This is a genomic window from Microbacterium tenebrionis, from assembly GCF_020682665.1.
Lineage (GTDB): Bacteria > Actinomycetota > Actinomycetes > Actinomycetales > Microbacteriaceae > Microbacterium > Microbacterium tenebrionis.
The window spans coordinates 280864-336337 of sequence record NZ_JAGTTM010000001.1 but is presented as its reverse complement, the minus strand read 5'-3'; the positions used below and the strand labels follow the sequence as shown (position 1 = coordinate 336337).

The window sequence follows — 55474 nt, the reverse complement described above, 5'->3', positions numbered from 1 at the left end:
CATCCGCTGTAGGTCGGCGTGAGCGTGACGGTCACGCGCTCGCCGTCGACGGTCACGTCGCGGAGCACGCCGAGGTCCTCGATCGTGAGCACAGGAACCTCGGGGTCGGTCACGGTCGCAGCGACGGCCCAGGCCGCCTCGCGCCGAGTCGCCGTCGTCACCATGTCGCCCCCGGATGCTGCCGGGCGAGCACCTGCATCTCGGCGAGGATGCGCGCGAGCGCGGGGAAGTGGCTGCCGCGGCGCCCGCCGGCCATCGACGGATTCACGTCGGGGACCTCGAGCTCCGCTTCGGCGAAGACGGCGTCGATCGCGGCGTCGAAGGCTGCGCGAAGCGATGACGGACGCGCGGCGATGGCGCCCAGCCGGTCGATCAGCGGTTCGTCGCGGAACAGCTCCTCGACGTACGGCCACACGTCGGTGACGGCGCGGACCATGCGTCGTCGCGATTCGTCGGTGCCGCCGGCGAGGCGCAACGTCCACTGCACGGCGTGATCGCGGTGGTAGTCGACCTCTTTGAGCGCCTTCTCGGCGATCGCGGCGAGGGTCGCGTCGGTCGAGCGGCGCAGTGCCGAGTACAGCTCGAAGAGATAGGCGGATGCCGCGAGCTGCCGCGCGATCGTCTGGGCGAAGTCGCCGTTCGGCTGCTCGAACAGCCAGGCGCTGCGGAAGTCGGGTTCGTCACGGAAGTACGCCAGGTCGTCCTCGCTGCGCCCGTCGGCGGTGCCCGCGTAGCGGAGCAGCGAGCGGGCGTGGCCGAGCAGGTCGAGGGCGATGTTCGCGAGCGCGACGTCCTCTTCGAGCTCGGGGGCGCGGGCGATCCACATGCCGAGCTGCTGCGACAGGATCAGCGCATCGTCGCCGAGCCAGAGCGCGTACTCGGCCACATCGGCGGTCGCGACCGCGTCTTCGCTGCCCGCGAGTTCGGCGCTGAGGTCGAGCTCGTCGACCGTGACGGCGCCGTGCGGGTCCGGTCCCTGAGCCTGTCGAAGGGTCATCACAGGTGCGGCACCCCCTCGGAGGCGGTGTAGTACACGGCGTGACGGTAGTTCTTGCCGGCGGGGCTCTCGAAGAACGAGCCCTTCGCGTCGGGGGCGCTGGCGGTGATGGCATCCGACGGGACGACCCAGATCGACGTGCCTTCGCCTCGGCGCGTGTACAGGTCGCGGGCGTTGCGCACGGCGAGCTCGGCATCCGGTGCGTGCAGCGAACCCGCGTGCACGTGGCTCATGCCGCGGTTGGCGCGCACGAACACCTCCCACAGCGGCCAGGTCTCCTCACTCATGCGGCCACCCCGGTTTCCGATCCCTGAGCCTGTCGAAGGGTCGTCTTGCGCGCGTACTCGGCCGCGGCCTCGCGCACCCAGGCGCCGTCTTCGTGCGCCTCGCGCCGCGCACGAACGCGCTCGGCGTTCATCGGTCCGCGTCCGGCGAGGACCTCGAAGAACTCGGTCCAGTCGATCTCGCCGCCGACGTACTGCTGCGCCTCCTCATCGAAGCGCAGCTCGGGGTCGGGCAGGGTGACGCCGAGCACCTCCGCCTGGGGCACGAGCATCCCGATGAAGCGCTGACGCAGCTCGTCGTTCGAGAAGCGCTTGATGTTCCAGACCATCGACTGCGCCGAGTTCGGGGAGTCGCCGTCGGGCGGCCCGAACATCATCAGCGATGGCCAGTACCAGCGGTTCACGGCATCCTGCGCCATCCGGCGCTGCGCATCCGTGCCCTGCATGAGCGTAAGGAGGATCTCGAAGCCCTGCCTCTGGTGGAACGACTCCTCCTTGCAGACCCGCACCATGGCGCGCCCGTAGGGGCCATAGGATGCCCGGCACAGCGGCACCTGATTGCAGATCGCGGCGCCGTCGACGAGCCATCCGATCGCGCCCATATCGGCCCACGTCGGGGTGGGGTAGTTGAAGATCGACGAGTAGCGGGCCCGACCGGTGATGAGCTGGTCGGTCATCTCGTCGCGCGTGATGCCGAGGGTCTGGGCGGCCGAGTACAGGTACAGACCGTGTCCGGCTTCGTCCTGCACCTTCGCCATGAGGATCGCCTTGCGCTTGAGGCTCGGGGCTCGGGTGATCCAATTGCCCTCGGGCTGCATGCCGATGATCTCGGAGTGCGCGTGCTGGCTGATCTGACGGATGAGCGTCTTGCGGTAGGCATCCGGCATCCAGTCGCGCGGCTCGATGCGCGAGTCCGCGGCGATGATCTCGTCGAAGCGGCGCTGCTCGGCGCTGGTCTCTTCGGTGCCGATCTCTTCCTCGGTCACGGCGACTCCCTCGTCTTTACTGACCGTGCGTTCAGTAATTCTCTCACATCCGAGGGGATCCCGCATCGTCGCCTATCCGGCCCGTTCTCGTATTCGGGGACGCGGGGCTCCCGCTGGATGCCAGCGCTGCTTGCTGTCCCACCATGCCGGTCCCCGGATCTCGGGGACACCGCGGTTCATGCGGATCCGCCATTCGGAGAGGTGGAGGTTGCGGTGATGCCACCAGCACAGCAGGACGCCGTTGTCGGTGTGGGTAGGGCCGCCGTCGGCGTACTCGGTGACGTGGTGGATCTCGCACCAGGATGCCGGCACCGTGCACCCCGGAATGACGCAACCACCGTCGCGGAGCGTGATCGCCCGGCGCTGCAGGGCGTTGAAGATGCGGGCGGAGGTGCCGAGGGCTGCGATGCGGCCGTTCTCGTCGAACATGACCCGCTGGATGCCGCCCGCGCACCCGGTCTGCGCGGCGACGCGCGAGGGGATGCGGTCGCCCGTGTTGAGGATGGTCGCCCACCCGGCCCCGGATGCATAGTCCTCGGCTCTCACGGTGACGACGAGTGTCGGAGCGGCGCCGCCGAGGTCGGAGAACTCGCCCGAGCGTGCGGCAGCGTTCACGATCATCGCGAAGGCGTCGTGCAGCTTCTGGGTTCGCGTGCGCCGATCGATCTCGGCCGAGGTGAGCACGTAGCCGCCCGGTGTCACGACATCGTCGGCGCTGTCTTCGAAGCGCACACCGGCGGTCGGGTCGTCCGGTCCGTCGACGCGCGGGTTGAGGATGCTGTCCTGCAGCAGTTGCAGTTGCCCGGCCACTTCGGGAAGGAGGTTGCCGCGGATCGGGACGCTGCCGTCGCGCTCGCGCCCGATGGTGAGGCTGCGTGCACGTGCCCCGGCGCTGTCGGACGGTTCGGCGCCGTCAGGGTCGAGGTAGGCGACGAGCACGCAGGAAAGGATCCTGAGATCCTCGGGTGCGGGCTGCGGCCCGGAATCGACGGCCCTGCCTTCGTGGTCTCGGATGACACCGAGGGCGAGGTCGGCGAGCTGCCGGTCGGCCTCGAGCCGGTCTTCGTCGAACATCCGGTCGCGGGACTGCTCGAGGGGCTCGATCGCAGCCAGGAGTCCGGCGGTGCCGATCGCCCCGGAGAGCATGGCCGCGCGCAGTTCGGGGTAGCGGGCCGGCACGAACTCGCCGCTCGACATGCCGCGGATCCGGCTCGTCAGGCGCGCGGCCTTCACGACACGGTTCGCGTCACGCGTCTCGGTGCGGGTCAGCGCCCGAACGAGGTCGACCGGCCGGTCCCACCCGTACTTGGCGGTGATCTTGTCGTCGCGCATCGGCGCCGAGCGCTCGAGGACCTGGACGGATGCCTCGACCTGCAGCGCTTCGATCCGCTTCTGAATGCGGCCGCTCGCCTCGAGAAGGGCTGCTATCTCAGCATCCGCGAGGCCGGGGATCTCGTCGCGATCGAACGCATCGCGGCCCGCCCCGGCGAGAGACCTGTCCAGGTCTTCGAGGTGGTCGACGATGCTGTTCATACCCTCTATTCAACAGGGGGCCACCGACATTCCCACCCGAGAAACCGGCAGATCAGGGAACCTTTTCGAACAACGTGCATCGCATCTGACGTGCCGCCGACTACTCCTTCGAAACCAGCGTCAGCACGTCGTACGTGGCCACCGTCTCGTCGTCCTGGTTGCGGATCACGGCATCCCACCGCACCTCCCCGTACTCGTCCGTCTCGCGGGGCGTGATCTGCTTGGCCGTCAGTTCGACCCGGATGCTGTCTCCCGGCGACACCGGAGTGATGAAGCGCAGGTTCTCGAGCCCGTAGTTCGCAAGCACCGGGCCGGGTTCCGGGTCGACGAAGAGCCCCGCCGCCCAAGACACGAGCAGGTAGCCGTGCGCGACCCGTCCGGGGAAGAACGGGTTCGCCGCGGCTGCCTCCTCGTCCATGTGCGCGTAGAACGTGTCGCCGGTGAAGTGAGCGAAAGTCTCGATGTCCTCGAGCGTCACCTCGCGGGTGTGCGATGCGATCTGATCGCCGATCCGCAGCTGCGCGAGCGACTTCCGGAACGGATGGATGCCGTCCTCACGCGCCCCAGCACCTGCATGCCACTGGCCGGTGATCGCCGTCAGCATCTCGGGCGAGCCCTGCACGGCCGTCCTCTGCATGTGATGCAGCACAGCCCGGATGCCGCCGAGCTCCTCGCCGCCGCCGGCGCGGCCAGGTCCGCCGTGCACGAGACCCGGCATCGGCGAACCGTGCCCGGTCGACGAGCGCGCGTCGTCGCGATCGAGGAAGAGCACGCGCCCGTTCCACGGCGCCACCCCGGCCATGATCGCGGTGGCGAACGCCGGGTCGTGGGTCGCGACGCTCGTCACGAGCGAGCCGCCGCCGCGGGCGACGATGTCGGATGCCTCTGCCACGGTGTCGTACGTGATCAGCGACGACACCGGGCCGAACGCCTCCACCGTGTGGACGGCGTCGCCGTCCGCGTCGTCGAAGCGTAGCAGCACCGGGTCGACGAACGCTCCGTCGCCCACCGGTGCGTCAGACGAACCGATCACGATCCGCCCTCCGCCTGCGACAAGCGCCTGCACCTGTCGCAGCACCTCATCGCGCTGCTCCAGCGACACGAGCGGACCCATCGTCACGCCCTCCTCGCGCGGATCGCCCACGACCGTTTTCTCATCGAGACGCGCCCGCACCGCTTCGATCACGGCATCCGCCTGACCGGTCGGGACGATCGCCCGGCGGATCGCCGTGCACTTCTGCCCGGCCTTCGTCGTCATCTCGACGACGAGCTGACGGACGTACGCGTCGAACTCCGGCGTGCCCACGACCGCGTCAGGGCCCAGCACGGAGGCGTTGATCGAGTCGGTCTCGGCCGTGAAGCGCACGCCGGCCGGCGTGCGCTCGCGCAGCGAGGCGGCGGTCGATGCGCTTCCGGTGAATCCGACGACGTCGCCCAGACGCAGCTCGTCGAACAAAGAAGGCACGCTCCCGCTGACGAGTTGCAGCGAACCTGCCGGGAGCAGGCCCGACTCGACGAGGATCCGCACCATCGCCTCGGTGAGATACCCGGTCGGCGTCGCCGGCTTGATCAGCGACGGCATCCCGGCGAGGAACGCCGGCGCGAACTTCTCGAGCGGACCCCAGATCGGGAAGTTGAAGGCGTTGATCTGCACCGCGACGCCCGGCAGACGCGTGCACACGTGACGACCGAGGAAGCTGCCGTCCTTCGACAGCGGCTCGACCGGTCCGTCGACGTACACGTGCGCGTTCGGCAGTTCACGGCGGCCCTTGCCGGAGTACGCGAACAGCACGCCGATGCCGCCGTCGATGTCGACCCACGAGTCCGCCTTGGTCGCACCGGTGCGCGCAGACAGCGCGTACAGCTCGTCCTTGCGCTCGGTCACGGCGAGCGCGAACTGCTTCAGCAGCAGCGCCCGCTGATGGAACGTCAGTTCGCCGAGCGACGCCTGACCGACCGAGCGCGCATGTTCGAGAGCCGCAGCGAGGTCGAGCCCGGCGGTGCTCACCCGCACGATCTCCTCGCCCGTCGAAGCATCCCGCACGACCGTGGCCTGCGCGTCCGCCGAAGGCTGCCACCACGCGTCGCGCACGTAGCTCGGCAGTATCGCGGTCTCCGTCGCCACGGTCATGGTGTCTCCCATTCGTAGAATCCTTCGCCGCTCTTGCGGCCGAGCTTTCCCTCGGCGACGAGGCGCCGCAGCAGATCCGGAGGAGCGAAGCGGTCGCCCAGCTCGGCCTGCAGCTCCTCGGCGATGCCGAGCCGCACGGCGAGCCCGACGATGTCGGTCGTGCGCAGCGGACCGATCGGATGCCGGTATCCGAGCTCCATCGCGCGGTCGATGTCCTCCGCCGACGCGACGCCGGACTCCAGCATCCTGATCGCCTCGAGCGCGAGCGCGACCCCGAGCCGGCTCGACGCGAAACCGGGGGAGTCGCGGACGACGATCGGCGTCTTGCCGATCATCTCTATCCACCCGCGGCCCGCATCCACGAGTGAGGGATCTGCCGCCGACCCGACCACGATCTCGACGAGTGCCGACGCCGGGACCGGATTGAAGAAGTGCAGGCCGAGGAACCGCTCGGGGCTGGTGAGAGCGGAAGCCAGTGCATCGATCGAGATCGATGACGTGTTCGACGCCAGCACGGCCTCGGGCGCCACCGCCTCCATGCGCCGAAGAGCATCTGTCTTGAGCGCACGGTCCTCCGGCACGGCTTCGATCGCGAGCTCGCATCCGGCGAATGCGGCGAGGTCGATGCCGACCGCGAGGGCGCTCTCCAACACCCGCGCATTCGCGGACGTCGCCCCGCGCTCGACCGAACGCGCGATGCTGTCGCGGATGCGGGCGGTCGCAGCATCCGCTGACGCGTCATCGCGCTCGACGACGACGACGTCGCATCCGGCGAGGAGGAAGGCGTGCGCGATGCCGGCGCCCATCCGTCCACCGCCGAGGACTCCGACCTTCACCGGCGCCCGTTCCGCTCGAGGAACTCGGTCATGCGCTGCATCTTCTCCGGGCTCTCGAACAGCTCGGCCTGCAGGTCGCCGTCTATCGCGGGGTGCGCGTCGCGCGGCGCATGCAGCGCGGTCTTCGTGTGCCGGACGGCGAGGGGATCGGCAGCGGCGATGCGGTCGGCGATCGCGTGCGCGGCATCCATCAGCTCCTCCGGGGAGTGGATGCTCGAGATGAGGCCTGCAGCGCGTGCCTCGTCCGCGTCGAGCGAGCGACCCGTCAGCAGCATCTCGGAAGCGAGTCCCTCGCCGACGATCTCGCGCAGGCGCCAGGTGGCGCCGGCCGCCGCCATGATTCCGAGGTTCGGCTCGGGGTTTCCGATTCGCAGACGCGTCGTGGCGATCCGGATGTCGGCCGCGTACGCGAGTTCGGCACCGCCGCCGAGGGCGTAGCCGTCGAGGGCGGCGATCACGGGCATGGGCAGGTCGTGGATGCGGATGAACGCCACGGCGTTGATGCCGCGATGCGCATCCTCCGCGCGCCGGGCTCGCAGCTGGGCGATGTCGGCTCCTGCGGCGAAGTCTTCGCCGGCTCCCGTGAGGATCAGGGTGCGCGGGGCTGCCTCGAGTTCGGCGCACAGCACGTGAAGCGCGTCGATCATCTCGCGGTCGATCGCGTTGCGCTTGTCGGGACGGTTCAAACGCGCGACGACGCGGTCAGTGCGGTGTTCGATGAGCAGGGGGTCGCCGGTGGGCGGGACCTGGTCCATCGGACCTCCTGACGTCGTCGTCGGCTCGTCGGTATTTTCTGATCGTTCGTTCAGTAATAGGGTATGACATGGACGCCCACCGCGGCAATCAGGATGCCGACGCCGACGCGCGTGCCAGGATGGATGCCGTGCCAGCCCCCGATCAGACACCGGTCCGCCGAGGCCGCCCCGGCTACGACCGGGACCGGATGCTCGAGATCGCCGTCCAGGTGTTCATCGAGCAGGGCTACGACGCGACATCGGTGGCGTCGCTGGCCGAGCGGCTCGGGCTGTCGAAGTCGGCGTTGTACCACCACTTCTCCTCGAAGGAGGAGCTGCTCGAGGTCGCGCTGGACGAGGCGCTCGGCGGTCTCGAAGGCGTGCTGGCGGATGCCGGAGGCCGATCCGCCCGGGAGCGGCTCGAGCACGTGCTGCACGGCGCCGTGCTCGTTCTCGTCGACAAGCTCGCCTACGTGACGCTGCTGCTGCGGGTACGGGGCAATAGCGAGGTCGAGCGCGCGGCGCTGGAGCGCAGGCGCGCCTTCGACCGTCGCGTCACGGCGCTCGTGCGCGCAGCGCAGGACGAGGGGACGGTGCGCAGCGACATCGATCCCTCGGTCGCCACCCGACTGCTGTTCGGCATGGTCAACTCGATCGTCGAGTGGTACCGGCCGAGCGGCGGCGAGGGTGGCGCGGATCTCGCGCGAGTCGTGCTCGCGGTTGCGCTCGGTGGGCTCGCAGACGAAACGGGCTGAATGAGCGCAGCGCGTCGAAGCCTGAGAGTCAGGCGCTCGCGATGACCGTCTCGGCCAGCGGACGGCGGACGCGAGGCGCAACCTCACGCTGCTGAAGCTTCTCCGACAGTGCCGTGGCGTCGCCGAGCTCGCCGAGGGCGATCACCGAGACCGGGGTGAAGCGGTCCTCGACACCGGGCAGGGCCTGCAGCGCATCGCGCTCGACACCGCCCATCTGATGCACGAACAGGCCATCGGCGTGCGCCTGCACCGAGAGGTGTGCGACGGCCTGGCCCAGGTCGTACTGCGCCCACGGGTGCGGGTTGCCGTCGGCATCCGCTTCCTCGGCGAACGCGGCGATCAGCACCTGCGCAGCGCCCGCCCACTCGCGGTTGAAGCCCATGAGAGCACCCTCGATCGCGGCGTGCAGATCGGTGCCGCGTCGAGCGACGACGAACCGCCACGGCTGCGTGTTGCTGGCCGACGGCGCCCACCGTGCCGCCTCGAGAGCGGCCATCAGCTTGTCCTCGTCGATCGGCGACGACGGGTCGAACGCGCGCGGACTCCACCGCGCGGCGAGGACGTCGAGGACGGGGACGGAGGTGGATGCGGTGCGCTCGAGAGTGGACGTGCTCATGGGTGCCTTTCGGGGTCGAAGCCTGTGCCGACCCCGTCGTCCGCGTTCAGCAGTCTAGAACGCATCTATGCGGGCACATATTTCCCTGTCATGCGGCGACATGATCGTCCTCGCATCCCTCAGCCGCGCAGCGCCTCGCGGAACTTCACCCGCGCCCCCATCTTCAGCAGCGAGTTCTCATAGATCTTGGCGCCGAGCGCGATGACGACGACGCACGCGACGAGCATGATTACCAGCGACAGCAGCGGCTCCCACCACTCGGCCTCGTTGAAGAACAGGCGGATCGGCATTCCGACGGGCGCCGAGAATGGCACGTACGAGAGCACCGTCATCACGACCGGATTGTCGCCGAAGAAGATCACGAGGAAGTACGGGATCATCGTCAGATACATCACCGGGGTCATCGTGGCGCCGACGTCCTCCTGGCGCGACACCATCGACCCCGCCGCCGCGAACATCGCCGCGAGCAGGATGAACCCGAACAGGAAGAACACGGCGAACCAGACGACCGGGCCGCCGAGGCCGGCGAGGATCTCGGTCTGCCCGGTGACGATGAGCCCGACCGTTCCGACCGCCACGAGCAGCAGGATCTGCGAGATCGCGAGGATCGTGTTGCCGATCACCTTTCCGGCCAGCAGCACCCGTGCGGGGATGCTCGAGAGCAGGATCTCGATGACGCGGGTCTGCTTCTCCTCCACGACGCTCGTCGCGATCGGGGTCCCGAACATCATCGCTGCCATCATGAACACCAGCCCGAAGGCGATGCCGAGCAGATAGCGCAGCGGGCCGGGAGCGGCATCGGGGCTGAGCAGTTCGACCTCGGGCGTCACCGACAGCGCCATCAGAAGTCCCTGCGGAGCCTCCTCGTCGGCGATGATGACGATCCCGGTCGCAGACGACGCGTCGTCGACGACGGCCGCATCGACCTCGCCGGACTCGACGAGGGCCGCCGCGGCATCCCGATCGCCGACCTCGGTCACGTCGTACCCGCCGAGATCCTCCAGGGCGGGTGCCGCCCCGGCCGTCGCCGCGACCGGCGTCGACGACGGATTGGCCGACGAGACGCCCGCCCAGATCACGCCCGCCAGGACGATCAGCAGCAGGATGCCGGTCGAGATGAGATAGGCCTTGCTGCGCAGCTTCGTGCTCAGCTCGCGCTCGGCGACGAGCCAGATGCCCTGGGCGCTGGAGACGGCGGCAGGAGACGCGTTCACTGGATGACCTCCTTGAAGATCTGGGCGAGGGTGGGATGCTGCGGGCCGAACCGGCTGACGTCGCCGTCCTGCATGGCCCGGCGCAGAACGCGCTGCGCGATCGCGGGGTGCTCGGCGTCGAACACGGCGCTGCCGCCCTCGAAGTCGACGACGCTGACGCCGGGCTCATCGCGCAGCCAGCCGACGTCGCCCGTGCCGCTGAGCTCCCATCGGGGAGCTGCGAACTGCTCGCGCAGCTCGTCGCGGGCGCCGGCCGCACGGATCGTGCCGCCGGCGATGATGACGAGGTCGTCGCACAGCCGCTCGACGACGTCGAGCTGGTGCGACGAGAACAGCACCGACACCCCGCGCGACGCGCGCTCCTGCAGCACCCCCGCGACGGTCTCGACGGCGATCGGGTCCAGACCCGAGAACGGCTCGTCGAGGATGAGGACCTCCGGTTCGTGGACGAGGGATGCCGCGATCTGGGCGCGCTGCTGGTTGCCCAGCGACAACGTCTCGATGTTGTCGTTCAGCCGCTCCTCGAGCCCGAGCTCGCCGAGCAGGGCGGTCGCCTTGGCGGTGGCATCCGCCTTGGAGAGTCCGTGCAGCCGCGCGAAGTACACGATCTGTTCGAGCACCTTCATCTTCGGGTACAGGCCGCGCTCCTCGGGCATGTAGCCGAACTGGCGGCGGATGTCGCCGGTGAGCTCCGAGCCGCCGAGGGTGACGCTGCCGCCGTCCGCGACGAGCAGGCCGAGGATGATCCGCATCGTCGTCGTCTTGCCGGCGCCGTTGCCGCCGACGAAGCCGGTGAGCTGGCCGGCGCGTACGGGGAAGGAGATGTCGTCGAGCACGCGCCGTGAGCCGTAGCTCTTCGTGACGCCCTGCAGCTGGAGGGTTCCTGTCATGCCTCCACGCTAGGGACCGGACCGCCGTGGCGGCATCCCCCCTGCGGCGGATATCGCAGGTCACCCCAGGGGCGGACTCAGCGTCGGAAGGTCAGCACCGCGCGCACGGCGAGTCCCGCGACGAGGGCCCAGAACGCCGCGCTGATGCCGGCGAGCGACACCCCGGATGCCGCGATGAGGAAGGCGACGACCGACGGCATCCGCTCGCTCGGATCGGCGACGGCCTGGTGCACCGCGGAGCCGAGCGAGGCGAACAGCGCCACTCCGGCGACGGCGGGGATCACGGCGGCGGGCGCGAGTGCGACCAGCGCCGCGAACGCCGCAGCACACCCGCCCAGTACGAGGTACGAGACACCCGTCGACACCCCGGCCACCCAGCGGCGCTTCGGATCGGGGTCGGCGTCGGGAGCTGCGGCGAGCGCCGCACTGATTGCGGCGAGGTTGATGCCGTGGCCGCCCGCCGGGGCGCCCAGAGCCGTGCCGATGCCGGTCACGAACATCGCCGGCCGCCACGGCACCTCGTATCCGAAGCTGCGCATGATCGCGACGCCGGGCACGTTCTGCGACGCCATCGTGACCACGAACAGCGGCAGGGCGATCCCCACGACAGCCCCGATCGTGAAGGTCGGCGCAGTCAGCTCCAGGCGCGGCACGAGCAGACCGGCGTCCACGGCGGCGCCGCTGCGGACCGTGTCGACTCCCACGACGATCGCCGCGGCGACGAACGCCAGCGGCACCGCCCACCGCGGGGCGAACCGAGCGACGACCAGCCAGGTGAGCAGCACCGGCAGCACTCCCCACGGGTTCTCCGCGATGCCCAGGATCGGCGCGAGACACAGCGGCAGGAGCACGCCCGCGAGCATCGCCTGGGCTATGGATGCCGGAGTCTGCGCGATCAGGCGGCCGAAGCCGGGCCATAGTCCCGCGAGAATCGTGAGGGCGGCTACCAGCAGGAATGCCCCGATGGCCGCCGGCCACCCGCCATCGACGACACCCGTCGCTGCGAGCAGCGCGGCTCCCGGCGTCGACCAGGCGACTGTGATCGGCATCCGATACCGCCATGCGAGCGCGATGCACGACAGGCCCATCGTGATGCTCAGGGCGAGCAGACCGCTGGCGGCTTCGCCCGGCGACGCGCCGACCGCGGAGAGCCCGGTGAGCACCACGGCGAACGAACTGGTGAACCCGACGAGCGCCGTGACGACCCCGGCCATGATCGGCCGGGACACCGGTGCGGGCATCTCGCTCATAGGCCGAGCGTATCGGGCCGGTTCAGGGACTTCGTATATCCAGAGGAATAGTGCCGGGGGCGGCTTCGACTCGTCGCCTCCGGCTGCTCGCTCACCCCGTTTCGTCTCGCTCCGCTCGCTCAACGACCCGCCAGAGCTCTCTTCGCGGGTCATTCATTCCAGTAGTCGCCAGCCCAGACGTTCGGATGCCGTGCGGTCGAACGTCACCGTCTCGGTTGCGCCGAACTGCTCCATCGTGACCTGGGTCAGGGCGTCCGCGAAGTCCGCGCCCTCCTCGGCGAGGTGAAGCGCTCGCACGACGCCCTCGCCGTCATCGAACTCGAGGGTGTCGCTCTCGATCAGGCGTCGGATGACCCCGAGACAAGCCGGCTTGTCGAATCGGCGCCCGCGCGCGAGCACCCAGTACACCTCGGCCAACGTGACGAACGTGATGAAACCCGGGGAGTCCTTGGTGAGGCTCGAGAGCGCCTGCTGGGCAAGTGGCGTCTGCTCGTCGTGATCCTGCAGCACCGCCCGCAGGATCACGTTCGTATCGATGCCGGTCAGTGATCCGTATGGGAACACCTCAGCCCTCCATCCCGCGCATGCCGCTCTCCGCGCCACCCTCGGCAATCGCGTCGTTGATCTCTTCGATCGTCATGGCCGGCACGCCGGGCTGGTGAAGCATGCCGAAGAGATCCTGGATCTTCCCGGTGCGCGGTACCACGTTGTACTGCCCGTTCGGCAGCTTCACGAACATCACCTTCGATCCGGGGACGAGCCCCAGGTCTTCTCGCACGTCCTTGGGCACGGTGATCTGCCCCTTGCTCGTCATCGTTGCAGTGGACACGGCCTTCTCCGATTCCTTGCGTTTCGGAATCGATCTTACCGGGGAGTCATCCGTAAGGAAGTGGCTACGCCAGCCCACCCCGCAGGGCCAGCACCACCGCCTGCACCCGGTCGCGCGCGCCGAGCTTGTGCAGGATGCGCGAGACGTGCGTCTTCACGGTCGCCTCGCCGATGAACAGCCGTGCGGCGATCTCGGCGTTGCTCATCGCCTCGGCCATGAGCGCGAGCACCTCGGCCTCACGATCGGTGAACGGCTCGGCGAGCTCGACAGACGCGGATACCGGCGTCGCCTGACCCTCGCGTGGCGACGAGGCGTAGCGTTGAACGACACGACGCGTCACTTCCGGCGCCAGCATCCCGTCGCCCGCCGCCAGCACGCGGACGGCTGAGACGAGGTCCTCCGGACTGCTGTTCTTCAACAGGAAACCGCTTGCGCCGGCGTCCAGCGCGCTGAACAGGTAGTCGTCCCGATCGAACGTCGTCACGATCGCGATCGACGCGTGCACCTCAGGATCGGCGACGATGCGGCGGGTGGCTTCGATGCCGTCCATGTCGGGCATCTGCACATCCATGCTGACGACGTCAGGTCTGAGGGCGGATGCCTGCGCCACCGCCTCGGCGCCTGTCGCGGCCTCGCCGACCACCGTGATGTCCGCCTGGCTGTCGAGGATGGTCCGGAATCCGGCCCGCAGCATCGCGTGATCGTCGACGAGCAGCACGCGGATCGGGTCGCTCATGCGGTGGCTCCCGTCAGAGCCGGTGCGCCGATGGGCACCTGCACGCGCACTCGCCAGCCGCCCCGCTCGCGCGGCGCCGACTCGATCGCGCCGCCGGAGGCGAGGGCGCGCTCGCGCATGCCGAGCTGCCCCAACCCTGGTCGCGGTGTGAGTACCCGGCGACCGGTGTTGACGATCTCGAGCTCGACCTCGCGCTCGGTGTAACGCAGGCGCACATCCGCGGTGGCGGCGGGGCCGGCGTGGCGGCGCGCGTTCGTGAGCGACTCCTGCGCGATCCGGTACAGGCTCACCTGCACGACCGACGGCACGGGGCGCTCCTCGCCGACCGTGGTGAACGCGGTCGGCAGCCCGGCGGCGGAGGATGCCGCGGCGAGCTCGGGCAGGTCCGAGAGTCCGACCGTCGACGGAGCGTCGTCGGCTTCGGTATCCGACGAGCGCAGCGTCTCGAGCAGGTGGCGCAGCTCGCCGATCGCCTCGCGCGCCGAGGTCTCGATGCCGCCGAGCAGCTCCTTCGACTTCTGCGGGTCCTGATCGATGACCATGCGCGCCGCCCCCGCCTGCACGCCCATCACCGACACGTGGTGAGCGACGACGTCGTGCAGCTCGCGTGCGATTCGCACCCGCTCGAGCGCGACGGCCTGCGCGGCGGTCACCTCCCGCTCGCGCTCCAGGTCGGCCGTGCGCTGTTCGAGCGCCTGACGCTGCATGGCGGAGCGCCAGGCGTGCTCGCCGAAGAAGTACGCGCCGGCGAAGTACAGCACGTTGATCAGCAGGTTCAGAAGCATGAACGCGAGGTAGGGCGACATGGCGCCGGCGATCACGTCCTCCTCGCGGGCGGTGTCGATCGCGTCGCGGTACATCGTGATCAGGAGCCACGCGAACATCCCGACGATGATCGCGAGGCGCACGATCATCGCGGCGCGGCGGTTCGCCATCCATGCCCCCACTGTGTACAGGGCGATGAACACGGCGATGTTGCCTGCGTAGATCTCTGGCAGATGGAGGGTGACCGAGACGAAGTACGCCACGGAGACGAGGATCGCGACGGGTGCCGGCCACACGCGCCGGAATGCCAGTGGTGCGGACACCACCGCGAGGTAGATCAGGGCCTGCCACAGCGGAGCCTGGTCGTCGCCGTAGATCTCGGAGATCGCCGACAGGGCTGCGCTGATGACACCGGCGACGAACACGACGACGGCCAGCAGTGCGTCGGCCTGACGCTGGCGCGGCGTCAGTGCGCGGGATGATGCGGACATGTCTCAACGGTACGGGGGAGGGGATGCCGCGGCATCCGCCCTGCGAGGGATTCTGCGGCCCGTGCGCACCGGCACGATGGCAGCTGAGCGTCAGGCGAAGATCATCGGCATGTCGTCGTCGTCCTCGGCAGCGCCGAAGGCGAGGTCGACGACCACCGGGACGTGGTCGCTGGGCTGCTCGCCCTTGCGCTCGTTGCGATGGATGGATGCTCCGGTCACGGCGTCCGCCAGCGCACGCGAACCCAGGATGAAGTCGATGCGGATGCCCTCGTTGCGCGGGAACTTCAGGCGCTGGTAGTCCCAGTACGTGAATCCCTCGGGCAGGAGGGGGCGGACGACATCGGTGACGCCGGCATCCTTCAGTGCGAAGAACGCCTCCCGCTCCTGCGGTGAGACGTGCGTCGAGACGCCCTCGACGATGTCGGGGTCGCCGTTGTCCTCCGGGAAGGGGATGATGTTGAAGTCTCCGACGAGCGCGAGCGGCAGATCGGGCTTCGCCTGCAACTCGGCGGCCGTTGCCTTGCGCAGCTCGTCGAGCCAGTGCAGCTTGTACGCGTAGTGCGGGTCGTCGAGTGAGCGGCCGTTGGGCACGTACAGGCTCCACACCTTCACGCCGTCGATCGTCGCGCCCAGCGCGCGCGCCTCGAGCGGAGCATCCGGGCCCTCGTGGCCCTTCGCGAAGCCCGGCATCCCCGCGAACGAGGTTTCGACATCGGTGATCGGCAGGCGGCTGGCGATCGCGACGCCGTTCCACTGGTTCAGACCGTGCGCCTCGACGTGGTACCCGGCCGCCTCGAACGGCTCATAGGGGAACTGCTCCGGCTTGCACTTGATCTCCTGCAGTGCGAGCACGTCGATGTCTTCGCGGACGGCGAAGTCGACGGCGCGCGAGACGCGGGTGCGAATCGAGTTGATGTTCCAGGTGGCCAGACGCATGGCATCCAGCCTACGGGCGGGGTCGGACGTTCGACGCCCACCCAGCCTCAGCGCTCCGCGGGATCCGCCGTCCCCATCAGCACGCCGCGCGCGAGCGTGTGGAAGTGGCGGTTGAACCCGAGCGTCGCCGGCGTCTCATCGCCGTCCAGGTCGAGCTTGTCGACGTCGAGGGCGTCGACGACGAAGAAGTAGCGGTGGACGCCGGTGCCCTCCGGCGGTGCCGCTCCGATGTACTGCTTCAGGCGGGCCTCGTTCGGCAGGACCTTCGCCCCGGCGGGCAATGCGGCGACGGCACCGGTGCCGCTGGGCAGCACGGTCGTGTCGGCCGGCAGATCGAACGCGGCCCAGTGCCAGAACCCGGACCCGGTCGGAGCATCCGGGTCGAAGCACGACACGGCGAAGCTCTTGGTGCCCTCCGGCGCCTGCGACCACTGCAGGCCGGGCGAGCGGTCTTCGCCGCCGCGACCGGCCGACCAGGCGAACAACGGCAAGGGACCGCCGGCCTCGAAGTCGGGGCTGGTCAGCTCGAGGGGCGCGAAGTCGCGGAGCGTGGCCAGTTCGGCATAGGGGTCGTACGAGAACATGGATCTCCTCCCGTTGTGGGTCCATCGCCACGATAGCGTCACCGCCATACACTGGATGCCGTGACTCTCGAAGCCGACCGCCAATCCCTGCTCGCTCTGATCAAGGATGAGGCGGTGTTCCACGGCGACTTCACCCTCTCGAGCGGCAAGAAGGCGACGTACTACGTCGACATGCGCAAGCTCACCCTCGACCATCGCGCAGCTCCCGCGATCGGCCGGATCATGCTCGACCTCATCGGCGACCTCGACGTCGTCGCCGTCGGCGGTCTCACCCTCGGTGCCGACCCGATCGCGAACTCCGTCATGCACGCGTCGGTGCAGACCGACCGCCCCCTCGACGCCTTCGTCGTGCGCAAGGAGCCCAAGGACCACGGCCGCGGCCGCCAGATCGAGGGCGCGGATGTCGCGGGCAAGCGCGTCATCGTGCTCGAGGACACGTCGACGACCGGGCAGTCCGCGCTCAAGGCCGTCGAGGCCCTGCGCCGCGAGGGAGCCGAGGTGGTCGCCGTCGCCGTGATCGTCGACCGCAAGACCGGTGCCCAGGCGGCGATCGAGGCCGAGGGGCTGCAGTGGCTGGCCGCCTTCGACCTCGATGACCTCGGACTCGACCCGCAGTGACCGAGAAGCAGGTCGCGCTCGCGATCGACGTCGGCGGCACGAAGCTCGAAGGCGCTCTCGTCACCTCTGAGGGGACGCTCGTCCGAGGCAGCCGCAGCAGGCAGGCGACCGGTCGCGAGGCGACCCCCGCGTCGATGGATGCCGCGATCGCCGCGGTCGTCGGCCACGCACTGGCCGCGGTGCCCCTCGACGCCGCGTTCGTCGGAGCTGGCGTCGGGAGCGCGGGGCCTGTCGACCGGGCCACCGGCACGATCATCCCGGTGAACATGCCCGCCGTCCGCGGCTACGGACTGGCGGACGCGGTCCGCTCGGCGGCATCCGTCGTCCTCGGCCACGACGTCCGCACCGTCTTCGGCCATGACGGCGGCGCGCTCGCGCTGGCCGAGGCGTGGCTGGGAGCGACGCGCAACGCACGGGCATCGCTGTCGATCGTCGTCTCGACCGGCGTCGGCGGCGGGTTCGTCATCGACGGCCGGTACGTGCCCGGCGCCAGCGGCAACGCCGGACACCTCGGCCAGATGCGCCGCGAGGGCGGTCTCACGCTCGAGGAGATCGCCTCAGGGCCCGCGAGCGCCGCCTGGGCGCAGTCTCAGGGCTGGACGGGCGCGACCGGCGAGGACCTGGCGAGGGATGCCGCGGCGGGCGACGCCACCGCCCGTGCGGCGATCGAACGCTCGGCGCGTGCCGTCGGCGAGGCTCTGGCGGATGCCGCGACCCTCGTCGACCTGGACGTGATCGCGATCGGCGGAGGCTTCTCGCGGGTGTCGGACGACTACATCGACCTCGTGCAGTCCGCCCTCACGGCATCCGCTGCGCACGACTACTCCCGCGCCGCACGCGTGGTGATGTCGGGACTCGGCGACGGCGGCCCCCTCATCGGCGCTGCCGCCCTCGCACTGCGGTAGGCGCCCGACACTTCGGGGGCCGAGGCGACGGATGTCGGACCGATAGACGTGATCCGTCCGACATGCGTGTCGACGGCCCCCAGAGTGTCGGCCGGTGGAGGACGTAGGCTCGAGCAATGCGCGTACTCGGCCTGCTCTCCGGCACGTCCCACGACGGCATCGACGTCGCCGTCGTCGACTTCGATGAGAGCGACGGGATGCTGCGCGGCGAAGTCCTGCGCACCGGCAGCGTGCCGTACCCGGCCGCGCTGCGCGCCCGTCTCGTCGCAGCGCTGCCGCCGGCGGCCACCACGCTGGCCGAGGTGTGCGAGCTGGACACGCTGATCGGGCAGGCGTTCGCCGACGTGGCACGGGATGCCGCGGCATCCGTCGGCGGCGTCGACGCCGTGTGCTCGCACGGCCAGACCGTCTTCCATTGGGTCGAGGACGATCGCGCCCGCGGAACCCTGCAGATCGGCCAGCCCGCCTGGATCGCCGAGGCGGTCGGCGCTCCCGTGATCTCGGACGTCCGCATCCGCGACATCACCGCCGGCGGGCATGGAGCGCCGCTGGTGTCGTTCCTCGACGAACTGCTGCTGCGCGAGCACGCCGGGGTCTCGGCCGCCCTGAACCTCGGCGGCATCGCCAACATCACGGTCGTCGGCGACGGCCTGCGCGCTTACGACATCGGTCCGGCGAACGCCCTCGTGGATGCCGTCATCAGCGCGTACGGCCTCAACCCGCTCGGTTACGACGAGGATGCCGCGATCGCGCGCGCCGGCGCCGTCGACGACGAGTTGCTGACGGCGCTCCTCGCCGATCCGTACTACGCCCTGCCGGCGCCCAAGAGCACGGGCAAGGAGCACTTCCACCTCGCATACGTGCGCGAGCACGTCGCCGCTCTCGGCCGGGATCTGCCGATCGCGGATCTCGTGCGCACCCTCACCGAGCTCACGGTGCAGACCGTGGCGCGCGATGTCGCCGCCGCCGGCGTCGGCTACCTCGCGGTCTCGGGTGGTGGTTGCCGCAACCCGCTCATCATGGACGGGCTCCGCGCCGCACTCCCCGGCACTGAGGTCGTGCTCGCTGATGAGCTCGGAGCGTCGGCGGATGCGAAGGAGGCGATCCTGTTCGCCCTGATCGGCTGGTGCACGATGCACGGCATCCCCGCGGTGATCCCCGGCGGCACCGGCGCGCGCGAGCCCCGCATCCTCGGAACGATCACCCCTGGTTCGGGCCCGCTGCGGATGCCGGAGCCGGTCGCCGCGCTCCGCGGTCTGGAGCTCACCGCCGGCTGAGGAACCGCCACCGCGCAGGCGTCGTTTCGAGCGCGAGGTGGCGCGAATGGTTGCTTTACCCCGAGTATGGCCGCCGTTCGCGACCCCCGCTTGCACGGACGGCGCCGGCCTCGAGCGCGAGGTGGCACGAATGGTTGCCTCAGCGTGCGTGTGGCCGCCGTTTGCGCCCCCTCCCGCGGGACAGCCGCGCGCGTCAGCGCTTGTCCTCGTCCCAGGGCCCTTCCCACCAGTTGCCGCCGCGGTCGTCGGACCCGCCGCGACGGCGTGAGCGCACCCACTGCACGATGATCACCGTGAGCGTCGACAGCGTGATGAGGATCAGCACGAGGAACAACACGTCCTGCTGGGTCATGGGCGCTTCCCTTCTGCGGCATCCGCGACCATCTTCGCGATCCGCGCGGACCGCGTCTCGGGACGCCGTGCCAGCGCGATGTTCGTCAGCCCGAACTTCTTCACCGACTTCGGAAAAGCATCCCAGTTCGCGCGGGCGGCGGGGACGGCATCCAGTGCGGCGGCGAACTCATCGGGCTCGATGCCGGCCTCCGGGCCGTCGAGCATCTCCCACGTGCCGTTCGCCTTCGCGACCTCGATCGCTCGGATGCCAGCGGGAGCGAGCTCACCCGACGCCTCGAGCTCGGCCAGCCGCGCCTTGTTCGTCGCCGCCCATCCGCTCGACGGGCGACGCGGTGAGAACCACTGCGCGTTCGCCGAGTCGAACTTCCGCACCGGTCCGTCGATCCACCCGAAGCAGAGCGCCAGGCGGACGGCATCCTCGTACGACAGCCCAGACGCATCACCGCGAACGTTCAGCACCCAGACCCCCGCGGCGGTCGCGTGGTTCTCCTCGAGCCAGGCGCGCCAGGTCGCGGCATCCGCCGCCGTGATCCGCTCGCCGTCGTCGAGAACGCCCATCATCCCTCGACGGTGCGAACCGTCCCGGTGATGGTCGGCAGCAGATCGGCGACAGAGTCGACGATCTCGTCGGGACGGAAGGGATACTTCTCGATCTCGCGCTGGTCGCTGATGCCCGTGAGCACCAGCACCGTGTGCAGGCCCGCCTCGATGCCGGCGACGATGTCGGTGTCCATGCGATCGCCGATCATGCCGGTCTTCTTCGAGTGCGCGCCGATCTTGTTCAGCGCCGAGCGGAACATCATCGGGTTCGGCTTGCCGACCACGTACGGCTCGCGGCCCGTGGCCTTCGTGATCAGCGCGGCGATCGCGCCGGTGGCCGGCAGCACGCCGTCGGCGCTCGGGCCGGTGGCGTCGGGGTTGGTGGCGATGAAGCGGGCGCCCTTGTTGATCAGGCGGATGGCCTTGGTGATCGCCTCGAACGAGTAGTTGCGCGTCTCGCCGACCACGACGAAATCGGGGTTCGTCTCGGTCATCACGAACCCGGCCTCGTGGAGCGCCGTGAGGATGCCGGCCTCGCCGATGACGAACGCCGAGCCGCCAGGAACCTGCTGCTTGAGGAAGTCGGCCGTGGCCAGCGCCGACGTCCAGATCCGTTCCTCGGGAACCCGCAGACCGCTGGTGCGCAGCCGCGCTGAGAGGTCGCGCGCGGTGAAGATCGAGTTGTTTGTCAGCACGAGATACGGGATGCCGTTCGCCTCCCACCCGGCGAGCAGTTCGGATGCGCCGGGTATGGCGTCGTTCTCATGCACGAGCACGCCGTCCATGTCGGTGAGCCAGCATTCGATGTCATCGCGGTGTGCCATGTGCTCAGCCTATTGGTCGGTGCGACGCCGCGGTGGTGTTGCCGTCGGATTACGCCGTGAGCCAGATCGCCTCTGCGGCGCCGTCCGGCAGGGCGACGGGGGAGCCGTCGACCTCGATGCCGTCGGCGGTCACGACGACGGTGTGCCCGACGCCGAGTCCGGATGCCTCGATCTCGCGCAGCAGCTGGGGGTCGACGTCGCTGACTCGCAGCACGCGCCCGGTGTGACCGATCTCGGCGGAGGCGAGCAGCACGAAGGGGTCGCGGACGACCGTGCCCGCGGCATCCGGGATCGCGTCGCCGTGCGGATCGAACCGGGGGTGGCCGAGGCGCGCGTCGATGCCCTCGAGCAGCCGTTCGCTGATCGTGTGCTCGAGGACCTCGGCCTCGTCGTGCACCTCGTCCCACGCGTAGTCGAACTCCTGCACGAGCCAGGTCTCGATGAGACGGTGCCGCCGCACCATCTGCAGCGCGCGCGCCTCGCCGGCATCCGTCAGCCGGACGGCGCCGTACGGCACGTGCGAGACGAGCCCTGCGGCGGCGAGCTTCTTGACCATCTCGGTCACGCTCGAGGGGGCGATGCCGAGCTTCGCGGCGAGCTGCGAGGGAGTGATCGCCGCATCCTGCCATTCGGTGTGCGCGAACACCGTCTTCAGATAGTCGTCAGCTGCGGGGGATGCCACGCTCCCAGTCTAGGTGGGCGCTGTTCACGCCCCCGTGAGCACCAGCCAGAGCAGAGCCCCGTTGAGCGCGATGAGCAGCACGGATGCCACGATGCCGGAGGCCGTCGTCCACGCCCGGTTCGCCCACGGGCCGAGCGTGCGCCGCTGCGCCGTCAGCGCGACGAGCGGGATGAGTGCGAACGGGATGCCGAACGACAGCACGACCTGACTCAGCACGAGCGCGAGCGTCGGGTCGACGCCGACGCCGAGGATCAGCAGCGCCGGGATGAGCGTGATGAGGCGGCGGGCGAGCAGCGGGATGCGCACGTGCAGCAGTCCGTGCATGATCTCGGCACCCGCATAGGCACCGACCGACGTCGAGGCGAGACCGGAGGCGAGCAGTCCCACGGCGAAGAACGTCGCGACGACCGGCCCGAGACCCGCGGTGAGGGCGGCATGCGCTCCTTCGAGCGAGTCCGTTCCGTCGACGCCGGCGAGGTTGGCCGCCGCGAGCAGCAGGATGCCGAGGTTCACGGACCCCGCGATGATCATGGCGATCGTGACGTCCCAGCGGGTCGCGGTGAGCAGGCGCCGGATGCGGGACGTCTCGGTGCGGGCTGCCTCGGCTGCGGCACCCGCCGAGCGGGTGCGCGAGTTCGCGCCGAAGCGGTCGCGGCTGAGCGCGGAGTGCGCGTAGATCGCGTGCGGCATGATCGTCGCGCCGAGAATGGATGCCGCCAGCAGCACGGACCCGGTTCCCTCGAAGCGCGGGACGATGCCCGAGACCACGCCTGCGGCATCCGGCGGGGCGATGAAGACGCCGGCGAGGAATCCGACGGTGATGATGACCATGAGGCCGACAATCACGAACTCGAACGGCCGAGCACCGCGACGGGACTGCACCGCGAGCAGGATCATCGAGACCGCGCCGGTGATCAGTCCCCCGAGCAGGAGCGGCACGTCGAAGAGCAGATTCAGCGCCACGGCGCCGCCGATGACCTCGGCGAGGTCGGTGGCCATGGCGACGAGTTCGGCCTGCAGCCAGTACGCACGGCGGCCCCAGCGATTGCGCAGCCGGGTGCCGAGGACTTCGGGCAGGCTCTGCCCGGTGACGACGCCGAGCTTCGCGGACAGGTACTGGATGAGCCAGGCCATCACGTTGCCGGCGAGCACGATCCAGACCAGCAGGTAGCCGTACTGCGCCCCGGCGGTCATGTTGCTGGCGACGTTGCCCGGATCGAGGTACGCGACGCCGGCCACGAGCGCGGGCCCGAGCAGCCACAGGCTCCGGGGAGGAGCGACGCTGGCGGTCGGGGCATCTATCGTCGGATTTTTAGGCACACCGAAATCGTAGCCTACTTTTAGGTACACCGAAATATCCGGGAGCGGCGTGAGGCGGCCGGATAATCTGGCTGCATGGACGAGCAGACGCCCGAGCGCACCACCCACGGCGTCGGACCCTGGCAGGGCGAGCTGCCCGACGGAGACCAGTACGACCCCGAACTGCTCGAACACGGCGACACCCGCAACGTCATCGACCGCTACCGCTACTGGCGCATGGAGGCGATCGTCGCCGATCTCGACACGCGCCGGCATCCCTTCCACGTCGCGATCGAGAACTGGCAGCACGACATGAACATCGGCTCGATCGTGCGCAGCGCGAACGCGTTCCTCGCCGACACCGTGCACATCATCGGCCGTCGTCGCTGGAACAAGCGCGGCGCGATGGTCACCGACCGCTATCAGCACGTGGTGCATCACGAGGACGTCGCGTCGTTCGCATCATGGGCGGCTTCGGAGCGCCTGCCGATCATCGCGGTCGACAACGTCGACGGCGCCGTCCCCGTCGACAAGGCGGATCTGCCCGAACGCTGCGTCCTGCTGTTCGGTCAGGAGGGGCCGGGGCTCACCGACGAGGCCATCGCCGCGGCATCGGGCCACATCGAGATCACGCAGTACGGGTCGACCCGGTCGATCAACGCGAGCGCGGCGGGCGCCGTGATCATGTACGAGTGGTGCCGGAGGTGGGCGTAGCCCGCCTGAGGCACCCGCCGTGCGGAGCGCGGCAGACCGGCGCAGCGCCGGGTGAGGCCCGCGTGCGGGCCGAGCCGGAGGTGGGCGTAGCCCGCCTGAGGCACCCGCCGTGCGGAGCGCGGCAGACCGGCGCAGCGCCGGGTGAGGCCCGCGTGCGGGCCGAGCCGGAGGTGGGCGTAGCTCCGGCGCCGCGCCGGATGAGGCTCAGTCGCGCTGAACGCCGAACGTGTGTCGCATCAGCGCGTTGACGTCGGCGTCGAGTCGGTCGAGGCGACGGTGAACGCCCTGGATCTCCGTGCGGATGATGCGGACGAACATCGTCGACATGAGCGTCATCATGCCGAACAGACCCGTGGCGAACACGCCGATCAGGGTCCAGACCTGCGGTTCGGTCATCGTCAGCATCCCTTCATCATGCTCGCTTTCCCGCAAGGATGCCAGGGGCGGGCCGACCTCGTTCGCGGATCCCCGCGAACGGGGGGAAAGCCCGCGATTCTCGTCGCCTGTGGAGAACGAGTCGGCCCGACTCAGGAGAACCGGCCCGCCACGCTCAGCTCGTGACCGGTGCCGACGCGGATGTCGTGGAGGCGGATGCCCGATCCCTCGTCGTTGAACATCTCGCCCGCGTCGAAGGTCCTCCCGACGACCTCGCGCACGTGTCGCCGCGCGAACAGCAGCGCGACCTTCACCGCGGGGTTGTGGCTGCCGAGCGTCAGCGCCTTCACGGTGACGACCCCGTCGTGAGTGACGGAGACAGTCGCCTCAGCTCGCGCCGATGCGAAGAGCAGCTTCCAGCGCAGACCGGCTGACGCGCTGATCCGGATGTCGTCGCCAGCGCCGTCGACGGCGATGCGCACCCGACCGAGCCGCACCCTGCCTTCCCGCAGTAGCGGACGCATCACCATCGTGGCGAGCGGGCCGATGTCGTCGGCGGCGATGGCGAATCGGAATGTCCCGCGCAGCCCGTCGCGCTCATCGTCCCGAGCCAGGGCGTAGCGGCTCTCGGGGAGGCCCGGCTCCGTCGGCTCGGCGTAGGTGATCCAGGCGAGCGGCAGGTCCTCGACGCGGATGTCGATCGTCACGGGCGTCTTTTGAATGCGCATCGGCAGCGCCGTGAACCGCACAGTTCTCGCGATCCCGACCTCGCGTGCCAGCTCGTCCGGCTGAACGGCGTCGCCCGGCCGAGCGCCCGGCGCCGCGTCGCGGTTCGGCGTGATCCGCAGGTCGGCGCGCGTGGCATCCACGGTCAGCTCGCGCAGATCGAGGCCGTCGAGATCGGCGGTCACACGGACGCCGTCGAGCCCCTGCACCGCGATCTCGTCGACGGAGGCCGAGTGCCGCAGCACCGCCCGCACCCAGTTCTCGACGGTGGCGGAGTCTCCGGGCCAGGCTGCGCTCATGCCACCATCCTGGCATCGCCCGATCGAAGCCCCTACGCCTCCGCCCGCAGCCAGCCGCCCGTCTTCACCCGCCAGCCGAGGGTCGCGAACCGGGCGAGCATGTACACCCCGAAGAACGCCACCGCCAGCCAGGTGACGCCAGCGGTTCCGGTCACGCCGGTGAGCGCGACGATGAGCAGCGCGGGCAGGAACGGCACGAGGTTGAGGCCACCGGCGATCGCCAGGTAGCGGACGTCCCCTGAGCCCATCAGCACGCCGTCGAGCACGAAGACGATCCCGGCGATCGGCTGGGCGACGGCCAGCACGATGAGCGCCGGCTGGATCAGCGCAGCCACGTGCGGGTCGCCGGTGAACGCCAGCCCGATCACGCCGGAGAGGCCCCCGATGATCAGCCCCACGATGACGCCGAACCAGGCGCCCCAGGCGACCGTGCGGGCGAGGACGTGCTTGACGCCGGGGATGTCGCCGGCGCCCAGGCCCTTGCCGATGAGCGCCTGGGCGGCGATCGCCAGAGCGTCGAGGGCGAACGCGGCGGCCGAGAAGATCGTGAAGACCACTTGCCATCCGGCGAGCTCATCGGTGCCGATGCCCGTGGCGACGCCGACCGTGATCAGCAGGGCCGCGCGCAGGCTGACCGTGCGCAGGAACAGCCAGCCGCCCGACCGTGCCGATCCGCGCACGCCGTCGCGCTGCGGGCGGACCGATGCCGAGTGCTTGCGTGCGAGGCGCCCGACGACGATCACGTAGGCGGCGACCATGGCCCACTGAGCGGTGACCGTTCCGACGGCGGATCCGGCGATGCCCCAGCCGAAACCGTAGATGAACAGGAGGTTCAGCAGCGCGTTGGCGCCGAACCCGAGGCCGGCGATCCACAGCGGCGTCACGGTGTCCTGCATGCCGCGCAGCAGCCCGGTCGCGGCGAAGACGATGAGCATGGCCGGCAGGCCCCACATGCTGATCATCAGGTAGGTGTCTGCCTGTTCGGCGACCTCGGCGGATGCGCCGAACAGCGAGACGAGCCAGTCCGACGACGTCGCGCCGACGACCGCGAGAACCGCGCCGAGTCCGAGCGCCAGCCACATGCCGTCGATGCCGACGGAGACAGCGTCCTTGTGATCCCCGACGCCGAACCGGCGGGCGACGGCCGGCGTCGTCGAATACGCGAGGAAGATCATCAGGCCGACGATCGTCTGCAGCACGGCGCTCGCGATGCCGAGCCCCGCGAGCGGCACGGTGCCGAGGTGGCCGACGAGGGCGGCATCCACCATGAGGAACGCGGGTTCGGCGACGAGCGCGCCGAGCGCCGGGACCGCCAGGCGCAGGATCTCCCGATTGAGGGAGGCGGGGCGGGCGGTCATCCCTCGAGCCTATGGCCTGCCGGCGACACGGATCCGATGCGCGCGTAGGGTGGGAGGACCGGCATCCGGAGGTGGACGATGACTGATCCTCGAGACGCCGCGGCCCGCTATCGGGCGCGGCAGAACGGCGATCCTGCTGCGCACCGAGGACCGCGAGCTCGATGCGACGCTCGACGGATTCTCGCGCGAGAGCGACGTCCGTGAGCTGCTCGAGGACTTCAACAAGCGCGTGATCGAGGCGCGACGGCAGTTGCTGGGCGGACCGCCGGTGGTGACGAAGACCCGCGATGTGGATGCCGAGGCGCGGCGCTGGCGGGAGCGCCGGGCGACCCGTGCCGCCACCGACGTTCCGGAACCCGACCTGGCAGCCCGCCGCGGCTTCTTTCGCCGCCACTGATTCGCGCGCATAGGGTGGACGCATGACTGATGTTCTTCCCGCCGGTCTCGCGACCGAAGAGTTCAGCTCCGACATCCGCCCGCAGGACGACCTGTACCGCCACGTCAACGGCGCGTGGCTCGAGCGCACCGAGATCCCCGGGGACAAGGCGCGCTGGGGGTCGTTCCACATGCTCGCCGAGCAGGCCGAGAAGGACGTGCGCACGATCATCGAGGAGGCGCAGAGCGCCGAGCCCGGCACGCTCGAGCGCAAGATCGGCGACCTGTTCACGAGCTTCATGGACACCGCGCGCATCGACGCCGCCGGCATCCAGCCGCTGCAGGAGACCCTCGCCGAGATCGATGCCGTGGACGGCATCCCCGCGCTGCTCGCCCTCGCCGGCGCCTACGAGCGCGACGGCCGCGCGCACCTCATCGGTCTGTACGTCGACGGCGACCCCGGCGACCCGGAGCGCTACGTGCCCGTGCTCGTGCAGTCGGGCCTCTCGCTGCCCGATGAGAGCTACTACCGCCTCGACAACTTCGCCGGCACGCGCGACGCCTACCGGGCGCACCTCGAGCGCCTGCTCGCGCTCGCCGGAGTCGCGGATGCCGCCGGCGACGCCGAGCGCACGTTCGCCCTCGAGACGGAGATCGCCTCGCACCACTGGGACAACGTCGCCAGCCGCGACGCCGTCAAGACGTACAACCTGAAGACGTGGGACGAGTTCCAGACGCTCGTCGGCGTCGACCTGGCCGGATGGCGGGATGCCGTCGGCCGGACGAACCCGGATGCCTTCGCCGAGGTCGTCGTGAGCCAGCCGAGCGCCTTCGAAGGGCTCGGTTCGCTGCTCAGGGCAGACCGTCTCGACGACTGGAAGGCATGGCTGCGTGCGCACGCCGTGCACGCGGCAGCTCCGTTCCTCACCGACGACATCGTGCAGGAGAACTTCTCGTTCTACGGCACCGAGCTCACCGGCGTCCCCACGATCCGCGAGCGCTGGAAGCGCGGCGTCTCGGTCACCGAGGGGGCGCTCGGTGAGGCGATCGGCAAGGTCTACGTCGAGCGGCACTATCCGCCGACGGCGAAGGCCGCCATGGACGAGCTCGTCGCGAACCTCATCGAGGCGTACCGGCAGAGCATCACGACGCTCGAGTGGATGAGCCCCGACACCCGTGAGCGGGCGCTCGCCAAGCTCGACGCGTTCACCCCGAAGATCGGGCATCCCGAGGTGTGGCGCGATTACTCGACGCTCGAGATCGACGCCGCCGACATCTTCGGCAACGTGCGCCGCGCCAACATCTTCGAGCACGACCGCAACATCGACAAGGTGGGAAAGCCCATCGACCTGGGCGAGTGGCACATGCCGCCGCAGATGGTGAACGCGTACTACAACCCGTCGATGAACGAGATCGTATTCCCCGCCGCGATCCTGCAGTACCCGTTCTTCGACGCCTCGCGCGATGCCGCGGCGAACTACGGCGGCATCGGCGCCGTGATCGGTCACGAGATCGGCCACGGCTTCGACGACCAGGGCAGCCGCTACGACGGCACCGGCAAGCTCGACGACTGGTGGACGGATGCCGACCGCGCGGCGTTCGAGGAGCGCACCAAGGCTCTGATCGCGCAGTACGACGCGCTCGTGCCGGTCGGCCTCGACGAGGAGAACCACGTCAACGGCGCGCTCACGATCGGTGAGAACATCGGTGACCTGGGCGGGCTCGGGATCGCGCTGAAGGCGTACGAGCTGTCGCTCGGGGGAGCCGAGGCGCCGGTCATCGACGGCCTCACCGGCGTGCAGCGACTGCTGCTGAGCTGGGCGCAGGTGTGGCAGCAGAAGAGCCGCGACGCCGAGACGATCCGTCTGCTGACGATCGACCCGCACGCCCCGAACGAGTTCCGCTGCAACCAGATCGTTCGCAACATCGACGCTTTCTACGAGGCGTTCGGGGTGGCCGAAGGAGATGCGCTGCACCTTCCGAGCGACCAGCGCGTGACCATCTGGTGATCTTCGGCGCAAGCCAGGACAGGTTGTCGACGGCCGGGGTTAGGATGGCCTGAGTCGCCGACGCCCCGGCCGGTGCGGCACCTCCCCACCTTCTCGGAAGGACCTCGCGTGGGCACTCCCCCTGAGCCTGCGATGATGCGCAGATCGCAGCGCAGCACCCGTCGTCTACCGCGCCGTGCAGCCATCGGGCGGAGGTCGTTCGCCGCGACGACGCGGGGCCTCGAGGAGCTGGCGGATGCCGGCGCCCACGTGGCGGTGCACGTGATCGACCTCGACAGCGGCTCGCAGGTGCTCGCCGGAGACGACCACCTCACGCTGCCGATCGCCGGGCTCGGCGTCGTGCCGCTGCTCATCGAGGTGGCGTCCGGGTTCGAGTCGGGCGCCCTCGATCCGCTCGAGATCGTGGACCGCGCCTCGACCGATGCTGTGGCGGCATCGGGCCTGTGGCGCAGTCTGCGCGCTCCCGCCCTGCCGCTCAGCGACCTCGCTGTGCTCGCCGCCGCCGTCGGCGACCCCATCGCCGTCAACATTCTGCTGGAACAGGTCGGGCTCGATCGGGTGCGCGAGCGCATCGCCGCGCTCGGCATGCCGCAGACGGCGGTCCTGGACCGTTTCCGTGACGAGCGCGGGCTCGACGACGCGCCGCAGGTCGCCGTCGGCACCGCACGCGAGCTGGCCGGACTCTTCTCGGCCCTGGTGAACTCCCGGGCTGTGGACGCCGCGGTCAGCGCGCAGGTCGCCGAGTGGCTGAGCCTGAACCAGGACCTCAGCCTCGTGGCGGCATCCACCGGCCTCGATCCGTTCGCGCACGACCACGACGCCCACGGTCTGCTGTTCATCAACAAGACCGGGCGCGATCGGGGCGTGCGCGCCGAGGCCGGTGTGCTCGCCGGCCCCCGATCCGGTGTCGCCTACGCCATGATCGTCGGCTTCGACGACCTCTCGATCGCGCACCGGCTGCGTGTGCACGACGCGTTCCGCGTCCTCGGCGTCGAACTCATGGAGTACGCGCACTGAAGCCCCGCCCGTGATCGGACGGGGCTCCGGATCGAGCGATCAGGCGCGCGCGTGCGCGCCCACCCAGGTCCGCTCGTCGCCGGTCCAGCGGTTGACCGGCATCTGCCGCCGGGCCGACTCCATGTGCATCCGGGCGAAGGCCGGTGCGAAGACCTCGTTCACGGCATCCAGGCGATCCTGCTCCTCCCGGATCCGCGGCATGATCTCGCGGAATGCGGCGAGGACCGCGTCCTCGTCGACGAGAGTGAGCCGGCCGTGCTCGACCGTGACGACTCCGTCGACCATGACACGCACGATCGACGATCCGTTCTCGCTGTAGACGAGGTGGTTCTCGAGGCGGTTGGTGGGCAGGAACGCCAGGGTCGTCGTGTCGAACATGACGAGGTCGGCGCGCTTGCCGACTTCGATTGAGCCGATCGTCTGGTCCAGCACCCCGCTGCGGGCGCCGCCGATGGTCGCGGCGTTCAGCACGTCGGGCACGGTCGGCCAGCGCTCGAAGTCCGGTTCGGTGACCTTGTGCAGGAGAGCCGCGGTCTTCATGACCTCCATGAGGCGCGGTGTGTCGCTCGAGGAGCATCCGTCCGTGCCGAGGCCGAGATTCACGCCCGCGTCCTGGTAGTCGCGCCAGGGCAGGATGCCGGACCCGAGCTTGAGGTTCGAGATCGCATTGTGCGAGACGGAGACGCCCGACCGTGCGATCCGCTCGATGTCGTCGCCCGTGACCCAGATGCCGTGAGCGAACGTCGTACGCGGGTTCAGGGCGCCGATCTCATCGAGGTGCTGCACGAGGGTGCGTCCGCCGTAGAGCTCGTCACCGGTCACCGCCTGCGTCTTCGTCTCGAGCACGTGGATGTGCACCTCGGCGTCGAACTCCGCGGACAGGGATGCCGCCCCCACGAGCAGATCGTCGGTGCAGCGCTGCGGGCCGGACGGCGCCAGCATGTATCGGATGCGACCGCCCGCCGTGCCGTGATGCCTGCGGAAGGCATCCCGTGAATAGTCGAGGTACTCCACCGCGGTGAGCGTCGGTGCCTGCCGCACCTGGCGGACGACCTCCTCGGGCAGCCAATCGGCGACGAACGGCAGGGTGTCGACGAACGGCCGGTTGATGATGTGGCCAGAGACATTGGCCCGGATCCCGATGTCGCTGTACGCGCCGGCGACGGCCGCGAGCTGGTCGAGGTCCTGCCCTGGCGTCTCGAGCACATCGTCGATGAGCGTGGTCACGCCCGACTTCATCGACTCCATCGCGAACATGAGCGTGCGCAGCCGGATGAGATCCGGCGGGGTGGGGCTGCCGCCGAGGATGGGGTAGGAGTACGCCATCCACAGCTCCAGCGGCATGTTGTCGTAGCGGCCCTTGTAGAGGTACTCCCACGAGTGGGTGTGCGCGTTGACGAAACCCGGGGTGACGAGCATTCCCGTGCCGTCGATCACGGTCTCGCCCGGTCGCGCTTCGAGGTTCGTGCCGATCTCGGTGAAGCATCCGTCCGCGATGCGCAGGTCACGCCGCACCGGAGTCGCGTGCGTGTTCGCGTCCATGGTGATGATATCCGCGTTGCGGATCAGGGTTGCGGTCATTCGCCCGCTCCGTTCTGTGCGTTCGTGTGCTGTGCGTTCGCATGCTGTGCGGCGTCCGGCGCCGGTGCTGCGGGAGACGCCGCGACCGCGGCCGGGCGGGTGCTGCGGGCGACCCAGTGGCAGATCGGGGCGGCGATCACGGCGACGAGGACGCCCTGGATGGCCGGACTGCCGATGCCCGTGACGGAACCGAACGCGGCTGCTGCCGTGCCCAGCAGATAGGCGATGATGCCGGGCCAGATGAAGGCCGGGACGTTGTCGAGGTCTGTCCCCGGGTCGCGGCGCCGCCAGACGAACAGGAACGTTCCGATGATGACGCCGCCCAGTGGCGGGATCACCGTGCCGAGCGTGACGAGGAACATGGTCATCGAGTCGGCCAGGCCGCTGACGGCGAGGGCGACGCCGATGATGACTCCGCCGATGATGAAGGGGCGCTTGTCGGCCTTGCCGAACAGCTCGGACCCTGCGACGCCGAACGCGTAGGCCGCGTTGTCGTTGGTGGTCCAGAGGTTGAACGTGAGCATGAAGACGCCGAGGCCGGCGAGGCCCATCGTGAACAGCAACGTGGTGAAGTCGGCCTCGTCGAACGCGATCGCACCGATGCCGCCGAACACGAGCATCGCGGTCTCGACGACCAGGAGCGCACCCAGGCAGACCAGGAAAGCGGTGCGCGCGCTGCGGGCGAAGCGGGTCCAGTTGCCGATCTGCGTTCCGCCGGAGATGAAGGTTCCGATCATCATGGTGATCGCCATGCCGGGGGTGATCGAGCTGTCGCCGCTCGTCGCGAAGAGTCCGCCGATGCCGCCGGCCTCGTCGAGGGAGAGCGCGGTGATCCAGATGCACAGGGCGAACATGAGCGGCACTGACACCCACGAGAGCACTTCGATGCCCTTGAACCCCCAGTAGGCGGTGGTCGCCATGAGGAGGCCGCCGAAGATCGCGAGCGGCCACGACTCCGACCAGCCGAGGGCGGATGCGAGGAGGTTCGCGAAGATGCCGACCGTGATCCCGTACCAGCCGATCTGGGTGCCGCCGAGCACGATCGAGGCCCACTTGCCGCCGACCCGACCGAGGGTGAGGCGCGAGATGAGGACCGTGGACAGACCGGTGCGGGCGCTCGCCGCGCCGAGGGTGGAGATGTAGAGGCCGAGCACGGCGGTCGCGACAGCGCACAGGAGTAGGAACGTGCCGAAGCCGAACGCGCCGGCGACCTGTCCGCCGGTGACCATCGTCGGGGTGAAGAAGACGAACCCGCCGACGACGACGAGGACGCCGAACCAGCCCTGTCGAGAGTGTGCGGGGACGCGGGAGAGCGGATAGTCCTTGTCGACGCGCTCGGCCGCGGGCGGGGCTGCGGGTGTGGCGGGAGGTGCGGATGTGGTGGTCATGGCGCATTCCTTTCGGTCACCGCTCATTGGAGTCCTCGAATGTTTCGGCGCTGTTGCAGGAGAGGATTGTGTGGAGGAGATCACCCGTCCGCGCCTGCGGAGGTGGGGGAGAGCACACCTCCGGCAATCTCGGGGAAACCGTGGCGAAACACGACCGCCTTATCGTCGGGTCATGGTCGGGCGGAGAAGGGAAGACGCGGATGCGCTGGTCGGCGACGTCCGCGTCGCGGACCTGCTCGCGTGGGACGGGCCGCCGATGGCGCTCGCCGGACGGCCGGTCGGCCTCGATAGGGTGATCCGCTGGTCGCTGCCGTCGGACCTGCTCGACCCGAGCCCGTACCTGCGCGGCGGCGAGCTCGTGCTGACCTCGGGGATCTCGATGACCGAGGTCGAAGCGCAGCGCAAGTTCGTGGCGGCCGTCTGCGGTGCCGGCGCGTCCGCGATCGGCTTCGCCCTCGGCGTCGTGACCGATGAGGTGCCGGCGCCGATCATCCGGACGGCGAACGCCCTGGGCGTCGCGGTGCTGCGGATCCCCGCCGATGTCGCGTTCGTCGAGATCACGCAGCGCCTGGCGGCCGAGCAGCACCGGCAGGAGCAGGAGGCGCGCGAGCGCGCCCGTGTCGGGGCGATCATCGACATGGTGCGCCGCGGGCAGGCCAGCGCCGTCGTCCTCGGAGCCGAACTCGACAACGCGGATGCTGTGCACATCGTCGTCGCGCCCAGCACGATCCGTCTGCCGCTCCCCGAGGGCTCTGTCGTCGGCACGGTCGGCGCGGACACGGTCGCGATCGTGCCGGGGACCATCGGCGGCTTGCTCTCCGCACCGCACGACATCGATGCTGTGTTCGGCTGGAGCGGTCCGATCGCGCAGGAACGCATCGCGATCGCGCTTCGGGAGGCGTTCGCCGCTGCGGCCATCGCGCCCCGGCTGCGGCGACCGGCAGGTCCCCGCGACCTCGCCACGTGGGAGGGGCTGGTGCACCGGCTCACGCCCGACCAGATCGCTCCGTTCACGGAGCACGTGATCACGCCGCTGCGCCGGTACGACGCGCGTCACCGCACGCAGCTGCTGCAGACGGCCGAGGCTCTCTGCCTGAAGGACGGCGCGGTGCAGGCGGCCTCAGCCGATCTGTTCATCCACGAGAACACCCTCCGCAAGCGCGCCGCGCGCATCGAGGAGATCACCGGGCTGAACCCGCTCAACGCCCTCGATCGCGCGGCGTTCCTTGTCGCCGTCCTCGGTGGCATGTGAACCAGCCGCTCCGTTCAGCGCCCTGGCACCCCGAACCGCTGCTGGGGGTCCAGTGCCTCGAGCACGGGTTCGAGGGCATCGGCGAGGTGGTCGAGCTGCTCCGGGCTCAGTTGGTCGAGGACCAGTCGGTGCACGGTGTCGAAGTGGTCGGGCGTCGCGAGCACGAGCTGACGGCGCCCCTGCCGCGTGAGCTCGAGCAGGATGCTGCGCCGGTCGTGCTCGCTCTCCTCACGCCGCACGAGTCCGCGCTGCTGGAGTCTGCTGACGACTTTCGAGGCTCGGGGGAGCGTGGCGTTCGTCGCCGCGGCGAGGTCGCTCAGGCGCATCGCGCCGGTGCGCTGCAGGGCGCTCAGCAGCATGAACTCGTAGTGGGTCAGTGACGCGTCGCGTTGCAGCTGAGCATCCAGAGCCGCGGGGAGCAGTTCGGCGGTGCTGATGAGCGCGAGCCATGCTCGGGACTGCTGCGGGGTCATCCGGGGGAGCGATGCGGCCATGTTCTCCATTCTGTCGGGAATAGTTGCCGAGACAAGGGCGTTTCGATGCGTAGTTGCCGAAGCAAGCAAATGCGGCGGCGGAACAACAGACGAAAGGCATCACAATGACCGCGATCACCGTCATCGGAACCGGGAACATGGGCCAGGCAATCGCCGGCATCGCAGCCAAGGGCGGAGCGAGCGTGCAGATCCTCGCGCGCGACATCGAGAAGGCGGGAACCGCTGCAGCATCCATCGGCGCGACCGCCGGGGTCGTGGGCGACGCGATCACGGGTGAGATCGTCGTGCTCGCCGTGCCGTACCCGGCACTCGCCGAGATCGCCGCTGCGTACGGCGAGCAGCTCACCGGCAAGGTCGTCGTCGACATCACCAACCCGGTCGACTTCGCCACGTTCGACGGTCTCGTCGTGCCGGCCGACTCGTCGGCCGCGGCCGAGCTCGCAGCGCTCGTGCCCGGTGCGAAGGTGGTCAAGGCCTTCAACACGAACTTCGCCGCGACCCTCGCCGCGGGTGAGCTGGGCGGCGAGCCGACCGTCGTGCAGGTCGCGGGCGACGACGACGCCGCGAAGAAGCTCCTCGCCGACGTCGTCACTGCTGCGGGCCTGAAGGTCGCGGATGCCGGTGCTCTCAAGCGCGCACGCGAGCTCGAGGCCCTCGGCTTCCTGCAGATGGTGCTCGCCGTGCGCGAGCAGATCGGCTGGACCGGCGGCTTCGCCGTCCGCGCCTGATCCGATCCCCTGACACTTCGGGGGCTTTCTGTACGGATGTCGGACGGAACAGACGGTTCCGTCCGACATCCGTCGTTTCCGCCCCCGAACCGTCGCGGCCGCGTACCATCGTCGGATGGACGACTGGACCCCGCACCGCCGCGACGACGGCGAGCTGCTCGGCTGGATCCGCCCCTCGGGCGACGACTGGGTGGCCGTCGACGTACTCGGACGCACCGTCTCCGACCCGGTCGACTGGCTCGTGGCCGAGGAGGCGCTCGAGGCGCACGGCCTCGCCTGGCTCGCCGAGCCGTGGATGCTTGAGGACGACGGGCGCCCCACCCGCGTCCGCATCGTCGAGGTCACACCTGACCGCGACGGCATCGCCGGCCGCATCGTCGTGAAGGCCGAGGACTACGGCGACATCACGCGCCCGGCATCCGAGCCGATCGTGCTCGCCTGGCCGCTACCCGCCCGGCTGCGGCCGCCGCAGCCCGGTGATCCGGACGGCTTCACGCTGTAGAGCTGCAGGCCCGAGCCGTCAGCTCGGCAGCGAGGGGTGCTTCTCGAGCGGGCGGATCTTCGGGATGAACAGCGACAGCACGAGCGCCACCACGCCGGCGACGATCGCGAGCCAGAAGCACACCTGGAACGCGTCGTGGGTGGGGACCGCGACGCCGTCGACGTCGATGGTCATGCTGGCGAGCACACCGCCCATGACGGCCGAGGCGCTCGAGGTGCCGACGGAGCGGAACAGGGCGTTGAGGCCGTTCGATGCCCCGGTCTCGTTCGAGGGCACCGAGCGCATGATGATCATGGGCATGGCGGCGAACGTGAAGCCGATGCCGACGCCGATGATGGCGTTCGCGATGAGGATGTGGATCCACTCGCTCGACCAGATGAGCACGTACACGTATGCGATGACGAGCGCGGCTGCACCGCCCGTGAACAGTGGGCGAGGGCCGATCGTGCGCTCCAGCCAGCCGGACAGCGGCGAGATCACCATCATCACGAGGCCCGCCGGCATGACGACGAACGCCGCCGAGATCATGTCGAGCCCGAAGCCGGATCCGGTCTCGACCGGCAGCTCGAGCATCTGCGGGAACGTGACGTTCGATCCGAACAGCGCGAAGCCCATGCCGATCGCCGCGATGTTCGTCAGCAGGACGGCGGGTCGTGCGGCGACGCGCAGGTCGAGCAGCGGGTCGGTGGTGCGCAGCTGATACCAGCCCCACAGCAGCAGGACGAGGATGCCGCCGATCACCAGGCTCAGGCCCAGCGGCGAGGTCCATCCCCACTGAGCGCCGCGCGAGACGTAGAGCAGCAGCCCGGTCAGGCCGATGGCGAGGCCGATGGCGCCGAGGACGTCGAGGCGTCCGGGGGAGAGCAGCACGTCCTCGGGGACGAAGAGGAGAACGAGCACGAGCCCGGCGACGCCGAGCCCGGCGGCGAGCCAGAACAGCGAGTGCCAGTCGGCGTTCAGGGCGAGGTACGCGGCCAGCGGCATCCCGAGCGCGCCGCCGACGCCCATCGTCGCGCTCATGAGCGCGACGGCCGTGCCGAGGTGCTTGGGCGGCAGGATGTCGCGCATGATCGCGATGCCGAGCGGGATGACGCCGGTCACACCGCCCTGCAGGGCGCGCCCGATGATGACACCGACGATCGATCCCGACATCGCTGCGATCACGGAGCCTGCGATGAGTGCGATCATGAGGGCGATCACCACGCGCCGCTTGCCGTACATGTCGCCGAGCCGGCCCGAGATCGGGGTCGCGATCGCGGCGACGAGGAGCGTGATCGTCACGACCCAGCTCGTATCTTCGCGGGACGCGTTCAGCAGCGTCGGCAACTCCGCCTGCAGCGGAACGACCAGCGTGAACATGAACGAGGATGCGAGTCCTGCGAAGGCGAGGACCGCGACCGTCAGGGACTTGTTCGGGGTGCGCGAGAGGCGTTTCCTGGCTTTGTCGTCGCTGTCTCCCACCTGTCCAGGCTAGTGACGGATTCCGCAGACGGGCGCGAGAGGGGCAGACTGGGTTCGTGCGAACCATCCGTGACCTCGACACCGTTGAACTCATCATCGACGCGCAGGGCCTGCTGGACTCCATCCGCGGCCCCGAGCGCGTCATCGACGCGGGAACGCTGCGCGCCCTGCAGCAGTCCGGCAACTACGTCGTCGGCCTGTTCGACGACGAGGGAGGCCAGGAGCGGATGGTCGGAGCATCCATCGCCTTCTTCGGCGAGCCCGGAAAGCGCCGGATGCACTCGCACATCACCGCGCTCCTGCCCGACTACCGCGGCCGCGGCTGGGGCCGCGAGCTCAAGGAGCACCAGCGCCAGTGGGCGTTCTCGCGCGACGTCGGCCGCATCACCTGGACCTTCGACCCGCTCGTGGCGCGCAACGCGCACTTCTTCCTCACCGTGCTCGGCGCGCGCGTGACCGGCTACTCGGTCAACAACTACGGCATCTTCGGCGGCGGGGATGCCGGTGACGAGAGCGACCGACTCGACGTCGAGTGGGCCCTCGCCGACATCGCCAAGCCCCCGGCGGACGACGCGGTCGTCGCGACGCTCGAGATCCCGGAGGACGTCGAGGGGATGCGCGAGACGGATGCCGCGGCCGCCCACGAATGGCGCACGCGCCTGCGCGGCGAGATGGAACAGCTGCTCGGCCGCGGCCTGCGCATCGCCGGCTTCGACGTGAAGCGCGGGTACCTCTTCACCGAGTGAGCCGGTCTGCTTTCATGGAGGCATGACCTCCGAGGGCGAATTCGCGCAGCATCCGGCCGAGTCGCCGTTCCACGCCCGCCTGCCCATCGGCGAGCGGCTGGATGCATCGGCCCTGACCGACGGCCTGCCGTGGGCATTCGAGGAGATCCGGATGCGGCCCCTCGAGCCGATGGTCGTGCCGGAGAAGCCGCGCGGCGGCGAGACGGACCCATCGGAGTGCCGCCCGTGCATGCCGTCCCCTGGAACGATATGGCAGGACGAACACTGGCAGGTCCGGGTGATGTCGGACCCGAGCGGGCTGCCGTTCATGGCGGCGATCTCGCCCCGCGAGCACTGGCTGCTCGAGGATGCCCCGATCGAGGTGCTCGCCGCGCTCGGTCCGCTGATGCAGCGGGTCTCGGAGGCCGTGAAATCGATCCCCGGTGTCGCCCGCTGTCACTTCGGCCGTTGGAACGACGGTTCCGCGCACCTGCACCTGTGGGCGCTCGCCCGACCAGCAGGGATGATGCAGGGGCGCGGCGCAGCACTCGCGTTCTGGGATGACGTTCTTCCGCCGATCCCGCGGGAGATGGTCGAGGACCATGTCCGCATCGTTGCGGAGTCGCTTGCCGCCGGAGGGGGCGTGACCTTCCCCCATCGTTGATCGTCGCGCGGATGCCTTCCTGACCTCCCTCACGTGGGGCTGATCGACAGCAGGGGCGCGGATAGGATTGGAACGCCCATGTTCCTGGGCGCATTCCCCGTCGCATCCGACCATTGGAGCCACCGTGGCCGAACAGTCCCGTCTTGACAAGGTCATCAGCCTCGCCCGCCACCGCGGGTTCGTCTTCCAAGCGGGTGAGATCTACGGCGGTTCGCGCTCCGCATGGGACTACGGCCCCCTCGGCACCGAGCTCAAGGAGAACATCCGCCGGCAGTGGTGGCAGACCTTCGTCCGCGGGCGCGGCGACATGGTGGGCCTGGACTCCAGCATCATCCTCCCCAAGCGCGTGTGGGAGGCATCCGGTCACGTCGCGACCTTCACCGACCCGCTCGTCGAGTGCCTGAGCTGCCACAAGCGCTTCCGCGCCGACAACCTCATCGAGGACTTCGAGGCGCGCAAGGGCCGCAAGGCCGAGAACGGCCTTGCCGACGTGCCCTGCCCGAACTGCGGCAACAAGGGCCAGTACACCGAGCCCAAGTCGTTCTCGGGCCTGGTGAAGACCTACCTCGGCGTCGTCGACGACGAGTCGGGCCTGCACTTCCTGCGCCCCGAGACCGCGCAGGGCATCTTCGTGAACTTCTCGAACGTGCTCACCGCGAGCCGCAAGAAGCCGCCGTTCGGCATCGGCCAGGTCGGCAAGGCGTTCCGCAACGAGATCACGCCCGGCAACTTCATCTTCCGCACCCGCGAGTTCGAGCAGATGGAGATCGAGTACTTCGTGCCGCCGGCCGAGGCGACCGAGTGGTTCGAGCACTGGGTCGAGGCGTGCTGGGACTGGTTCATCGACCTGGGCGTCAACCCCGACAACATGCGCCGGTTCGACGTCCCCGAGGACGAGCGGGCGCACTACTCCGCCGGCACGATCGACTTCGAGTACCGCTTCGGATTCCCCGGCAAGGAGTGGGGCGAGCTCATGGGCGTCGCCAACCGCACCGACTACGACCTGTCGAGCCACACCGAGGCATCCGGCCAGAGCCTGACGTACTTCGACCAGGCGTCCGGCGAGCGCTACACGCCGTACGTGATCGAGCCGTCCTTCGGCCTCACCCGCTCGATGATGGCGTTCCTCGTCGACTCGTACGTCGAGGAGGAGGTGCCCAATGCCAAGGGCGGCACCGACACCCGCACCGTGCTCAAGCTCGACCCGCGCCTGGCTCCCGTCAAGGTGGCCGTGCTGCCGCTGTCACGCAACGAGCGCCTCTCGCCGCTGGCCCGTGAGGTCGCCGACTCGCTGCGCGGTCGCTGGACGATCGACTTCGACGACGCCGGTGCCATCGGCCGCAGATACCGTCGCCAGGACGAGATCGGCACGCCGTTCTGCGTCACGGTCGACTTCGACTCGCTTGACGACAACGCCGTGACCGTCCGCGACCGCGACACCATGGCGCAGGAGCGCATCGCGATCGACAAGCTGAACGAGTACCTCGCGGAGCGTCTGAAGGGCGCCTGAGGCTCCTTCCCCTTCGCCGAGACCCCCGCTGGTCGCCGACGGCCCTCCGGGCTGACGCGAATCAGCGGGGGCCTCGTCGTGCAGGAGGGGCCTCGGCGACAGGGGGCGCGCGGGGCGTGCGACGATGGCTGGATGGAGACGACGACCTTCGACGCGACAGACGGATTCCCGCATGCGGCCCTGGTGGGCGTGACGGATGCCGAGCGCACCCTCGCCGTGCAGGGCGACCCGCGCGCGGCGCTGCCGCTCGCGTCCGTGTCGAAGCCGATCACCGCGTGGGGCGTGCTGATCGCGGTCGAACGCGAACTCGTCGACCTCGATGAGCCAGCCGGCCCGGACGGGTCGACGCTGCTCAACCTCCTCGATCACACCAGCGGCCTGCCGTTCGAGGGAGAGCAGACCCAGGCGGCCCCGGGTACCCGCCGCATCTACTCGAACGCCGGCTTCGACGCACTCGGCGCGCGCGTCGCGGAAGCCGCAGGGATGCCGTTCGCGCAGTGGCTCGCCGCCGAGGTGACCGGGCCGCTCGGGATGCAGGATGCCGTCGTCACCGGTCGTCCCTCGGCCGGGTACCGTGCCTCGATCGAGGACCTGCTGATCTTCGGCCGCGAGGTGCTGCGCCCGACCTTGATCCCGGTGGAGCTGCGCGATCTCGCCCTCATGGTGTCGCAGCCGGGGCTCAAGGGCGTCGTGCCCGGCTACGGGTCGTTCGACGACAACCAGTGGGGGCTGGGGTTCGAGCTCAAGGGCGTGAAGAGTCCGCACTGGCTCGCCGATTCGTTCGCACCCGAGACCGCCGGGCACTTCGGCGGGAAGGGCAGCTTCTTCTTCGTGGATCGCTCGCGCGATCTGGCGGCGGCATTCCTGTCGGGCGTGCCGTTCGGCGACGAGCACAAGCGCATCTGGCCGCCGCTGACCGAGGAGATCGTCACCCGGTACGGCGGCCGCTGACGCGCGCCCGCGATCGCGCGTCCGCGGCCGTGACCGCTCGTCCGCGATCGCGGGATTGCGTCCGTCCCCGGGCCGCGTGATTCCCCGCCCGATTCACAGACCCCGTCTGAACGACGAGACCTCCTCGTAGCAACGTCGGTACGAGGAGGTCTCGTAGGCATGACGGGGTCTGTCAGCGCTGGGATGCGGGATGCGGGATGCGGGATGCCGGATGCGGGATGCGGGATGCCGGGAGTGGGTGGATGCGGGTGCGGGATGCCGGGAGCGGGCCGGCTCAGTCCTGCACGGTGATCAATTCAGCCCGGTGATCTGGGCGTACTCGTCCCCGCCGGACTCTGTCCAGGACAGGACGTCCTGGAGGATCGGGCGCAGCGCATCCAGGTCGACCTTCTCGAGGTCCTTGATGTACAGGCATCCGACGCCCGTGGTGTGGGGTCCGAGCGCTGCCAGGGCAGCGGCGTGTTTCGACTCGCTTCGCTCGCTCAACGTTGTTGCCCCGTCACGCATCAATGCTCCTTCGTCGCATTGCTCCGCGCCGCCGCAACCTTCATCGCTTTCTCAACCTTCATCGCTTTCTTGTGCTCGCGGACCTTGGTGAGCGACTCGGGCGAGACGATGTCGGCGACGCTGCGGAACGAGCCCTCCGTGCCGTAGTCGCCGGCCGCCTCGCGCCACCCCGCACCGGTGAATCCGTACTGCTTCCCGAGCAGCGCCAGGAAGATCTTCGCCTTCTGCTCGCCGAAGCCGGGCAGCTTCTTCAGGCGCCGCAGCACCTCCGGCCCGTCCGGGTCGCCCTGGGTCCACAGCGCCGCGGCATCCCCGCCCCAGTCGTCGACGAGGGTCTGGCAGAGCGTCTGCACCCTGGTCGCCATGGACCCGGGGAAGCGGTGCACCGCCGGGGTCTGCTTGAACGCCTCGAGGAACTCCTCGGGGTCCATGCCCGCGATCGCGGCCGCATCGGTCGCGCCGGTGCGCTGCTCGATCTTCAGCGGCCCGGCGAACGCCGTCTCCATCGGCACCTGCTGGTCGAGGAGCATCCCGACCAGGAGCGCGAGCGGGTTGTCCGTGAGCAGTTCGTCGGCTGCCGTGTCGCCGGTGATGTGCAGAGCCATGCCCCCAGTCTGGCACCGTGTGGCAACCCCCCGGAGCGCGGGTCCGTCCCCTGTCCTAAGGTAAGGAGCATGGGGGGTAGGTTCAGCGTCGCCATCGTCGACGACCACGCGCTCATCGGGCTGGCGATCGGCCCGCTCATCGAGCACTCGGACGATCTGGTGTTCCTGGGCGCCGTGCGGTCGGTCACCGCCCTCCGACAGGGCGAACTGCATCCCGACCTCGTGGTGCTCGACCTCATGCTCCGCGACGGGACCACGCCGGCCGACAACGTGCAGGTGCTGCGCGACCGCGGCGCGCAGGTGCTCGTCCTGACGTCGGGGGAGGACTGCTATCTCGTCCGAGAGGCGCTGCGCACAGATGCCCTCGGCGTGGTGCGCAAGTCCGCCCCGCCGGCCGCGATCCTCGCGGCGATCCAGCGCGCCGCTCGAGGCGAGCTCTTCGTCGACGCGGAATGGGCCGTGACCGTGGATGCCGACCCCGACCTGGAGAGCGCACCCCTCACGGATCGCGAGCGAGACGTGCTCGCGCTGTACGCCTCGGGCATCGGCGCCAAGCAGGTTGCCACGCAGCTGGGCATCAGTGAGAACACGGTCAACGACCACCTCAAGCGCATCAAGCTCGCGTACCAGCGTCTCGGGCGCCCCGCTCCGACCAAGGTCGAGCTGTATCGCCGTGGCGTGGAAGACGGCTTCCTGCCCGTGCCAGGACGGCGATGAATGGCCGGGCCGAGGCCGGTCGGCGACGCCCTGTGCGCGAGCGTTCGGCCCACCGCCATGAACTGCTGACCTCGCGGTTGCTCACCGCCGGCAACGGCGCCGTCTCTGCGGTCGCGGCCCTCGGGTTCGCGACCGTCGTCGTGCAGCCGGATGCGCTCGCCCTGCCTCTCCCGTTCCAGGGGGCGATCCTCAGTCTCTACGGCGCGGCCATCGTCGTGGCGCTCGTCGCCCTGGCGTGCTCGCGGCGCGCCATCCGCATGCTCAACGGCGCCGTGGCCATCGGCTACCTGCTGCTGGTCGCGTCGACGTGGCCCGTCGTCGCGCTCACCCGATCGGAGTCCAGCGGTCAGCTCTCCTGGGTGCTCACCGTCAACGCGATCGCCGTGCTCGCGGCCGTCATCGCCTGGGGGCAGGTGGCGGGCTGGATCGTGCTCGGCGTGCTCGCCGTCTTCGTCCCCCTGCTGAGGTTCGCCCTGGCGGATACGACGGCGAACGCGATCACGAACGATCTGCAGGCGCTGGGGGCGGCAATGCTGCTGTGCGCGCTGGCCGGGGCGGCGCTCGGCCGAGCCCGGCGGGCGGATGCCGCGGCAGCGGCCGTCCGCGAGGCCGACGTGCGCGACGCCGAGAGCTCGGCGCGTCGAGACGTCGAAGCCCGCGCCCAGGCGCTGGTGCACGACGAGGTGCTCGCCACGCTGGCTTTCGCGGCGCGGGCCAGTACCGAGATGCTGCCGGTGCTGGCCGCTCAGGCGCACCGCGCCCGTGCGGCGCTCGCCGCGCTCGCGACTCCGCAGACCGGGACGGTCGCGGTCTCGGCGTTCCGGTCCGAGCTGCAGGATCTCGCGCGCGCGCACGGGGCGGAGTTCGTCGAGGAGGGCGCCGAGGAGCAGTCCGTGGAGGTTCCCGCCGACGTGGCGGCCGCCATGACGGGGGCGGCAGAGCAGGCGCTCATCAACGCTCGGGTGCACGCTCCCGACAGCGAGAGCAGTCTGACGCTGAGACACGACGGCCACGGCCTCCGCGTCGCCGTGAGCGACGACGGGCCCGGGTTCGACAAGCGCGACGTCACCCCTGGGCGGCTCGGGATCGCCGTCAGCATCCTCGCTCGCCTCCGATCGGTCGGCGGCCTGGCTGAGGTGCACACCGAGCCCGGCCGTGGCGTCGTCGTCGACACCTCCTGGCAGCCGGGAGTGCCAGCCGCTGCCATCCAGCCGCCGTCGGTCGGGCTGCTCCCGGATCGCGACATGCGCCTCGCCGGTGGTCTGTTCGCGGCCGGCCACCTTCTCCTTGCGGCGTGCTCGTTCGTATGGCTGCGCAATCCACTGCCCGGGCTTCTCGCCGGCCTCGCCCTCGCCGCGGCCTTCGTGGTCGTCTCCTGGCGCGCCGATCGCGCCCGCGCCGGCGTCGTCGTCTGCGCCGCAGCGCTCGCGGTCGCCGCCGTGTGCACGATGTTCGCCGGTGTGGCCGTTCCCGACACGGCCGGCATGCCGACCTTCGCCGGAATGTGGCCGCTGGTGGGCGCATCCTTCGTTCTCGGGATGCTGTGCCTGCGCAGTCGTCCACGCACAGCGCTCGTCCTTCTCGTGACAGTCGTCGCCCTGGCCGTGATGGCCGTCGTCCCCGGACCGTACATCGAGATGCGCGCCGCCGTCATGCGCGCGGTGGTCGTGGTCGTCGCGACGACCGCGCTCGCCGTCTCGATCCGCACCCTGGACCGGCACGTTGAACGGGACAGGGCCCTCACGCGGGCGGCGAGCACGGAACGCGCGTGGCTCGCCGAGGGCACGGCCCTCGCCAGGGAGAAGACCGCGAGCTGGGATGCGACGATCGGCCCGCTCCTGGACCGCATCGGCGAGGGGACCGCACTCACCGACGCCGAGGTCGCCCAGTGCCTCGTCCACGAGGGCGCGCTGCGCGACGGATACCGCGCCGGTCGCCTCGACGTCCCCGTCGTCGCGGCCGCCGCCGCGCGGGCGCGGTCGCGCGGCGTCGACGTCGTCCTCATCGATGATGTCGCCGACCGCGACATCGACGATGACGTGCTCGAGCGGCTGCGCGCCTGGCTGGTCGGAGAACTCGACCGGGCGGACGGCAGTTTCATCGCACGCATCCTTCCGGACGGGCGGTCCGCCCTCGCGACGGCATCGTCCGACACCGCATCCACCCGTTTTGGTGGCTGAAAGACCTAGTGCCACCTGGTCAAAGGTCTATATCGTCGAAGTATCGATGACGGGCCGCGTTGATCTCCTGGTGAGATACCCGCGACGAGGGCCGGCATCGGAATGCTGGGGACGAGGCAGAGCCGGTGACCGAGCAGCAGAGGGAACCGGATCAGCCGTCAACGACCGAAACGAAGCTGCGGTCGATGGGGGTGGCGCTCTGGCATGGCGTGAGTGCGGGCATCTTGGGAATGCTCGTGCTCACCGCCGTGCTGGCGCCGGGCATCGGCGCTGATCAGGCCGTCGCGGCGTGTACGTCGTTCGCGTCGTCGGCGGCAGGAGTGATCCCGTAGATCGTCTCGAGCGCTGCGACGAACTCCGCCCCTCGGCCGTCCGCTGCGAGCTCGTGCGCCCGCGTCGTCGGCGTGTGGGTGAGGACACCTGCGAGATGACGCATCGCCTGCTCGACCCGGCCGTCCTCGTCGCCGCGGGCACGGGCGCGCTCGATCTCGGCCTCCATGAGGGCGAAGATGTGCGAGCGGAAGGCGACGACGGCGGGCGTGACACTCTGACGGTCGCCGAAAACATTGAAGGTGTCCGCCGCGTCGCGCACGATCGTGCGAGCGGCATCCGTCGCCTGGAGCTCCTCAAGCGGCGCGTGCAGGCGGATCGTCTCGAGATCGAGCAGCGCGACGCCCTCGAGCTGCGCGACGGCGGGGTCGACGTTGCGCGGCATCCCCAGGTCGATGACCAGTTGCGAGCGGGCGTGCGTGCTCGGGGCGTGCACAGGGCATCCGATGGCGACCGGAGCGGATGGCGCCTGCAGGTGCTCCGGGCCGAGGACGGGCTCCTCGGCCGCGTTCGTGCAGGTGATCAGCAGGGTCGAGCGCGACGCCACGCGGGCGTAGTCGGCGTCTGCGACAGCCGCGATCCCGTGCTTGTCCGCGAACAGCTCCGCGCGGCCCGAGGGCGAATGCACCGAGATGTCGACGGCCCCGCGCTCGCGGAGCGTGGCGAGGGTGACGGCGGCATACGCGCCGGTGCCGACCAGCAGCACGCGCTCCGCCGACCAATCGGCGATGCGGCTGTCGGCCAGCTCGAGCGACAGACGCACGAGCGAGCGGCCGGCACGGCCGAGCGCCGTGACGTTCTTGACCTTGCGCTGCGCCTGGCTCGCCCGCTGGAACAGCCTCTCGAGTTCGGGAGAGGTCGTGCCGTCCTTGCGCGCGGCCGTGAGAGCGCGGCGCACCTGACCGGCGATCTCGCCCTCGCCGGGGACGACGGACTCGAGGCCGGATGCCACCGCGAACAGGTGCTCGGCGACACGTCGCCCCGAGTGCACCTCGTAGGCGCCGTCGAGCTCTGCGGTGGGGATGCCGGTGGACTGCTCGATCGCCTCGAGCACGGCCTCGACGCCCACGGCTCCTGCGGCTGTGACGGGTTCGTCGACCTCGACGTAAGCCTCGAAGCGGTTGCATGTGGAGAGCACGACGGCCCCCTGCACGCACGATGTCAGGCGCAGAAGATTCGGCGCGACGTCGTCAGGGGTGCGGCTCAATCGTTCGAGCATGTCGAAGGAGGCGGTCTTGTGACTCGCCGTCAGACACAGCAGCACGACATCCATTGTAAGCCCGCTCCGCTCGCCGCCCGCCCGAGTGCCGCTGACAGGCGGTTCATGTGCGCCGGATGGGAGGATGGACCCATGCCTTCCCCTCACGCACCGCTGCTGCGCGCGCTCGCCGGAGACCGACCCGAGCAGACCCCCGTCTGGTTCATGCGTCAAGCCGGACGCTCGCTCCCGGAGTACCGAGAACTCCGCGTCGGAACCCGGATGCTCGACGCCTGCCTCACCCCGGATCTCGCGGCCGAGATCACGCTGCAGCCGGTGCGCCGGCACAAGGTGGATGCCGCGGTGTTCTTCAGCGACATCGTCATCCCGCTGCGGCTGGCGGGCGTCGACGTCGTGATCGAGCCAGGCCGAGGCCCCGTGTTCGCCGAGCCGGTCCGCACTGCCGCCGACGTCGACCGCATCACGGCGATCGATCCGAACGATCTGGACACGACGGCGATCGCCGATGCCGTGCGGATCGTCACCGCAGAACTGGGCGACACCCCGCTCATCGGCTTCGCCGGTGCGCCGTTCACGCTCGCCGCCTACCTCGTCGAGGGCGGGCCGTCGAAGGAGCATCTTCGTGCTCGCGCCATGATGCACACCGATCCGGATGCCTGGGACCGGCTCGCCGGCTGGCTCTCCCGCGTCTCCCGCCGATTCCTCGAGGCGCAGCGCGACGCCGGGGCCGCGACCGTGCAGCTGTTCGACTCCTGGGCCGGGTCCCTGAGCCCCGCGGACTACCGCGCCCATGTCGCCCCGCACTCGAAGGCCGCGGTCGAGGGCCTCGGACTCCCTGTGATCCACTTCGGCGTCGGCACCGGACCGTTCCTTCGCGACATGCGCCTGGACGGAGCGGCATCCGCCGTCGGCGTCGACTGGCGGCAGCCGCTCGACGAGGCCGCCGGCATCCTCGGCCAGGGCGTCGCCGTCCAGGGCAACATCGACCCCGCGATGCTGCAGGCCCCGTGGCCGATCCTGGAGGCGCACGTGCGCGACGTCCTCGAACGCGGACGCGCTGCCCGCGCCCACATCCTCAATCTCGGTCACGGCGTGCCGCCGGAGACCGACCCCGATCAGCTCACGCGCATCGTCGAGCTCGCGCACTCATGACCGCCGACACCACGGCTGACCTCGCCGCGCGCGCGGCGCACCGTCACGTCGTCGTCATCGGGGGCGGCATCGGTGGACTCGTCGCTGCGCGCGAATGCGCCAAGGTCGGCATGCGGGTCACCCTGCTCGAGGCAGACGATGAGCTCGGCGGCGCGATCCGCCGGGCGGACCTCGACGGCGTGGCCGTGGATGCCGGCGCCGAGTCGTACGCGACCAGGGGAGGTCATGTCAGGAAGATGCTCGCCGAGCTCGGCCTCGACGACCGGATCGTCACACCGAACCCGGAGGGCGCCTGGCTCGTCGGAGCGCCCGGCGTCGACGCGGCGCCGCTTCCGAAGGGCGGCATCCTCGGCATCCCGGCGAACCCGTTCGCGGAGGACGTGCGACGCATCATCGGCTGGGGCGGCGCGTGGCGCGCGTACGTCGACCGCCTGCGTCCGCCGCTCACGATCGGCCAGGAGCACAGCCTCGGTGCCCTTGTCGCGAAGCGCATGGGACGCAAGGTCCGCGACCTGCTCGTCGCGCCCGTCACCGCCGGCATCTACTCGGCGGACCCCGACGACGTCGACACCGAGGTCGCGGCCCCGGGGTTGAACGAGGCCCTCACGAGGGCCGGATCGCTGTCCGGCGGTGTCGCGCAGCTGCTCGCCGACCGCGCCGACCGTGCCAGGAAGGCTCCGGGTTCTGCGGTCGAGGGGATCGCCGGCGGCATGAGTCTTCTCGTCGACGCGCTCGCCGCCGATCTCGGTGAGCTGGGCGCCGTCATCCGGACGAACGCTGCCGTGAAGACGATCGAACGCACCGATGCCGGGTGGGCAGTCGGTCTCGCGCTCGCCACCCCGCAGGACGATCTCTCAGCGGACGCCGGGCTGCTCGCAGCAGATGCGGATGAGCAGGGCGAGACGATCGCCGCCGACGGCGTCATCGTCGCCACAGAGGAGCCCACGGCACGCGCGCTGCTCACCGCGCACGTCGCCGGCCTGGGAACGGCCGGTCAGGCGCCGCAGATCGAGATCGTGAGCCTGCTGCTCGAAGCGTCCGCACTCGATGCCTCGCCTCGTGGAACAGGCGTGCTCACCGTGCCGGGCAGCCATGTCGCCAAGGCGCTGACGCACGCGAGCGCGAAGTGGGACTGGCTGCGCGAGTCGGCGGGCAGTCGCCACGTGGTGCGCGTCTCATTCGGCGCCCAGGGCGAACCGGCCGCCACCGGCGCGCTCGACGACGACGCTGCGGCGCGGCTGGCGTTGAGCGAAGCATCCGCCCTGCTCGGGGTCGCCCTGCCGGAGTCCGCGCTCGTCGCCGCGCACCGTGCTCGCTTCACGCAGTCGCAGCCGGCGTCGCTCATCGGGGCGTCGAATCGCCGCCGTGAGATCCGCGCCGCAGTGGCGAAGTCCGCGGGTCTCGGCGCGGTCGGTGCCTGGCTCTCCGGCACGGGCCTGGCGCAGGTCGTTCCCGACGCGACCGCCGAGGCCGACCGTGTTCGCCGCGCGCTTCTCTGGGGTTCAGATGGCCGGCTGTCAACCCCCTGAAGGGTAGATGCCGTTTTCGGCATATGGGGCTACGCTAGAACCCTGGCCTACGGCATCCAGCCGGAGGCTCGACCGGAACCAACGTGAGGGAGCCCCGCATGAAGGGAAAGATCGGAATCGTCGTCGGACTCGGCGTCGGATACGTTCTCGGCACGCGCGCCGGACGCGAGCGGTACGAGCAGATCAAGAAGCAGTGGCTGAAGGTCTGGAACCAGGAGCCCGTGCAGCGACAGGTCGACAAGGCGAAGGCATTCGTCGGGGCGAAGGCCTCGGCCGTTCCCGGAGCGATCTGGAACGGTGTGGTGAAGGTCGCGAAGTCCGTCGGCGACGGCGACACCCCCGGTGAGAAGCTCGACTCGGCGATCGCCACGGGAAAGAAGGCGGCAGAAAACATCGAGGACGCCCTCGAAGACGCCGTCGACGCCGCGAAGAAGACTGCGTCATCGGTGAAGAAGACGACGAACACGCGCTCCACGGGTGCGAAGAAGACCACGACGAACGGGAACTGATATGGTCCGCGGATATCGTGACCGCGCCGACGACAGCCTCCTGACGCTGCTGGGCGATCTGCCCGAGCTCGTCACGAAGCTCGTCAAGGCCGAGATCGACGCCGCGAAGGCGTGGGTGTCGCGCACGGCGAAGGATGCCGGGATCGGCAGCGTCTGGTTCGTCATCGCGCTGTTCTTCCTGTTCTGGCTCGTGCCGATGATCCTCGTGTTCGCGGTCGCCGGGCTCTCGTCCTGGTGGCCGGTGTGGCTGTCTGCGCTGGCCGTACTCGCCCTGCTGCTCGTGTGCGTGCTGCTGTGCGTCGTGTTCGGGCTGCTGAAGTTCCGCAAGGTGCTGCGCCGTGAGAACCCCGGCCAGGCCATCGCGACCGATATTCGAATCGTTAAGGATGCCGGTGATGACAAGCTCTGACTCCCTGCCCCGCACCGTGGTCCCGGCGGGGATCACCGACCCTGTCGAGTCGGCGCGAGCCGAGCTGAAGGCGGCGCTCGCCGCCATCGAGATCAAGGGCAACGTGCCCCGCCGTCTCGAGAAGGCGTCCCAGCGCGGCATCGCCAGGGCGCGCACGTTCGCGGACCGCAATCCGGCCGGAGCCGTGGCCGCCGTGGTCGGCGTCGCCGCCGTCACCGGCGGCCTCGTCTGGGCGATCGCACGGGCCATCGCCCGCTGAGCCCCGCACGTACCTCACGCCCCACTCCAGCCGGCGCTGCGCGCTGACCGGAGCCTCGGGGCGGGTGGGCCCTGCATTCGCTCCCCGCTCCAGAAAGGGGCAGACTGGGGGCATGTCCGAAGCGAGTGAACAGAACCCGTCCGGTTTCACCCTCTGGGCCGTCTGGCGACGCAACCCCGATGCGCCCGTCGTCGAGACGGACGCCACCGAGCTCGAGACGATCGTCGGTCACATCGAGGACTCCGGCGTCACCGTCCGCGGCTTCTACGACGTCTCGGGGCTGAAGGCCGACGCCGACCTCATGGTCTGGCTGCACGGCGAGACCGCCGAGGACCTGCAGAAGGCTCTGCGGCGAATGCGGCGCACCGAGCTGCTGCGCACCCTGCTTCCCGTGTGGAACGTCATGGGCGTGCACCGCGATGCCGAGTTCAACCGTGCGCATGTGCCGGGGTTCCTCCGTGGTGTCGAGGCCAAGGGCTGGCTGTGCCTGTACCCGTTCGTCCGCACGCCCGAGTGGTACCTGATCGATGAGGCCGAGCGTCGCCAGATGCTTGCCGACCACGGCCGCAAGGGCGCCGCGTTCACCGGCGTCATCGCCAACACCGTCGCGGCCTTCGCGCTCGGCGACTACGAGTGGTTGCTTCCGCTCGAGGCGGACGACCCGACCGAACTCGTCGATCTCATGCGCGATCTCCGTTATACCGATGCCCGTCGCTTTGTGAAGGAGGAGGTGCCGTTCTACACCGGGCGGCGCCTGCGCTTCGACGAGATCGCGGACGTGCTGCAGTAAGCCATGTCGACCTCAACCCGACAGCGTCCGATCCGCTTGGGCACCCGGCGCAGTGCGCTCGCCCAGGCCCAGTCCGGGCACGTCGCCGCAGCCCTCGAGAAGATCTCCGGCCGCCCCGTCGAGCTCGTCCCCATCGTCTCCGAGGGCGATACGAACCGCGCCTCCCTGTCCGAGATCGGCGGGCTCGGCATCTTCGCGACGCGTCTTCGTGAGGCTCTGCTCGCCGGCCAGTGCGACATCCTCGTCCACTCGCTCAAGGACCTGCCCACCGCGATCCCCGACGGCCTCGTCATCGCAGCGACGCCCGTGCGCGAGGACGCCCGCGATGTCGTGATCACGCGCGACGGGACACCGCTGCACCGGCTGCCGGCCGGCGCGAAGATCGGCACCGGCTCGCCGCGACGGATCGCACAGGTGCGCATCCGCGCCCGGCGCGCTGAGGTCGTCGACATCCGCGGCAACGTCGACTCGCGCCTCGCGCGCGTCGAGTCCGGCGAGCTGGATGCGGTCATCCTCGCCGCCGCCGGCCTGTCCCGGCTCGGATCCGAGACGGCGCTCCAGCGCGAAGAGCTGGGGCTCGCCGAATGGCCGACGGCTCCGGGGCAGGGATCGCTCGCGGTCGAGACCACGGCGGATGCGGCATCCGATCTGCGCGCAGCGCTCGCCGAACTCGACGACGAGAACACCCGTCTGGCGATCACGGTGGAGCGCGCCGTGCTGGAGGGACTGGATGCCGGATGCCAGGCGCCGATGGCTGCGCACGCGGTCGTCACGGGTGACGCCGTGCGCGTCCGGAGTGTCGTCTACGACCCAGCCGGAGAGCGGCGGATCGGACTCGACGTCACGGAATCCCTGAACCGGGGGTATATTCGGAGTCACGGCAGTAGCAACGAAGCGGATGCTGCCGATGGCGCAACCCTGACTCTCGCCGCACGCGAGCTCGGGATCTCTGTCGCCCGTCGGCTGCTCGAACAAGGGGCGGCCGACCTCGTACCCCGAGAGCAACCGTTATGACCACACCCGAAACCAAGCACGACAAGCCACTGTCCGGCTGGCGCGTCCTCGTCCCGCGAGGAGGCCCGTGGGGCGACGGCGTCGCCGCTTCCCTGCGCTCCCAGGGCGCCACGCCCGTCGTGGCGCCGCTCATCAACTTCGGCCCCACCACAGACCAGGCCGCGCTGGACGACGCGCTCGAGAAGCTCGCCGCCGGCGAGTACGACTGGCTGACGGTCACGAGCGCCACGACCGTCGACGTCCTCTTCGCGCACCGCGCCGTCGTGCCGAAGTCCACGAAGATAGCCGCCGTCGGCGAGACGACCGCAGCGGCGCTCCACGCCGTCGGCTACGAGGTCGCGCTCGTGCCCGACGCCGACAACTCCGCAGCGGGCATGGCCCAGCAGCTCATCGCGCTCGAGCCGGAACCGCGCCGCATCCTGACCCTCCGCAGCGAGATCGCCAAGCCCGTGCTGACCCGCTCGCTCATCGCCGCGGGCCACGACGTGTCGAGCATCGTCGCCTACCGCACCGTCGGCGTGCCGGTCACCGAGCGCATCCGCCGCGACGTCGAGAGCGGCCGCATCAACGCGATCCTCATCACGAGCGGCTCGGTCGCCGAGCAGGTGCGCGAGCAGTTCCCCGACATCCCCGATGAGACCCTGCTTGCCGCGATCGGGCCGCGCACCGCGAACGACGCGCGTCGGGCCGGGCTCCCGATCGCGGTGGTCGCCGACAGGCAGACCGTCGACGCCCTGATCGACGCCGTCGCGCACTTCACGCTTCCGCACGCGGCCGACGAGTTCGCGCCGTGAGTTACGCATCCGCCGGCTTCCCCGAGATCCGACCGCGGCGGCTGCGGCAGTCGCCGGGTGTCCGCGCTCTCGTGCGCGAGACGACGGTCGAGCCGCAGCAGCTGGTTCTGCCGATGTTCGTGCGCGAGGGGCTGAGCGAGGCCGTGCCGATCTCGTCGATGCCCGGCGTCGTCCAGCACTCGCTGGACTCCCTGCGCCGCGCAGCCGTCGAGGCTGCGGAGGCCGGAGTCGGCGGCGTCATGCTGTTCGGCGTCCCTCAGGTGCGGGATGCCACCGGCTCCGGCGCGGACGATCCGGACGGCATCCTCAACGTGGCCACGCGCGCGCTGGCCTCGGAGATGGGCGATCGTCTCGTCGTGCAGACCGATCTCTGCCTCGATGAGTTCACCGACCACGGGCACTGCGGAGTGCTGGCGGACGACGGCTCCGTCGACAACGACGCGACTCTGGACCGGTACGTGGCGATGGCGATCGCGCAGGCGCGCGCTGGATCGCACCTGCTGGGGCTGTCGGGAATGATGGACGGTCAGGTCACGGCGATCCGTCGCGGACTGGATGCCGAGGGCTTCACCGACACGCTCCTGCTCGGGTACGCGGCCAAGTACGCCAGCGCCTTCTACGGTCCGTTCCGCGAGGCGGTCGATTCGCAGCTGCAGGGCGACCGGCGCACGTACCAGCTCGATCCGGGCAACCGCCGCGAGGGCGTCCGCGAGGCGCTGATCGACGAGGCCGAGGGTGCGGACATCGTGATGGTCAAGCCGGCGATGAGCTTCCTCGACGTGCTGCGCGAAGTGCGCGACGCGGTGCGCGTGCCGGTGTGGGCCTACCAGATCTCGGGCGAGTACGCGATGATCGAGGCGGCCGCCGCGAACGGCTGGATAGACCGCCGTGCGGCCGTGCTCGAGTCGTTGCTGTCGATCCGTCGCGCCGGCGCCGACGCCGTCCTCACGTACTGGGCGACCGAAGCCGCCGGCTGGCTCCGCGAACGCTGAGCCGCCCGGGCGCCCGGGTGGCCTCTCGGGCGGGCCTCGAGAGCCTGACTTTCGCGGGTCGCCCCGCGAAGGCGCGAAGCGCCGAAGACGAAACGGGCTGAGCGACCGAAAGCGAGCCGACGCCGAACCGAAGCACGAACAGGAGCCACCATGACCGACCGCAACGACGAGCTCTTCTCCGCCGCGCGCACGGTGACCCCCGGAGGCGTGAACTCGCCCGTCCGCGCGTACGGTTCCGTCGGCGGGACGCCGCGGTTCCTGGCATCCGCCCACGGCGCGTACGTGACCGATGCCGCGGGCGACGAATACGTCGACCTCGTGGCATCGTGGGGGCCGGCGCTGCTCGGGCACGCGCACCCTCAGGTCGTCGCCGCCGTGCAGGATGCCGCCGCCCGCGGCCTGTCGTTCGGCGCTCCCACCGAGGGCGAGGTCGCACTCGCGCGCAAGATCACCGAGCGCGTCCGCCTCGGCGACCTCGCACCGATCGAGCGCGTGCGCCTGGTCTCCACCGGCACCGAGGCGACCATGACTGCGATCCGCCTCGCCCGCGGCGCCACCGGCCGCGACCTCCTCGTGAAGTTCGCCGGGCACTACCACGGCCACTCGGACGGACTGCTCGCGGAGGCCGGTTCCGGCGTCGCGACCCTCGCCCTGCCCGGTTCGGCCGGAGTCCCGGCCCCGATCGCCGCGCAGACCCTTGTGATCGGATACAACGACCGCGACGCGCTCGAGGCCGTGTTCGCCGAGCTCGGCGACCGGATCGCCGCCGTCATCGTCGAGGCCGCCGCCGCCAACATGGGCGTCGTCGCTCCCGAGCCCGGCTTCAACCGGTTCATCGCCGACACCGCGCACGCGCACGGCGCGCTCATGATCCTCGACGAGGTGCTCACCGGATTCCGCGTCCACCACGCCGGGTTCTGGGCGCTGCAGGCGGCTACGGGCGAGGAGTACCTGCCCGACATCATCACGTTCGGAAAGGTCGTCGGCGGGGGGATGCCGCTGGCCGCCCTCGGCGGACGCGCCGACGTCATGGATCTGCTCGCGCCGACCGGCCCGGTCTACCAGGCGGGAACCCTGTCGGGGAACCCACTGTCCGTCGCCGCGGGCCTCGAGACCCTCCGCTTGGCCACGCCCGCGGTCTACGCGAAGGTGGATGCCGCGGCATCCCGCATCGCCGACGCCCTGGACGCCGCGCTCACGGAGGCCGGCGTCGTGCACGCCATCCCCCGGGCGGGCAACCTGTTCGGCGTGGCCTTCGCCGAGACCGCGCCGC

The 55474-nt window shown here is 70.0% G+C and carries 59 protein-coding genes and 1 pseudogene (2 of these 60 running past the window's edge); 27 read left to right on the top strand and 33 right to left on the bottom strand.

Features of this window, described 5'->3' with window-relative positions; all coding sequences use genetic code 11:
• From paaD to KEC56_RS01665, 8 genes are all read right to left on the bottom strand, one after another.
• On the bottom strand, positions 1–164 hold the beginning of the coding sequence (paaD, locus tag KEC56_RS01700; protein ID WP_372456221.1) for a 1,2-phenylacetyl-CoA epoxidase subunit PaaD. The gene continues 334 nt to the left of window position 1, outside the view; only the first 164 of its 498 coding nucleotides appear in the window; its start codon is at positions 162–164; its stop codon lies beyond the left edge, outside the window.
• Positions 158–997 carry a 1,2-phenylacetyl-CoA epoxidase subunit PaaC gene (paaC, locus tag KEC56_RS01695; RefSeq protein ID WP_227529560.1) on the bottom strand — a complete coding sequence of 280 codons (840 nt, stop codon included), beginning with the start codon at positions 995–997 and terminating at the stop codon, positions 158–160. The genes paaD and paaC overlap by 7 nt, the downstream gene beginning before the upstream one ends.
• Complete coding sequence (gene paaB / locus KEC56_RS01690; protein ID WP_227529559.1) at positions 997–1284, bottom strand: 1,2-phenylacetyl-CoA epoxidase subunit PaaB; 288 nt, start codon at positions 1282–1284, stop codon at positions 997–999. The genes paaC and paaB overlap by 1 nt, the downstream gene beginning before the upstream one ends.
• Entirely contained in the window at positions 1281–2267 is a 987-nt protein-coding gene (paaA, locus tag KEC56_RS01685) for a 1,2-phenylacetyl-CoA epoxidase subunit PaaA (RefSeq protein WP_227529558.1), read from the bottom strand. Before paaA ends, paaB begins: the two co-directional genes overlap by 4 nt.
• A gap of 72 nt (positions 2268–2339) precedes the next feature.
• Positions 2340–3800, bottom strand: coding sequence for an HNH endonuclease signature motif containing protein (locus KEC56_RS01680; protein ID WP_227529557.1), 1461 nt, complete (start codon positions 3798–3800; stop codon positions 2340–2342).
• A 100-nt stretch (positions 3801–3900) separates the two neighbouring features.
• Entirely contained in the window at positions 3901–5943 is a 2043-nt protein-coding gene (gene paaZ / locus KEC56_RS01675; protein WP_227529556.1) for a phenylacetic acid degradation bifunctional protein PaaZ, read from the bottom strand.
• Complete coding sequence (locus KEC56_RS01670; RefSeq protein WP_227529555.1) at positions 5928–6767, bottom strand: 3-hydroxyacyl-CoA dehydrogenase family protein; 840 nt, start codon at positions 6765–6767, stop codon at positions 5928–5930. The genes paaZ and KEC56_RS01670 overlap by 16 nt, the downstream gene beginning before the upstream one ends.
• A complete protein-coding gene (locus KEC56_RS01665) occupies positions 6764–7522 on the bottom strand; it encodes an enoyl-CoA hydratase/isomerase family protein (protein ID WP_227529554.1) in 759 nt (252 codons plus the stop codon). Before KEC56_RS01665 ends, KEC56_RS01670 begins: the two co-directional genes overlap by 4 nt.
• Before the next feature lie 119 nt (positions 7523–7641).
• Here KEC56_RS01665 and KEC56_RS01660 point away from each other — a divergent pair, with 119 nt between their 5' ends.
• On the top strand, positions 7642–8256 hold the full coding sequence (locus KEC56_RS01660; RefSeq protein WP_227530122.1) for a TetR/AcrR family transcriptional regulator: 615 nt from the start codon (positions 7642–7644) through the stop codon (positions 8254–8256).
• Between the two features lie 28 nt (positions 8257–8284).
• Here the strand turns inward: KEC56_RS01660 and KEC56_RS01655 are convergent, their stop codons facing one another.
• From KEC56_RS01655 to KEC56_RS01610, 10 genes are all read right to left on the bottom strand, one after another.
• Complete coding sequence (locus KEC56_RS01655; protein ID WP_227529553.1) at positions 8285–8872, bottom strand: nitroreductase family protein; 588 nt, start codon at positions 8870–8872, stop codon at positions 8285–8287.
• A 119-nt stretch (positions 8873–8991) separates the two neighbouring features.
• The gene (locus KEC56_RS01650) at positions 8992–10086 is read right to left on the bottom strand and encodes an ABC transporter permease (protein ID WP_227529552.1); all 1095 of its coding nucleotides are present in this window, start codon (positions 10084–10086) and stop codon (positions 8992–8994) included.
• Positions 10083–10976, bottom strand: coding sequence for an ABC transporter ATP-binding protein (locus KEC56_RS01645; protein WP_175988464.1), 894 nt, complete (start codon positions 10974–10976; stop codon positions 10083–10085). Before KEC56_RS01645 ends, KEC56_RS01650 begins: the two co-directional genes overlap by 4 nt.
• A 77-nt stretch (positions 10977–11053) precedes the next feature.
• Positions 11054–12226: a benzoate/H(+) symporter BenE family transporter gene (locus KEC56_RS01640; protein WP_227529551.1), complete on the bottom strand. Its 1173-nt coding sequence runs from the start codon at positions 12224–12226 to the stop codon at positions 11054–11056.
• Between the two features lie 153 nt (positions 12227–12379).
• Positions 12380–12790, bottom strand: a complete 411-nt coding sequence (locus KEC56_RS01635; protein WP_227529550.1) for a type II toxin-antitoxin system VapC family toxin — start codon at positions 12788–12790, stop codon at positions 12380–12382.
• Between the two features lies 1 nt (position 12791).
• Complete coding sequence (locus tag KEC56_RS01630) at positions 12792–13055, bottom strand: AbrB/MazE/SpoVT family DNA-binding domain-containing protein (RefSeq protein WP_227529549.1); 264 nt, start codon at positions 13053–13055, stop codon at positions 12792–12794.
• Positions 13056–13119: 64 nt separating this feature from the next.
• Positions 13120–13791 (bottom strand): response regulator, encoded by a 672-nt coding sequence (locus KEC56_RS01625; RefSeq protein WP_227529548.1) that lies wholly within the window; start codon positions 13789–13791, stop codon positions 13120–13122.
• Positions 13788–15047, bottom strand: a complete 1260-nt coding sequence (locus KEC56_RS01620) for a sensor histidine kinase (protein ID WP_227529547.1) — start codon at positions 15045–15047, stop codon at positions 13788–13790. The genes KEC56_RS01625 and KEC56_RS01620 overlap by 4 nt, the downstream gene beginning before the upstream one ends.
• A 90-nt stretch (positions 15048–15137) precedes the next feature.
• On the bottom strand, positions 15138–15983 hold the full coding sequence (locus KEC56_RS01615) for an exodeoxyribonuclease III (RefSeq protein WP_227529546.1): 846 nt from the start codon (positions 15981–15983) through the stop codon (positions 15138–15140).
• 47 nt (positions 15984–16030) lie between these two features.
• Positions 16031–16567, bottom strand: a complete 537-nt coding sequence (locus KEC56_RS01610; RefSeq protein ID WP_175988454.1) for a YbhB/YbcL family Raf kinase inhibitor-like protein — start codon at positions 16565–16567, stop codon at positions 16031–16033.
• Between the two features lie 60 nt (positions 16568–16627).
• Between KEC56_RS01610 and pyrE the strand changes: the two genes are divergently transcribed.
• The 3 genes from pyrE (at position 16628) to KEC56_RS01595 (ending at position 19367) form a co-directional block, all read left to right on the top strand.
• A complete protein-coding gene (gene pyrE / locus KEC56_RS01605) occupies positions 16628–17185 on the top strand; it encodes an orotate phosphoribosyltransferase (protein WP_175988452.1) in 558 nt (185 codons plus the stop codon).
• Positions 17182–18090, top strand: a complete 909-nt coding sequence (locus tag KEC56_RS01600) for an ROK family protein (protein WP_227529545.1) — start codon at positions 17182–17184, stop codon at positions 18088–18090. The genes pyrE and KEC56_RS01600 overlap by 4 nt, the downstream gene beginning before the upstream one ends.
• Positions 18091–18206: 116 nt before the next feature.
• Entirely contained in the window at positions 18207–19367 is a 1161-nt protein-coding gene (locus KEC56_RS01595) for an anhydro-N-acetylmuramic acid kinase (RefSeq protein WP_175984917.1), read from the top strand.
• Positions 19368–19560: 193 nt separating this feature from the next.
• Here the strand turns inward: KEC56_RS01595 and KEC56_RS01590 are convergent, their stop codons facing one another.
• Genes KEC56_RS01590 through KEC56_RS01570 form a run of 5 tightly spaced genes read right to left on the bottom strand, consistent with a single transcriptional unit; the run spans position 19561 to position 23087 of the window.
• Entirely contained in the window at positions 19561–19719 is a 159-nt protein-coding gene (locus KEC56_RS01590) for a hypothetical protein (RefSeq protein WP_175984918.1), read from the bottom strand.
• The gene (locus KEC56_RS01585; protein ID WP_227529544.1) at positions 19716–20282 is read right to left on the bottom strand and encodes a YdeI/OmpD-associated family protein; all 567 of its coding nucleotides are present in this window, start codon (positions 20280–20282) and stop codon (positions 19716–19718) included. Before KEC56_RS01585 ends, KEC56_RS01590 begins: the two co-directional genes overlap by 4 nt.
• Positions 20279–21085, bottom strand: coding sequence for an HAD-IIA family hydrolase (locus tag KEC56_RS01580; RefSeq protein ID WP_227529543.1), 807 nt, complete (start codon positions 21083–21085; stop codon positions 20279–20281). The genes KEC56_RS01585 and KEC56_RS01580 overlap by 4 nt, the downstream gene beginning before the upstream one ends.
• Before the next feature lie 49 nt (positions 21086–21134).
• Positions 21135–21767 (bottom strand): metal-dependent transcriptional regulator, encoded by a 633-nt coding sequence (locus KEC56_RS01575; RefSeq protein ID WP_227529542.1) that lies wholly within the window; start codon positions 21765–21767, stop codon positions 21135–21137.
• A 24-nt stretch (positions 21768–21791) separates the two neighbouring features.
• The gene (locus tag KEC56_RS01570; RefSeq protein ID WP_227529541.1) at positions 21792–23087 is read right to left on the bottom strand and encodes an Nramp family divalent metal transporter; all 1296 of its coding nucleotides are present in this window, start codon (positions 23085–23087) and stop codon (positions 21792–21794) included.
• Positions 23088–23162: 75 nt separating this feature from the next.
• Between KEC56_RS01570 and KEC56_RS01565 the strand changes: the two genes are divergently transcribed.
• Positions 23163–23780, top strand: coding sequence for a TrmH family RNA methyltransferase (locus KEC56_RS01565; protein ID WP_227529540.1), 618 nt, complete (start codon positions 23163–23165; stop codon positions 23778–23780).
• Between the two features lie 204 nt (positions 23781–23984).
• Here the strand turns inward: KEC56_RS01565 and KEC56_RS01560 are convergent, their stop codons facing one another.
• The 3 genes from KEC56_RS01560 to KEC56_RS01550 all read right to left on the bottom strand — a co-directional run bounded on the left by KEC56_RS01560 (position 23985) and on the right by KEC56_RS01550 (position 26538).
• A complete protein-coding gene (locus tag KEC56_RS01560) occupies positions 23985–24176 on the bottom strand; it encodes a hypothetical protein (RefSeq protein ID WP_175984922.1) in 192 nt (63 codons plus the stop codon).
• Between the two features lie 131 nt (positions 24177–24307).
• Entirely contained in the window at positions 24308–25180 is an 873-nt protein-coding gene (locus tag KEC56_RS01555) for a hypothetical protein (protein ID WP_227529539.1), read from the bottom strand.
• A gap of 32 nt (positions 25181–25212) precedes the next feature.
• Positions 25213–26538, bottom strand: a complete 1326-nt coding sequence (locus KEC56_RS01550) for an MATE family efflux transporter (RefSeq protein WP_227529538.1) — start codon at positions 26536–26538, stop codon at positions 25213–25215.
• Between the two features lie 112 nt (positions 26539–26650).
• Here KEC56_RS01550 and KEC56_RS01545 point away from each other — a divergent pair.
• The 3 genes and pseudogenes from KEC56_RS01545 to KEC56_RS01535 all read left to right on the top strand — a co-directional run.
• Positions 26651–26935, top strand: a pseudogene (locus tag KEC56_RS01545) (DnaJ family domain-containing protein); the annotation flags it as partial.
• Between the two features lie 22 nt (positions 26936–26957).
• Complete coding sequence (locus KEC56_RS01540) at positions 26958–28922, top strand: M13 family metallopeptidase (RefSeq protein WP_227529537.1); 1965 nt, start codon at positions 26958–26960, stop codon at positions 28920–28922.
• 135 nt (positions 28923–29057) lie between these two features.
• Entirely contained in the window at positions 29058–29939 is an 882-nt protein-coding gene (locus KEC56_RS01535; protein ID WP_227529536.1) for a serine hydrolase, read from the top strand.
• Positions 29940–29978: 39 nt separating this feature from the next.
• Here KEC56_RS01535 and KEC56_RS01530 read toward each other — a convergent pair whose 3' ends face one another.
• Both KEC56_RS01530 and codB read right to left on the bottom strand, forming a co-directional pair.
• Positions 29979–31520, bottom strand: a complete 1542-nt coding sequence (locus KEC56_RS01530) for an amidohydrolase family protein (protein ID WP_227529535.1) — start codon at positions 31518–31520, stop codon at positions 29979–29981.
• Positions 31517–32908: a cytosine permease gene (codB, locus tag KEC56_RS01525; RefSeq protein ID WP_227529534.1), complete on the bottom strand. Its 1392-nt coding sequence runs from the start codon at positions 32906–32908 to the stop codon at positions 31517–31519. Before codB ends, KEC56_RS01530 begins: the two co-directional genes overlap by 4 nt.
• A 172-nt stretch (positions 32909–33080) precedes the next feature.
• Between codB and KEC56_RS01520 the strand changes: the two genes are divergently transcribed.
• The gene (locus tag KEC56_RS01520) at positions 33081–34160 is read left to right on the top strand and encodes a PucR family transcriptional regulator (RefSeq protein WP_227529533.1); all 1080 of its coding nucleotides are present in this window, start codon (positions 33081–33083) and stop codon (positions 34158–34160) included.
• Between the two features lie 14 nt (positions 34161–34174).
• Here KEC56_RS01520 and KEC56_RS01515 read toward each other — a convergent pair whose 3' ends face one another.
• Positions 34175–34654 carry a MarR family winged helix-turn-helix transcriptional regulator gene (locus KEC56_RS01515; RefSeq protein ID WP_227529532.1) on the bottom strand — a complete coding sequence of 160 codons (480 nt, stop codon included), beginning with the start codon at positions 34652–34654 and terminating at the stop codon, positions 34175–34177.
• 104 nt (positions 34655–34758) lie between these two features.
• Between KEC56_RS01515 and KEC56_RS01510 the strand changes: the two genes are divergently transcribed.
• Positions 34759–35382 carry an NADPH-dependent F420 reductase gene (locus KEC56_RS01510; protein WP_175984931.1) on the top strand — a complete coding sequence of 208 codons (624 nt, stop codon included), beginning with the start codon at positions 34759–34761 and terminating at the stop codon, positions 35380–35382.
• Positions 35383–35497: 115 nt separating this feature from the next.
• The gene (locus KEC56_RS01505) at positions 35498–35884 is read left to right on the top strand and encodes a hypothetical protein (RefSeq protein WP_175984932.1); all 387 of its coding nucleotides are present in this window, start codon (positions 35498–35500) and stop codon (positions 35882–35884) included.
• Positions 35885–35902: 18 nt separating this feature from the next.
• On the opposite strand, the gene KEC56_RS01500 is transcribed toward KEC56_RS01505, so the two are convergent.
• Positions 35903–37345 carry an MFS transporter gene (locus tag KEC56_RS01500; RefSeq protein WP_227529531.1) on the bottom strand — a complete coding sequence of 481 codons (1443 nt, stop codon included), beginning with the start codon at positions 37343–37345 and terminating at the stop codon, positions 35903–35905.
• Positions 37346–37401: 56 nt separating this feature from the next.
• Between KEC56_RS01500 and KEC56_RS01495 the strand changes: the two genes are divergently transcribed.
• The 4 genes from KEC56_RS01495 to KEC56_RS01480 all read left to right on the top strand — a co-directional run bounded on the left by KEC56_RS01495 (position 37402) and on the right by KEC56_RS01480 (position 41195).
• On the top strand, positions 37402–38091 hold the full coding sequence (locus KEC56_RS01495; RefSeq protein ID WP_175984934.1) for a GNAT family N-acetyltransferase: 690 nt from the start codon (positions 37402–37404) through the stop codon (positions 38089–38091).
• Positions 38092–38113: 22 nt separating this feature from the next.
• Complete coding sequence (locus tag KEC56_RS01490) at positions 38114–38734, top strand: hypothetical protein (protein WP_227529530.1); 621 nt, start codon at positions 38114–38116, stop codon at positions 38732–38734.
• Positions 38735–38858: 124 nt separating this feature from the next.
• On the top strand, positions 38859–40244 hold the full coding sequence (locus KEC56_RS01485) for a glycine--tRNA ligase (RefSeq protein ID WP_175984936.1): 1386 nt from the start codon (positions 38859–38861) through the stop codon (positions 40242–40244).
• Positions 40245–40376: 132 nt separating this feature from the next.
• Positions 40377–41195 (top strand): serine hydrolase domain-containing protein, encoded by an 819-nt coding sequence (locus KEC56_RS01480; protein ID WP_227529529.1) that lies wholly within the window; start codon positions 40377–40379, stop codon positions 41193–41195.
• Positions 41196–41486: 291 nt separating this feature from the next.
• On the opposite strand, the gene KEC56_RS01475 is transcribed toward KEC56_RS01480, so the two are convergent.
• The gene (locus tag KEC56_RS01475) at positions 41487–41681 is read right to left on the bottom strand and encodes a DUF1801 domain-containing protein (RefSeq protein WP_227529528.1); all 195 of its coding nucleotides are present in this window, start codon (positions 41679–41681) and stop codon (positions 41487–41489) included.
• A gap of 20 nt (positions 41682–41701) precedes the next feature.
• On the bottom strand, positions 41702–42307 hold the full coding sequence (locus KEC56_RS01470) for an HhH-GPD-type base excision DNA repair protein (RefSeq protein WP_227529527.1): 606 nt from the start codon (positions 42305–42307) through the stop codon (positions 41702–41704).
• A 69-nt stretch (positions 42308–42376) separates the two neighbouring features.
• Between KEC56_RS01470 and KEC56_RS01465 the strand changes: the two genes are divergently transcribed.
• Both KEC56_RS01465 and KEC56_RS01460 read left to right on the top strand, forming a co-directional pair.
• The gene (locus KEC56_RS01465; protein ID WP_227529526.1) at positions 42377–43024 is read left to right on the top strand and encodes a response regulator transcription factor; all 648 of its coding nucleotides are present in this window, start codon (positions 42377–42379) and stop codon (positions 43022–43024) included.
• Between the two features lie 32 nt (positions 43025–43056).
• Complete coding sequence (locus KEC56_RS01460) at positions 43057–45204, top strand: sensor histidine kinase (RefSeq protein WP_227529525.1); 2148 nt, start codon at positions 43057–43059, stop codon at positions 45202–45204.
• Between the two features lie 274 nt (positions 45205–45478).
• Here the strand turns inward: KEC56_RS01460 and KEC56_RS01455 are convergent, their stop codons facing one another.
• Positions 45479–46807 carry a glutamyl-tRNA reductase gene (locus KEC56_RS01455; RefSeq protein ID WP_227529524.1) on the bottom strand — a complete coding sequence of 443 codons (1329 nt, stop codon included), beginning with the start codon at positions 46805–46807 and terminating at the stop codon, positions 45479–45481.
• A 51-nt stretch (positions 46808–46858) separates the two neighbouring features.
• Between KEC56_RS01455 and hemE the strand changes: the two genes are divergently transcribed.
• From hemE to KEC56_RS01405, 10 genes are all read left to right on the top strand, one after another.
• Complete coding sequence (gene hemE / locus KEC56_RS01450; protein ID WP_372456238.1) at positions 46859–47905, top strand: uroporphyrinogen decarboxylase; 1047 nt, start codon at positions 46859–46861, stop codon at positions 47903–47905.
• The gene (locus KEC56_RS01445; RefSeq protein WP_227529522.1) at positions 47902–49434 is read left to right on the top strand and encodes a protoporphyrinogen/coproporphyrinogen oxidase; all 1533 of its coding nucleotides are present in this window, start codon (positions 47902–47904) and stop codon (positions 49432–49434) included. Before hemE ends, KEC56_RS01445 begins: the two co-directional genes overlap by 4 nt.
• A 98-nt stretch (positions 49435–49532) precedes the next feature.
• Complete coding sequence (locus tag KEC56_RS01440; protein ID WP_175984944.1) at positions 49533–49943, top strand: hypothetical protein; 411 nt, start codon at positions 49533–49535, stop codon at positions 49941–49943.
• Between the two features lies 1 nt (position 49944).
• The gene (locus tag KEC56_RS01435) at positions 49945–50352 is read left to right on the top strand and encodes a phage holin family protein (protein WP_227529521.1); all 408 of its coding nucleotides are present in this window, start codon (positions 49945–49947) and stop codon (positions 50350–50352) included.
• Positions 50339–50611, top strand: coding sequence for a hypothetical protein (locus tag KEC56_RS01430; RefSeq protein ID WP_175984946.1), 273 nt, complete (start codon positions 50339–50341; stop codon positions 50609–50611). The genes KEC56_RS01435 and KEC56_RS01430 overlap by 14 nt, the downstream gene beginning before the upstream one ends.
• Positions 50612–50723: 112 nt before the next feature.
• A complete protein-coding gene (gene hemQ, locus KEC56_RS01425) occupies positions 50724–51401 on the top strand; it encodes a hydrogen peroxide-dependent heme synthase (protein ID WP_175984947.1) in 678 nt (225 codons plus the stop codon).
• Positions 51402–51404: 3 nt separating this feature from the next.
• A complete protein-coding gene (gene hemC, locus KEC56_RS01420; protein ID WP_227529520.1) occupies positions 51405–52415 on the top strand; it encodes a hydroxymethylbilane synthase in 1011 nt (336 codons plus the stop codon).
• The gene (locus tag KEC56_RS01415) at positions 52412–53209 is read left to right on the top strand and encodes a uroporphyrinogen-III synthase (protein ID WP_175984949.1); all 798 of its coding nucleotides are present in this window, start codon (positions 52412–52414) and stop codon (positions 53207–53209) included. The genes hemC and KEC56_RS01415 overlap by 4 nt, the downstream gene beginning before the upstream one ends.
• Complete coding sequence (hemB, locus tag KEC56_RS01410) at positions 53206–54201, top strand: porphobilinogen synthase (protein WP_227529519.1); 996 nt, start codon at positions 53206–53208, stop codon at positions 54199–54201. The genes KEC56_RS01415 and hemB overlap by 4 nt, the downstream gene beginning before the upstream one ends.
• A 150-nt stretch (positions 54202–54351) precedes the next feature.
• Positions 54352–55474, top strand: partial view of a glutamate-1-semialdehyde 2,1-aminomutase gene (locus KEC56_RS01405; RefSeq protein ID WP_227529518.1) — the 5' portion only. Its footprint extends 206 nt past the window's final position; 1123 of the gene's 1329 nt are visible here — the first part of the coding sequence; it begins with the start codon at positions 54352–54354; its stop codon lies off the right edge, out of view.

Bases quoted from the DNA above. Each gene is read 5' to 3' on its own strand.
- KEC56_RS01610 (WP_175988454.1), bottom strand. From the start codon at position 16,567: ATGTTCTCGTACGACCCCTATGCCGAACTGGCCACGCTCCGCGACTTC.
- KEC56_RS01620 (WP_227529547.1), bottom strand. From the start codon at position 15,047: ATGTCCGCATCATCCCGCGCACTGACGCCGCGCCAGCGTCAGGCCGAC.
- KEC56_RS01645 (WP_175988464.1), bottom strand. From the start codon at position 10,976: ATGACAGGAACCCTCCAGCTGCAGGGCGTCACGAAGAGCTACGGCTCA.
- KEC56_RS01595 (WP_175984917.1), top strand. From the start codon at position 18,207: ATGCGCGTACTCGGCCTGCTCTCCGGCACGTCCCACGACGGCATCGAC.
- paaC (WP_227529560.1), bottom strand. From the start codon at position 997: ATGACCCTTCGACAGGCTCAGGGACCGGACCCGCACGGCGCCGTCACG.
- KEC56_RS01445 (WP_227529522.1), top strand. From the start codon at position 47,902: ATGACCGCCGACACCACGGCTGACCTCGCCGCGCGCGCGGCGCACCGT.
- KEC56_RS01505 (WP_175984932.1), top strand. From the start codon at position 35,498: ATGGACGACTGGACCCCGCACCGCCGCGACGACGGCGAGCTGCTCGGC.
- KEC56_RS01440 (WP_175984944.1), top strand. From the start codon at position 49,533: ATGAAGGGAAAGATCGGAATCGTCGTCGGACTCGGCGTCGGATACGTT.
- KEC56_RS01640 (WP_227529551.1), bottom strand. From the start codon at position 12,226: ATGAGCGAGATGCCCGCACCGGTGTCCCGGCCGATCATGGCCGGGGTC.
- KEC56_RS01560 (WP_175984922.1), bottom strand. From the start codon at position 24,176: ATGACCGAACCGCAGGTCTGGACCCTGATCGGCGTGTTCGCCACGGGT.
- KEC56_RS01585 (WP_227529544.1), bottom strand. From the start codon at position 20,282: ATGATGGGCGTTCTCGACGACGGCGAGCGGATCACGGCGGCGGATGCC.
- KEC56_RS01655 (WP_227529553.1), bottom strand. From the start codon at position 8,872: ATGAGCACGTCCACTCTCGAGCGCACCGCATCCACCTCCGTCCCCGTC.
- paaZ (WP_227529556.1), bottom strand. From the start codon at position 5,943: ATGGGAGACACCATGACCGTGGCGACGGAGACCGCGATACTGCCGAGC.
- KEC56_RS01455 (WP_227529524.1), bottom strand. From the start codon at position 46,807: ATGGATGTCGTGCTGCTGTGTCTGACGGCGAGTCACAAGACCGCCTCC.
- KEC56_RS01510 (WP_175984931.1), top strand. From the start codon at position 34,759: ATGACCGCGATCACCGTCATCGGAACCGGGAACATGGGCCAGGCAATC.
- KEC56_RS01520 (WP_227529533.1), top strand. From the start codon at position 33,081: ATGGTCGGGCGGAGAAGGGAAGACGCGGATGCGCTGGTCGGCGACGTC.
- KEC56_RS01615 (WP_227529546.1), bottom strand. From the start codon at position 15,983: ATGCGTCTGGCCACCTGGAACATCAACTCGATTCGCACCCGCGTCTCG.
- KEC56_RS01490 (WP_227529530.1), top strand. From the start codon at position 38,114: ATGACCTCCGAGGGCGAATTCGCGCAGCATCCGGCCGAGTCGCCGTTC.
- KEC56_RS01680 (WP_227529557.1), bottom strand. From the start codon at position 3,800: ATGAACAGCATCGTCGACCACCTCGAAGACCTGGACAGGTCTCTCGCC.
- KEC56_RS01590 (WP_175984918.1), bottom strand. From the start codon at position 19,719: ATGACCCAGCAGGACGTGTTGTTCCTCGTGCTGATCCTCATCACGCTG.
- KEC56_RS01515 (WP_227529532.1), bottom strand. From the start codon at position 34,654: ATGGCCGCATCGCTCCCCCGGATGACCCCGCAGCAGTCCCGAGCATGG.
- KEC56_RS01470 (WP_227529527.1), bottom strand. From the start codon at position 42,307: ATGGCTCTGCACATCACCGGCGACACGGCAGCCGACGAACTGCTCACG.
- KEC56_RS01535 (WP_227529536.1), top strand. From the start codon at position 29,058: ATGCGCAGATCGCAGCGCAGCACCCGTCGTCTACCGCGCCGTGCAGCC.
- KEC56_RS01625 (WP_227529548.1), bottom strand. From the start codon at position 13,791: ATGAGCGACCCGATCCGCGTGCTGCTCGTCGACGATCACGCGATGCTG.
- hemC (WP_227529520.1), top strand. From the start codon at position 51,405: ATGTCGACCTCAACCCGACAGCGTCCGATCCGCTTGGGCACCCGGCGC.
- KEC56_RS01540 (WP_227529537.1), top strand. From the start codon at position 26,958: ATGACTGATGTTCTTCCCGCCGGTCTCGCGACCGAAGAGTTCAGCTCC.
- KEC56_RS01415 (WP_175984949.1), top strand. From the start codon at position 52,412: ATGACCACACCCGAAACCAAGCACGACAAGCCACTGTCCGGCTGGCGC.
- KEC56_RS01580 (WP_227529543.1), bottom strand. From the start codon at position 21,085: ATGGCACACCGCGATGACATCGAATGCTGGCTCACCGACATGGACGGC.
- paaB (WP_227529559.1), bottom strand. From the start codon at position 1,284: ATGAGTGAGGAGACCTGGCCGCTGTGGGAGGTGTTCGTGCGCGCCAAC.
- KEC56_RS01550 (WP_227529538.1), bottom strand. From the start codon at position 26,538: ATGACCGCCCGCCCCGCCTCCCTCAATCGGGAGATCCTGCGCCTGGCG.
- hemE (WP_372456238.1), top strand. From the start codon at position 46,859: ATGTGCGCCGGATGGGAGGATGGACCCATGCCTTCCCCTCACGCACCG.
- KEC56_RS01665 (WP_227529554.1), bottom strand. From the start codon at position 7,522: ATGGACCAGGTCCCGCCCACCGGCGACCCCCTGCTCATCGAACACCGC.
- KEC56_RS01555 (WP_227529539.1), bottom strand. From the start codon at position 25,180: ATGAGCGCAGCCTGGCCCGGAGACTCCGCCACCGTCGAGAACTGGGTG.
- KEC56_RS01430 (WP_175984946.1), top strand. From the start codon at position 50,339: ATGACAAGCTCTGACTCCCTGCCCCGCACCGTGGTCCCGGCGGGGATC.
- hemQ (WP_175984947.1), top strand. From the start codon at position 50,724: ATGTCCGAAGCGAGTGAACAGAACCCGTCCGGTTTCACCCTCTGGGCC.
- KEC56_RS01530 (WP_227529535.1), bottom strand. From the start codon at position 31,520: ATGACCGCAACCCTGATCCGCAACGCGGATATCATCACCATGGACGCG.
- KEC56_RS01480 (WP_227529529.1), top strand. From the start codon at position 40,377: ATGGAGACGACGACCTTCGACGCGACAGACGGATTCCCGCATGCGGCC.
- KEC56_RS01660 (WP_227530122.1), top strand. From the start codon at position 7,642: ATGGATGCCGTGCCAGCCCCCGATCAGACACCGGTCCGCCGAGGCCGC.
- KEC56_RS01435 (WP_227529521.1), top strand. From the start codon at position 49,945: ATGGTCCGCGGATATCGTGACCGCGCCGACGACAGCCTCCTGACGCTG.
- KEC56_RS01565 (WP_227529540.1), top strand. From the start codon at position 23,163: ATGGACGAGCAGACGCCCGAGCGCACCACCCACGGCGTCGGACCCTGG.
- KEC56_RS01465 (WP_227529526.1), top strand. From the start codon at position 42,377: ATGGGGGGTAGGTTCAGCGTCGCCATCGTCGACGACCACGCGCTCATC.
- codB (WP_227529534.1), bottom strand. From the start codon at position 32,908: ATGACCACCACATCCGCACCTCCCGCCACACCCGCAGCCCCGCCCGCG.